50 protein-coding genes and 1 riboswitch (1 of these 51 cut by a window edge) are annotated in these 56,860 nt (G+C 62.8%); of the genes, 19 read left to right on the forward strand and 31 right to left on the reverse strand.

The window, feature by feature from the left end; translation table 11 throughout:
* Positions 1-57 precede the first annotated feature (57 nt).
* Positions 58-1,548 (reverse strand): B12-binding domain-containing radical SAM protein, encoded by a 1,491-nt coding sequence (locus tag DXT59_RS14630; protein WP_116137617.1) that lies wholly within the window; start codon positions 1,546-1,548, stop codon positions 58-60.
* Between the two features lie 365 nt (positions 1,549-1,913).
* Between DXT59_RS14630 and DXT59_RS14635 the strand changes: the two genes are divergently transcribed.
* From DXT59_RS14635 to DXT59_RS14650, 4 genes are all read left to right on the forward strand, one after another.
* Complete coding sequence (locus DXT59_RS14635; RefSeq protein ID WP_116137618.1) at positions 1,914-2,765, forward strand: formate/nitrite transporter family protein; 852 nt, start codon at positions 1,914-1,916, stop codon at positions 2,763-2,765.
* A gap of 133 nt (positions 2,766-2,898) precedes the next feature.
* Entirely contained in the window at positions 2,899-3,594 is a 696-nt protein-coding gene (locus DXT59_RS14640) for a phosphatase PAP2 family protein (RefSeq protein ID WP_116137619.1), read from the forward strand.
* 83 nt (positions 3,595-3,677) lie between these two features.
* A riboswitch (Fluoride riboswitch) is annotated at positions 3,678-3,740 on the forward strand.
* An 83-nt stretch (positions 3,741-3,823) separates the two neighbouring features.
* A complete protein-coding gene (crcB, locus tag DXT59_RS14645) occupies positions 3,824-4,210 on the forward strand; it encodes a fluoride efflux transporter CrcB (protein ID WP_116137620.1) in 387 nt (128 codons plus the stop codon).
* 100 nt (positions 4,211-4,310) lie between these two features.
* A complete protein-coding gene (locus DXT59_RS14650; RefSeq protein WP_116137621.1) occupies positions 4,311-4,643 on the forward strand; it encodes a DUF190 domain-containing protein in 333 nt (110 codons plus the stop codon).
* A gap of 25 nt (positions 4,644-4,668) precedes the next feature.
* On the opposite strand, the gene DXT59_RS14655 is transcribed toward DXT59_RS14650, so the two are convergent.
* From DXT59_RS14655 to DXT59_RS14665, 3 genes are all read right to left on the reverse strand, one after another.
* The gene (locus DXT59_RS14655) at positions 4,669-5,232 is read right to left on the reverse strand and encodes a YggT family protein (protein WP_116137622.1); all 564 of its coding nucleotides are present in this window, start codon (positions 5,230-5,232) and stop codon (positions 4,669-4,671) included.
* A 106-nt stretch (positions 5,233-5,338) separates the two neighbouring features.
* Complete coding sequence (locus DXT59_RS14660) at positions 5,339-5,656, reverse strand: EthD family reductase (RefSeq protein WP_116137623.1); 318 nt, start codon at positions 5,654-5,656, stop codon at positions 5,339-5,341.
* A gap of 70 nt (positions 5,657-5,726) precedes the next feature.
* Positions 5,727-6,647 (reverse strand): Rossmann-like and DUF2520 domain-containing protein, encoded by a 921-nt coding sequence (locus DXT59_RS14665; protein ID WP_116137624.1) that lies wholly within the window; start codon positions 6,645-6,647, stop codon positions 5,727-5,729.
* A 259-nt stretch (positions 6,648-6,906) separates the two neighbouring features.
* On the opposite strand from DXT59_RS14665, the gene DXT59_RS30625 reads away from it, so the two are divergent.
* Positions 6,907-7,068, forward strand: a complete 162-nt coding sequence (locus tag DXT59_RS30625; RefSeq protein WP_162878086.1) for a hypothetical protein — start codon at positions 6,907-6,909, stop codon at positions 7,066-7,068.
* 301 nt (positions 7,069-7,369) lie between these two features.
* Positions 7,370-7,660 carry a hypothetical protein gene (locus tag DXT59_RS14670; protein WP_116137625.1) on the forward strand — a complete coding sequence of 97 codons (291 nt, stop codon included), beginning with the start codon at positions 7,370-7,372 and terminating at the stop codon, positions 7,658-7,660.
* A gap of 125 nt (positions 7,661-7,785) precedes the next feature.
* Here the strand turns inward: DXT59_RS14670 and DXT59_RS14675 are convergent, their stop codons facing one another.
* From DXT59_RS14675 to DXT59_RS14685, 3 genes are read right to left on the reverse strand one after another with little or no spacing between them, the layout of a single operon-like run.
* Positions 7,786-8,454, reverse strand: coding sequence for a LysE family translocator (locus tag DXT59_RS14675; protein WP_116137626.1), 669 nt, complete (start codon positions 8,452-8,454; stop codon positions 7,786-7,788).
* 51 nt (positions 8,455-8,505) lie between these two features.
* Positions 8,506-9,582, reverse strand: a complete 1,077-nt coding sequence (locus tag DXT59_RS14680) for an asparaginase (protein WP_205417431.1) — start codon at positions 9,580-9,582, stop codon at positions 8,506-8,508.
* A 47-nt stretch (positions 9,583-9,629) separates the two neighbouring features.
* Entirely contained in the window at positions 9,630-11,204 is a 1,575-nt protein-coding gene (locus tag DXT59_RS14685; RefSeq protein WP_116137627.1) for a UbiD family decarboxylase, read from the reverse strand.
* A 605-nt stretch (positions 11,205-11,809) separates the two neighbouring features.
* Here DXT59_RS14685 and DXT59_RS14690 point away from each other — a divergent pair.
* Positions 11,810-12,943 carry a transglycosylase SLT domain-containing protein gene (locus tag DXT59_RS14690; protein ID WP_116137628.1) on the forward strand — a complete coding sequence of 378 codons (1,134 nt, stop codon included), beginning with the start codon at positions 11,810-11,812 and terminating at the stop codon, positions 12,941-12,943.
* 74 nt (positions 12,944-13,017) lie between these two features.
* On the opposite strand, the gene DXT59_RS14695 is transcribed toward DXT59_RS14690, so the two are convergent.
* The 7 genes from DXT59_RS14695 to DXT59_RS14725 all read right to left on the reverse strand — a co-directional run bounded on the left by DXT59_RS14695 (position 13,018) and on the right by DXT59_RS14725 (position 20,598).
* Positions 13,018-14,211, reverse strand: a complete 1,194-nt coding sequence (locus tag DXT59_RS14695; protein WP_116137629.1) for a pyridoxal phosphate-dependent aminotransferase — start codon at positions 14,209-14,211, stop codon at positions 13,018-13,020.
* A gap of 79 nt (positions 14,212-14,290) precedes the next feature.
* The gene (nusB, locus tag DXT59_RS14700; protein ID WP_116137630.1) at positions 14,291-14,728 is read right to left on the reverse strand and encodes a transcription antitermination factor NusB; all 438 of its coding nucleotides are present in this window, start codon (positions 14,726-14,728) and stop codon (positions 14,291-14,293) included.
* Positions 14,725-15,237 (reverse strand): 6,7-dimethyl-8-ribityllumazine synthase, encoded by a 513-nt coding sequence (gene ribH, locus DXT59_RS14705; RefSeq protein ID WP_116137631.1) that lies wholly within the window; start codon positions 15,235-15,237, stop codon positions 14,725-14,727. The genes nusB and ribH overlap by 4 nt, the downstream gene beginning before the upstream one ends.
* A 47-nt stretch (positions 15,238-15,284) precedes the next feature.
* Positions 15,285-16,415 (reverse strand): bifunctional 3,4-dihydroxy-2-butanone-4-phosphate synthase/GTP cyclohydrolase II, encoded by a 1,131-nt coding sequence (ribBA, locus tag DXT59_RS14710; RefSeq protein WP_116137632.1) that lies wholly within the window; start codon positions 16,413-16,415, stop codon positions 15,285-15,287.
* Positions 16,416-16,526: 111 nt separating this feature from the next.
* Complete coding sequence (locus DXT59_RS14715) at positions 16,527-18,083, reverse strand: tetratricopeptide repeat protein (RefSeq protein WP_116137633.1); 1,557 nt, start codon at positions 18,081-18,083, stop codon at positions 16,527-16,529.
* Positions 18,084-18,192: 109 nt separating this feature from the next.
* Positions 18,193-19,395 (reverse strand): ammonium transporter, encoded by a 1,203-nt coding sequence (locus tag DXT59_RS14720; RefSeq protein ID WP_116137634.1) that lies wholly within the window; start codon positions 19,393-19,395, stop codon positions 18,193-18,195.
* Between the two features lie 270 nt (positions 19,396-19,665).
* Positions 19,666-20,598 (reverse strand): DMT family transporter, encoded by a 933-nt coding sequence (locus tag DXT59_RS14725; RefSeq protein ID WP_116137635.1) that lies wholly within the window; start codon positions 20,596-20,598, stop codon positions 19,666-19,668.
* Between the two features lie 93 nt (positions 20,599-20,691).
* Between DXT59_RS14725 and DXT59_RS14730 the strand changes: the two genes are divergently transcribed.
* From DXT59_RS14730 to DXT59_RS14745, 4 genes are all read left to right on the forward strand, one after another.
* Positions 20,692-21,609: a LysR family transcriptional regulator gene (locus tag DXT59_RS14730; RefSeq protein ID WP_116137636.1), complete on the forward strand. Its 918-nt coding sequence runs from the start codon at positions 20,692-20,694 to the stop codon at positions 21,607-21,609.
* A gap of 80 nt (positions 21,610-21,689) precedes the next feature.
* Positions 21,690-23,378 (forward strand): purple acid phosphatase family protein, encoded by a 1,689-nt coding sequence (locus DXT59_RS14735; protein ID WP_116137637.1) that lies wholly within the window; start codon positions 21,690-21,692, stop codon positions 23,376-23,378.
* A 416-nt stretch (positions 23,379-23,794) separates the two neighbouring features.
* A complete protein-coding gene (locus DXT59_RS14740) occupies positions 23,795-25,339 on the forward strand; it encodes an alpha-L-arabinofuranosidase B (RefSeq protein WP_116137638.1) in 1,545 nt (514 codons plus the stop codon).
* A gap of 87 nt (positions 25,340-25,426) precedes the next feature.
* Positions 25,427-25,870, forward strand: a complete 444-nt coding sequence (locus DXT59_RS14745; protein ID WP_116137639.1) for a VOC family protein — start codon at positions 25,427-25,429, stop codon at positions 25,868-25,870.
* Positions 25,871-25,934: 64 nt separating this feature from the next.
* Here DXT59_RS14745 and DXT59_RS14750 read toward each other — a convergent pair whose 3' ends face one another.
* From DXT59_RS14750 to DXT59_RS14775, 6 genes are read right to left on the reverse strand one after another with little or no spacing between them, the layout of a single operon-like run.
* Positions 25,935-27,491, reverse strand: a complete 1,557-nt coding sequence (locus DXT59_RS14750; protein ID WP_116137640.1) for a UxaA family hydrolase — start codon at positions 27,489-27,491, stop codon at positions 25,935-25,937.
* The gene (locus DXT59_RS14755) at positions 27,488-28,408 is read right to left on the reverse strand and encodes an SMP-30/gluconolactonase/LRE family protein (protein ID WP_116137641.1); all 921 of its coding nucleotides are present in this window, start codon (positions 28,406-28,408) and stop codon (positions 27,488-27,490) included. The genes DXT59_RS14750 and DXT59_RS14755 overlap by 4 nt, the downstream gene beginning before the upstream one ends.
* 25 nt (positions 28,409-28,433) lie before the next feature.
* A complete protein-coding gene (locus tag DXT59_RS14760) occupies positions 28,434-29,462 on the reverse strand; it encodes an ABC transporter permease (RefSeq protein ID WP_116137642.1) in 1,029 nt (342 codons plus the stop codon).
* Positions 29,459-30,397 carry an ABC transporter permease gene (locus tag DXT59_RS14765; protein WP_116137643.1) on the reverse strand — a complete coding sequence of 313 codons (939 nt, stop codon included), beginning with the start codon at positions 30,395-30,397 and terminating at the stop codon, positions 29,459-29,461. Before DXT59_RS14765 ends, DXT59_RS14760 begins: the two co-directional genes overlap by 4 nt.
* Positions 30,394-31,929, reverse strand: coding sequence for an ATP-binding cassette domain-containing protein (locus DXT59_RS14770; RefSeq protein WP_240324518.1), 1,536 nt, complete (start codon positions 31,927-31,929; stop codon positions 30,394-30,396). The genes DXT59_RS14765 and DXT59_RS14770 overlap by 4 nt, the downstream gene beginning before the upstream one ends.
* A 50-nt stretch (positions 31,930-31,979) precedes the next feature.
* Positions 31,980-32,909, reverse strand: a complete 930-nt coding sequence (locus tag DXT59_RS14775) for an ABC transporter substrate-binding protein (RefSeq protein WP_240324519.1) — start codon at positions 32,907-32,909, stop codon at positions 31,980-31,982.
* Between the two features lie 369 nt (positions 32,910-33,278).
* Here DXT59_RS14775 and DXT59_RS14780 point away from each other — a divergent pair, with 369 nt between their 5' ends.
* On the forward strand, positions 33,279-34,019 hold the full coding sequence (locus DXT59_RS14780) for a GntR family transcriptional regulator (protein ID WP_116137646.1): 741 nt from the start codon (positions 33,279-33,281) through the stop codon (positions 34,017-34,019).
* A 78-nt stretch (positions 34,020-34,097) separates the two neighbouring features.
* Here DXT59_RS14780 and DXT59_RS14785 read toward each other — a convergent pair whose 3' ends face one another.
* Complete coding sequence (locus DXT59_RS14785; RefSeq protein WP_116137647.1) at positions 34,098-35,681, reverse strand: isocitrate lyase; 1,584 nt, start codon at positions 35,679-35,681, stop codon at positions 34,098-34,100.
* 575 nt (positions 35,682-36,256) lie between these two features.
* Between DXT59_RS14785 and DXT59_RS14790 the strand changes: the two genes are divergently transcribed.
* On the forward strand, positions 36,257-37,360 hold the full coding sequence (locus DXT59_RS14790; RefSeq protein ID WP_162878087.1) for a DNA/RNA non-specific endonuclease: 1,104 nt from the start codon (positions 36,257-36,259) through the stop codon (positions 37,358-37,360).
* Positions 37,361-37,447: 87 nt separating this feature from the next.
* Here the strand turns inward: DXT59_RS14790 and DXT59_RS30630 are convergent, their stop codons facing one another.
* From DXT59_RS30630 to DXT59_RS14800, 3 genes are all read right to left on the reverse strand, one after another.
* Entirely contained in the window at positions 37,448-38,395 is a 948-nt protein-coding gene (locus tag DXT59_RS30630) for a GeBP family protein (protein ID WP_162878088.1), read from the reverse strand.
* Between the two features lie 377 nt (positions 38,396-38,772).
* Complete coding sequence (locus DXT59_RS14795) at positions 38,773-39,294, reverse strand: GNAT family N-acetyltransferase (RefSeq protein ID WP_116137649.1); 522 nt, start codon at positions 39,292-39,294, stop codon at positions 38,773-38,775.
* Entirely contained in the window at positions 39,294-39,569 is a 276-nt protein-coding gene (locus DXT59_RS14800; protein ID WP_116137650.1) for a type II toxin-antitoxin system TacA family antitoxin, read from the reverse strand. Before DXT59_RS14800 ends, DXT59_RS14795 begins: the two co-directional genes overlap by 1 nt.
* A gap of 130 nt (positions 39,570-39,699) precedes the next feature.
* Between DXT59_RS14800 and DXT59_RS31580 the strand changes: the two genes are divergently transcribed.
* Entirely contained in the window at positions 39,700-39,813 is a 114-nt protein-coding gene (locus tag DXT59_RS31580) for a hypothetical protein (RefSeq protein WP_420823391.1), read from the forward strand.
* 321 nt (positions 39,814-40,134) lie between these two features.
* Here DXT59_RS31580 and DXT59_RS14810 read toward each other — a convergent pair whose 3' ends face one another.
* The 7 genes from DXT59_RS14810 to zwf form a co-directional block, all read right to left on the reverse strand.
* The gene (locus tag DXT59_RS14810) at positions 40,135-40,764 is read right to left on the reverse strand and encodes a riboflavin synthase (RefSeq protein WP_116137651.1); all 630 of its coding nucleotides are present in this window, start codon (positions 40,762-40,764) and stop codon (positions 40,135-40,137) included.
* 21 nt (positions 40,765-40,785) lie between these two features.
* Positions 40,786-41,907 (reverse strand): bifunctional diaminohydroxyphosphoribosylaminopyrimidine deaminase/5-amino-6-(5-phosphoribosylamino)uracil reductase RibD, encoded by a 1,122-nt coding sequence (ribD, locus tag DXT59_RS14815; protein WP_116137652.1) that lies wholly within the window; start codon positions 41,905-41,907, stop codon positions 40,786-40,788.
* 13 nt (positions 41,908-41,920) lie between these two features.
* Positions 41,921-43,204, reverse strand: a complete 1,284-nt coding sequence (gene hemL / locus DXT59_RS14820; protein ID WP_116137653.1) for a glutamate-1-semialdehyde 2,1-aminomutase — start codon at positions 43,202-43,204, stop codon at positions 41,921-41,923.
* 250 nt (positions 43,205-43,454) lie between these two features.
* The gene (locus DXT59_RS14825; protein ID WP_116137665.1) at positions 43,455-44,570 is read right to left on the reverse strand and encodes a porin; all 1,116 of its coding nucleotides are present in this window, start codon (positions 44,568-44,570) and stop codon (positions 43,455-43,457) included.
* 535 nt (positions 44,571-45,105) lie between these two features.
* Positions 45,106-47,028 carry a bifunctional transcriptional regulator/glucokinase gene (locus DXT59_RS14830; RefSeq protein WP_116137654.1) on the reverse strand — a complete coding sequence of 641 codons (1,923 nt, stop codon included), beginning with the start codon at positions 47,026-47,028 and terminating at the stop codon, positions 45,106-45,108.
* Positions 47,006-47,698: a 6-phosphogluconolactonase gene (gene pgl / locus DXT59_RS14835; protein ID WP_116137655.1), complete on the reverse strand. Its 693-nt coding sequence runs from the start codon at positions 47,696-47,698 to the stop codon at positions 47,006-47,008. The genes DXT59_RS14830 and pgl overlap by 23 nt, the downstream gene beginning before the upstream one ends.
* Before the next feature lie 149 nt (positions 47,699-47,847).
* Positions 47,848-49,308: a glucose-6-phosphate dehydrogenase gene (gene zwf / locus DXT59_RS14840; RefSeq protein ID WP_116137656.1), complete on the reverse strand. Its 1,461-nt coding sequence runs from the start codon at positions 49,306-49,308 to the stop codon at positions 47,848-47,850.
* A 525-nt stretch (positions 49,309-49,833) separates the two neighbouring features.
* Between zwf and DXT59_RS14845 the strand changes: the two genes are divergently transcribed.
* The 5 genes from DXT59_RS14845 to DXT59_RS14865 all read left to right on the forward strand — a co-directional run.
* The gene (locus DXT59_RS14845; RefSeq protein WP_116137657.1) at positions 49,834-51,087 is read left to right on the forward strand and encodes an ABC transporter substrate-binding protein; all 1,254 of its coding nucleotides are present in this window, start codon (positions 49,834-49,836) and stop codon (positions 51,085-51,087) included.
* A gap of 118 nt (positions 51,088-51,205) precedes the next feature.
* On the forward strand, positions 51,206-52,147 hold the full coding sequence (locus tag DXT59_RS14850) for a carbohydrate ABC transporter permease (RefSeq protein ID WP_116137658.1): 942 nt from the start codon (positions 51,206-51,208) through the stop codon (positions 52,145-52,147).
* The gene (locus tag DXT59_RS14855; RefSeq protein WP_116137659.1) at positions 52,137-52,994 is read left to right on the forward strand and encodes a carbohydrate ABC transporter permease; all 858 of its coding nucleotides are present in this window, start codon (positions 52,137-52,139) and stop codon (positions 52,992-52,994) included. Before DXT59_RS14850 ends, DXT59_RS14855 begins: the two co-directional genes overlap by 11 nt.
* Positions 52,995-53,095: 101 nt before the next feature.
* On the forward strand, positions 53,096-54,214 hold the full coding sequence (locus tag DXT59_RS14860) for an ABC transporter ATP-binding protein (RefSeq protein WP_116137660.1): 1,119 nt from the start codon (positions 53,096-53,098) through the stop codon (positions 54,212-54,214).
* Positions 54,215-54,588: 374 nt separating this feature from the next.
* Positions 54,589-56,860: the 5' portion of a glycoside hydrolase family 15 protein gene (locus tag DXT59_RS14865; RefSeq protein ID WP_116137661.1), read on the forward strand. The gene runs 335 nt beyond the window's last position; 2,272 of the gene's 2,607 nt are visible here — the first part of the coding sequence; the start codon lies at positions 54,589-54,591; the stop codon falls past the right edge of the window.

Consider the following 56,860-nt stretch of genomic DNA (forward strand, 5'->3'; position numbering starts at 1 on the left):
GACGATCGGCCGGTTCAGCAGAAACTCGCCGCTTGAAATCGATCGCCGTCAATTTGTTCATACACCACTATTGACGTTAGCTCCTTCGCGGTCGAAGATATCCACATGTCGGTAACGGTTGGCTATGTCTTGCCTCAATTGTGTGTCGCCTATGTTCAGCCCGAGGCGCTTCGCGATGACCTCTGCGTCGTCGGGATGGGTCAGGTAGTGGAAGTCTTTCGATCCGGGCTCAGGTGATAGCAATTCGATGTCGGCGCTGACAATCACATCGCGTCCTGCCTCGAGGAACGCTGCATAAGTGGCGACATTTTCCTCGAGCAGGCTTTCGTTCATACCGAGATGCCCCAGTACGAATCCCGCCTTGATCACCACGCCATGCTTTCGAGCATTACTCAGCGCACGCAAATTCGCATCGTACATTCTCTGTGCCGCTGCTGCCGGGTCCCTATTCCGAAGCGGTTTGTTCAGTGCCTGCAGTGACCGCGCTGCACCCGCATCGACGCCCACGAATAGGATTCGGAAGCCGATATGGCGCATCGCCTTCAGGACTTGCTCTTTTTCCATCCCGTCAGCCCGTGCATAACCGACGAGCACCGGGCGTGAATCGGGCGGCAATGCCCGCCACCAAGCCGGGGGGGATTCCGCCATATCCAATATTAACCGGGCGAACGTCAGCGGTAGCTCGTCGGCAGTGACATACAAGTAGTCGTAACCGGCCTCCCAGGCCTGGCGAATGGCGATCCACGCCTGCTCGGCCGGCAGTTCGTTCTTCCACACGCCGCCGTATTGGATGGTGCAGAACGAACATGCATCGTCGCCGCTGAACTTGATACACCCGCGCCCGATTTCGACCGGAACGCCTTTGTGCACGCGCCGGCCCGTCAATGCCAAGATCCGCTGCCCTAGCCGGCGGTTGAAGTTCTTGGTGTAAATTGGGCTATGCGGTAACGTGCGATCGATCAGGTTGTAATCGATAACCCGATTCACGTCTTCGCGTATCTCCGGGTCGTAGACGATTCGGTCGGATTCCCAATGGACCAGTCCAGGATAGATGCCGTCCGCGCGAGTGTGCTTCCTGGCGAGAAGGTATTGCGCAAGACTTGAATAAACGTCGTTGCCGACAAAACCGCAATCGATCAATGTTCGATGCCGCACCAGAATCTGATTGCTTACTGCGGTAAAGTGATCGTTACCCAGTATGATCGCAATGTCTGGGTCGATTTCCTTGACGGCCGTCGCGATGCGAATGGCTGACTCGTAATTGGCCGTGATCGTACTCAAGCATACAGCCAGCGTTCGGGCAGCTCTGTCCCGGATCGCGGAGAGGATGTCCGGCAGGGCGTGGACCACGCCGTCGATGTATCGACTCTCAAGACGCGTCGTCGAATTTATATACGAGGCGAGCGATAAGATGCCGAGATGTGGGAAATTGGCCCAATCGGTGTGTTGAGTGCCCTTGGAAACAATGATGCCATTCGAGTCGTACGTATTCAGGTCGTTGCTATTTGGAGGGTTGATAAAGAATACGTCTGTACGCGCTTCGTTCATGAAGTCGCCCTCTTGATAATTCGCTAAGTCGTGGCTTGAATTGGTTGCTAATGGAGTGGTGCAGAGATTGCTGTACGATAAAAATAAAATAGAATGCATTAATTAATTATACGAATAAGCTATCAAATCATGAGCTACCAAATCTGGTGGTTTCGAATGTTTGATTGATGCTTATGGAATAAGCCGTTGCGTCCTCTTATCTAATCCACCGTTCACTGCGCGCGGCCCGAAAAGGCCCTTTGCGGGCATCGTGCTTGCGCCGCGACATCGAACCCCGCCCGAGCCGGTTTGCCGCCCCGCAGCCGGGAATGCGCCGATGCCCGCATCGGTTACCGCACCAAGACGCATCAGAAAGGAAAACGGTTATGTCCGAGCCTCAAGCGGGCGCTGAGTCGCCGCACCTCGACGCCGGTCAGCGCGAGCAGGCCGCGAGCCATTCGACGCCTCATCCGCTCGTCATCCATGAAGTCGTGCGCGAGGAAGGTGAGGCGGCCATGGAGCGCACCTTCTCGGCGCTCATGTGGTCCGCGCTTGCCGCGGGCATGTCGATGGGCTTTTCGTTCCTTGTTCAAGCGATGCTCGAAAGTGCGTTACCGCAGACGAGTTGGCGGCACTTGCTCACGAGCCTCGGCTACACCATCGGCTTCGTATTCGTCATACTCGGACGACAGCAACTCTTTACCGAAAGCACGCTGACCGCGGTGCTCCCCGTGCTCGTGCGCCGCGATCTGAAGACCGTGGGCAAGACGTTGAGGCTTTGGGCGATCGTGCTGTTCTTCAACCTCGTCGGTACGACCATCTTCGCGGCGATGTTGCAGTTCAAGGAAGTCTTTCCGCCCGACGTCACGGCGTCGCTCGTCAACGTGGCGCACGCGCCGTTCGCCGCGGGGTTCGCCGTCACAATCGAGCGCGCCGTATTCGCCGGTTGGCTCATCGCCCTGATGGTGTGGCTCTTGCCGAGCGCGCGTTCGGCGCGCCTGCTCACGATCTTGCTCGTGACGTATACCGTGGGCGTGAGCCGGCTCACGCACGTCATCGCGAGTTCGGCCGAGGCGGCCTACGCCGTGATGGTGGGCGTGGCCCCCGTGTCCGATTACTTCCTCGTTTTTCTGTTGCCGACGCTGATCGGCAACGTGATCGGCGGCGTGTCGTTAGTGGCCATCGTCAACCACGCCGCTATCGCGCCGGAGATCGTCGATGAGCGCCGGCGAGACTGAGCGGTGACAAACTAAAGACGATTTTTTTAAATTTTCGTGAATATTTTTTGTGGGAGGGTGTTCGATGCTTCCCCCGCGTCGGGACGCAATGGGGTGGGGAACGCTCGAATCGAACACGTAGGAGAAGGACGTAGTGAACGGCTTCGACCATGCAGTTTTGACTTTCTTGACGCAACACGCGTTTCACGCCGCTTTCATCAACCGCGCCATCCGGGCGATGACGGAGTTTTACACCATCAAAGGGCTCGTGTTGATCACGGGGATCTGGTGGATATGGCTTGCACCGAGCCGGCAGGGCAAATCGAACCGCGAGATGGTGATCGCGACGGTCGTGAGCGGCTTGCTCGCGCTGCTCGTCGGCAGGTTGATGGCCCATTACCTGCCGTTCAGGATCAGACCGATCGACGACCCCAGCGTGCATCTGCATTTTCCCGAAGCGACGCACACGGAATCCACGCTGCGGTTCTGGAGTTCTTTCCCGAGCGACCACGCGATGATGTGGGGCGCGATTGCAACGGGCATCTTTCTCGTCTATCGCTTCGTCGGTCTATTGGCGCTGCTTTATACGGTGCTGTTTATCCTGCTTCCTCGCGTCTATCTCGGGCTGCATTACCCCACGGACGTCGTCACGGGCTTGGTGCTCGGCTTCGCTTTGACATGCTTGATGACGCGCCCCGTCGTCCGCGAACGGGTCGCCGCGCCGATTTTGCGCTGGATCGAGCGGTTTCCCGCGCCGGGTTATACGTTTGCATTCATCCTGTGCTTTGAGATGATCACCCAGTTCGACGATCTCCGAGTCGCGACCGACGCCATCAGGAAGGCGCTCTGAGCCAAGGCGCCATATTGCGTCTCCCGGCTCGAACCCCTAAAGTATCGAGTCGTTGCGCTGCCGGGATTCGCCTATTCGTCCCGGCGCGCACGGGAGATGGCATTCCTCCTTGAACCGCCCCTTGGGCTGATGATGCCTACCATTCCCGAGCCGGAATCGGTAGGCGTTCGCTCGCTCGGCGCCGCCTTCCGGTTCGATTAAAAACACGATACGAACCTGGACCTCCGTTGTGATTTACTCGATTCTCTCCATTTTTATCGGCGCCGGCTTGGGTGCATTGCTGCGCTGGGCGCTGAGCCTGGGCTTGAATGCCGTATTTCCCGCTATCCCGCTCGGCACGCTCGCATCCAACCTCATCGGCGGTTTCCTCATCGGTATCGCGGCCGTGTTTTTTACGGTAAAGGCCGGATTGCCGCCCGAATGGCGACTATTCGTCATCACAGGTTTCATGGGCGGATTGACGACGTTTTCCACGTTCTCTGCGGAAGTGGTCACCGCGCTCGCACAAGGTCAACTGGGCTGGGCGCTGGCCGAAGCCGCCGTGCACCTCGTCGGTTCGTTCACGCTGACGGCGCTCGGGATGTGGATGGCCCGGATCTGGCTGATCGCGGCGTAAGGCAGGGGGCGCGCACGGTTCGAGGAAGGCGCGGCCGTTGTAGCGGCGCTCGGGGCGAGGGAGAATCGAGAGCAACGCCACCTCAGCGTTTGGAGGCTTTATGCAAGCCGAGCAATGCGTGCTGTTGCGCTTCTACCTTCATGAGAATCACCGGCTGAAGGGCAAGCTGCTGTGGGAATGGTTGCTTTGCTGCGCGAAGGAACTAGGCATCATGGGCGGCTCGGCGTTCCGAGCCATGGCCGGCTACGGCGCGCATCGCGTGTTGCATGAAGACCGGTTTTTCGAGTTGCAGGGCTCGTTGACGGTCGAGGTGGAGTTTCTCGCCACCGAGGCACAGGCCCGGCAACTGATCCACGTGGTCGCGCAGGAGAAGGTGCGCGCCGTTTATACGGTGATTCCGGCCACGTTCGGCGTCATGGGGCCGGACACGTGACCGGAGGGCGGCGAGCCGCCGGTGATCAGATTCCGAATAGCGTCAGCGACACGGCCAGCCGCGTGACGACCATCAGCAAGACCTGCACGATGACGAACAGCAGGATCGGCGATAGGTCGATGCCGCCGAGATTGGGAATCACGCGCCGCAGCGGATTCAGAAACGGCGCGGTTAGCTGATACAGAATCGGCATCGCGGGCGAGTGCGGATTGAGCCATGACAGCAACGCCATCAAAATCGTCAGCCAGATGACGAGATTGAGCGCCCATTTGACGAGCGTCAGCACGGCGACGATCGCAATGATGGGGGCCGCCGCAAGCGGATCGACGCCTGCGATCGCCACCATGGCGACAACGTAGACGATTGCCGCGAGCAGCGCCGCGACGATGCTCGCGACGTCCACGCGCCGGGCGTTGGGCAACGCGCGTCTGAGCGGCAGCACGAGCCAGTTCGTCGCCTGGAAGATGGCGTTCGACACGGGGTTGTACGGCGGCAGGCGTACGACCTGCATCCACGCGCGCAAAATCAGCGCGGCGCCGAACAAGGTGAAAACGGTATTGAGCAGAAAACGGGCGATATCCCCGAACATCTTCGATCCTTTCCTTCTTTGAGTGTCCTGCGCGGTATGCCCCGCACGGGTGCATGCCGTCGAAACGACTAGCCGGCGCGCGCGGCGCCGGTCAAACGGTCAACGGTCAAACGTTTATCACCGCCTCGCTGATCAAAATCTGCGGGACGCTGTCGGTGTAATTCGGGATGTCGGCGACGAGCTCCGCCGCGACCGGTTCGAACACCTGCTTAAACGCTTCGACTGAATCGAACAGAAAGTGACCGGCCGCCACGAAGCCCGGCGCCGAGTTCGGCTCGCCGCCGCCCAACCCTCTGTCGACGGACCATCCCTTCAGCGCCGATCCGAAATGCTTGGCCGCGAGCGGCATATGCCGCGTGCAATAGTACTCGACGTCGAAACGGACGTTTTCTCGATACGGATAGAGGATACTGACCTTGATCATTTTTGCGTTCTCGTCAGGTTATTGAATCGAGCCGGCGGCTCGACGGCGCCGGTCGTCACCATATCACGGCTTACGACGCGCTCGCACCTCGCGCGAACGCGCGCTCGAGCGTGGCTTGCGTCACATCGCTCATGGCATCGAGCGACGGCGGCGGGTGCTCGCGACGGCGTGCCAGCGAAAGGGCGCGGCGTGTCATCAGCGCGTAGAGCATCGCATGGTCCGCTCCAAGCGATTCGAACGAAGCCAACTGGCGCTCGAGCAGCGCTGCGTCGCCGCGCGAAACGGGACCCGCCAGTGCGCCGACGAGGCCCTTCGCGCGTGCCGCCTGCACGGTGCCCCCGAGCATGGGCAGCAGCGCTCGCAGCGTTTGCGCTTCGTCGAACCCTAGCGTGCGCCAAATGTCGGCCGCTTCGGCCAGAGCGGCCAGAGCGAAGCTCGCCGCGTAATGCGCCGCGCCGTGATAGAGCATCCGGTGTGCCCCCGCCAGCGTCAGGACCGCGCAGCCCAGCGCGCGCGCGAGCGCGCCAAGCAGGGCGGCCAGCTCCGGGTCCGCTTCCACGGTGATGGAGCAGCCGGCGATCCGTTCGACATCTGCTTCGTCGCCGCTAAACAAGTAAAGCGGGTGGAAGCCGCCGATCCGCGCGCCTTGCGCGTGTGCGCCGGCCAGCACGTCGACGCTCGTCGCTCCGCTGCAATGAACGAGTGCGATCGAGTCTTGTCGACCCGTGGCGAAATGGAGACTGTTGGCGATCGTACCGATGTTGTCATCGGGAACCGCTAAAAAGATAACGTCGGCGTTGTCCACGACGGCTTGCGCATCGGCCACCGCGCGGCAGTGCGGGAGGGCGGCGGCGAGTTGCGCGGCGGAGTGCGGCGAGCGCGAGGTCACCGCCTGCACCGCGTAGCCCGCCCGCGCGAAGCCCGCGGCCAGGCATCTGGCTAGACGGCCCGCGCCGATGAATCCGAGTCGAGGAGTAGCTGAAAGCGGCATGGTCAAACGGGACGAGACGCGTACGTGTCTCGTCCGACCGTAGTGACGAAGCCGCCAGTATCGCGCATCGGCGCCCGCGTGGGATGACCCGATGCGCATACATTGTCGCGTGCCGTTCCGCAACGGGGGTTCGTGCCGATTCTCGCCGATGCGTTTCGGCGTGGTATTAAAGAGGCGCGGCCTGGCGTCTCACAGGCGGCACCGGAGGTACGCGTTTCGTTCTTCGCTCTTGCGTCGCAGCCATGCATGGGAGGTCACGATGAACGTTTTTTCATACCGTAAGCATTTACGGTTTCTGAGCCGCGCTCAACGCCGGCTTTGGTGGGATCAAAAGAAGCGGCTGACGCCGCGCGTGAAAATAGGCGAAGCCTACGTGCCTCCGAGCATCACGCGCGAATTCACCTACGTAAAGGTCGGATGAGGTCGCCCGTGCGACTCGATCCGGGTGGGCGGGGCAACGGGCCTCGCCCGCCATTAATTTGTAATTAAACATTACCGACGATGGCCGGTCGCTCGCCGTTCGAGCGGTAAAAATTCACCCATCGTCCCGGCCGACCGGTGGTCGAGCCCGGTCCGCATGGTCCCTCAGCCCCGCCTGCATTGCAATTTGCAACAAATGCCGAGCCCGTTCGGGCCGCTTTTTCGATACATTCGAAGCGTAGGATGCAGTCGTGCCGCTTGATGAATTGGCGAGCCGGCCGCACATTCGCCAGAGGAACAGTATGAAAAAGCTCGCTTCGTTGATCGCCGTCGCAGCATTGAGCGCGGGGTTCGCCGCGACGGCGCAGGCGCACGTGTCGATCGGCGTCGGTATCGGCGTGCCGATCGCGCCGGCCTATCCGGTCTACGCGCCGCCGCCGCCCGTCTATTACGAGCCGCCGCCGCCCGTCGTCTATTCGCCCCCGCCCGTCTATTACGCACCGCCGCCGCCGGTCGTGGTCGGTGGCTATTGGGGAGGCGGCTACTACCACCATCGTTACTGGCATCATCATCCGTACTATCGCGGGTGGTAAGGGGCGGATGAACGCCGAGCGCTCGTGCGATGGCGCGAGCGGCGCATGATCTCCGACGGCGCAACGCCGGCTCTTCGCCGCGTTGCGCCGTCGGCGTTTACGGCACGTCTCTAAATCGATCCGTCTCAGATCGAGGCGCGTGCGGTGTGCGCGATCAAGTCGCGATAGCCGCCCACGATCACGCTATAGGACAAGTACGCGAACAGCAGCGCCGAGACGATGTGGCATCCGCGCAGCAACGAAGCGCCGGCCCGTTTGCGCCCCTGGCTCGCCAGCGTGCAAATGAAGACCGTCCATGCGAGTCCGCCCAGAAAGAAGCCGCCCAGAAATAACGATGCGGTGCTCGTGCTGGTCGCGCCGGCTTTGGCGATGAGCGCGCCGCCCACGGCGGCGAACCACAGAATGGCCGACGGCGAGGACATCGCCAGCGCCGCGCCGCGTGCGAACGCGTGCAAGGGGCTTGCCTCGGGTTCATCGGTGAGGCTTTGGGCGGCGGCGCGCGGCGGCGACAGCGCCTCGCGCGCCATTTTCCACGTCAAATAGAGCAGCATCGCGGCGCCCCCGAGCCATACGACCCAGCGCACGGTGTCGAATCGCAGCAGCGCCGACATACCCGCAAGCGCCAAGGTGGCATAAACGAGATCGCCGATGCAAGAGCCCAAGCCCAGCCAGAAGCCCGGCCGGAAGCCGTGCGAGAGCGTGCGGGAGAGAATCGCGACGTTCACGATGCCGATATCGAGGCACAACGATAGCGACAGAAAAAATCCGTTGGATAAAAGCGAGACCGGTTGCATGTCGGGTACGGCGAATGAATAAAAAATAGCGTTGAAGGCCGGCGCTCGCGTTTAGGCCATCTGGCGCGCGAGCGCGAGGTTGACTTCGATGCGCCCGACCTCCAGCCCCACGGTGTTTTGGATCGAGGGGGCTCGGAAGCGATCGAGTTGGGCGCGTTGCGCCGGCGTGCCGATCCCGAGTTGATGAAGCAGTTCGGTGACGACGGCGGTCAGAATCGCGCCGTTGCCGTCTTCGACCTTCGCCGCGACGCCGATCGGCCCGTCGACGTCCGCGACGCCATGCGCGCCGGCGCGTACCCCGAGCCCATAGCTGCCTTCGGCGCCCACTTTCCCGACGACGTTGCCGTCGAACGCGCTCATCAACGCGGTGCAAAAGCGGCCTTCCCCGGCCACGAGTTCGGGGTGCGCCGTCATCGCGCGATAGATGCGCGCGAGCGCGACTTCGCGCGGCGCCGTGGCCTCGCTGTCCGACACGGTGCGATCGGCCGCGGCGGCTAGCTTGGCGAACAGGCGCGCGAGCCCTTCGAGCGCGAAGCTCGGGGTCGGCAAGTTGCAGCCGTCGATGCCCCAGGCGATTTCACCTTCGTCTAGTTCGACCAGCTCGGCCATCGCGCGCTTCACGCGCTGCTGCAAAGGGTGGTCGGCAAGTTCGTAATCTTTCGTCTGCTGCCCGATGGCCAGGGCCGCCGCAAGCATGCCGGCATGCTTGCCCGAACAGTTGCTGCAAACCGGCGTCGGCACGAAGTCGCGCTTGATCCAGTCGCGCTGGACCGCTTCGGAGATCGCCGGATGCCCGCCGCAGCGCATCTGCGCTTCGGTTACGCGCGCCTTCGCGAGCATGGCCCGCGCGCGGGCGATATGGCGTTCCTCGCTGCTATGCGAGGCGCACATCAGCGCAAGGTCCGCGTCGTCGAAGCCGAAACGCTCCAGCGCGCCGGTTTCCAACACCGCCAACGCTTGCGCGGGCTTGACGGCCGAACGCGGCAGCGTCAGGCGCCGTGGGTCGCCGTAGGCGTACAGCAAGCGGCCGCGCCCGTCGACGACGGCGACGTGCACCTGATGCCGGTTCTCGACGGCGGGTCCACGATAGGTCGTGACGGCGGCTTGGAAGGCGGGCGAAGCGGTCATGATCGGCATCATCCTCGAAGGTTCACGATAGCGGGCATGCCGCGGAGCTAGCGGCCCAGTCCGAGGCGTTCGTACAATGCGTCGATGCGCGTTTTCACGGCGGCATCCATCGCGATGGGGCGGCCCCATTCCCGGTCTGTCTCGCCGGGCCACTTGTTGGTCGCGTCGAGCCCCATCTTCGAGCCGAGGCCCGCTACCGGGGAGGCGAAGTCGAGATAATCGATCGGGGTCCGGTCGACGAGCACGGTATCGCGCACCGGATCGACGCGCGTGGTAATGGCCCAGATCACCTCTTTCCAGTCGCGCACGTCGACGTCTTCGTCGACGACGACGATGAACTTCGTATACATGAATTGGCGTAAGAAGCTCCACACGCCGAACATCACGCGTTTGGCGTGTCCGGCGTAGCTCTTCTTCATCTGGACGATCGCCATCCGGTAGCTACAGCCTTCGGGCGGCAAATAAAAATCGGTGATCTCCGAAAACTGCTTTTGCAACAGCGGCACGAACACTTCGTTCAGCGCGACGCCGAGCATGGCGGGCTCGTCGGGCGGCTTGCCGGTATAAGTGGAGTGATACACGGCGTCGCGGCGCATGGTGATGCGCTCGACGGTGAACACAGGAAACCACTCCTGCTCGTTGTAGTAGCCCGTGTGGTCGCCGTACGGCCCTTCGAGCGCGTGTTCATAACGGGCCGTCGCGTTTTGCGACGGGCGGGGAGGAGCGCCCGCCGGCAACGCGCCGGGCTCGCCTTCTTGCGGATAGATGAATCCTTCGAGGACGATTTCGGCCCGCGCCGGCACTTGCAACGTTTCGAGCCCCGGGGTCAGGCATCGCGCGAGTTCGGTACGCGCGCCGCGCAGCAGTCCCGCGAATTGATATTCCGACAAGGTGTCGGGCACCGGCGTGACCGCGCCGAGCATCGTGGCGGGATCGGCACCGAGCACGACGGCTACGGGGTAGGGCTTGCCGGGATTGGCCAGCGCGAATTCCCGAAAATCGAGCGCGCCGCCGCGATGCGCGAGCCAGCGCATGATGAGTTTGTTGCGGCCGATCAACTGCTGGCGGTAGATGCCGAGATTTTGGCGCGGCTTGTTCGGTCCACGCGTGACGGTCAGCCCCCAAGTAACGAGCGGGGCGGCGTCCCCGGGCCAGCAGGTCTGAATCGGCAACCGGGCCAGGTCGACGTCGTTACCTTCCCACACGATTTCCTGGCAAGGCGGCGAACTGACGGTCTTGGGCCCCATGTCCCACACCGCTTTGGCGAGCGAAAGCAGCTTGCCCGCATCCTTGAGGCCTTTCGGCGGTTCGGGTTCCTTGAGCGTGGAGAGGAGCCGGCCGACGTCGCGCAGCGAACGCAGCGCCGCGCCTTCCTCGGCGGCGGCGGTCTCGTCGATCCCCATCCCCAGCGCGATCCGGCGCGTCGTGCCGAACAGATTGCCGAGTACGGGAATCGCGTGCCCGGCCGGCGCATCGAACAGTAGCGCGGGCCCGCCGGCGCGCAGCACCCGATCGCACAATTCGGTCATCTCCAGCACCGGCGACACGCTTTCCGGCACGCGCCGCAGCTCGCCGAGCGCCTCGAGGCGGCCCATGAAGTCCCGCAAGTCCTTGTATTTCATAAGTTCGATCGTTGAGCTACCGGCGCTGAGCGTAGAAGTCGGCGCCGAACAGCCGACGATTTTACCTGCGCGCGGCAAGCAAGTTGATTGAAGGTCCGCATCGCAAAATGGTGGAAACGCGCATGGGGCATGGTTATCGGCCGTTTCAAGGCGTTCCTTAATTACATTTTGTTATGGGTTTGAGTTTTTGTAGCATTGACGATCTATAAAAGCCTGCTAGAATCCGTCCCACATTGGCTGCGGGGCCAAGCAGTTTGAGTAAGTTGACTGCCCTCGATCCAGCTCGCGACGCGAAGTATCGCGTCACCGTTCGCCGCCCTGCACGGCGCTTCAACGGTCTATTGGTCTATTAGTTGTCATCCGCCGGCGCGTTGACGCCGGCTTTGCGTGAGAGCCACTGTGCGCGTGTCCGATGGCATGCCGCCGGTCCTTTTGCTCCGATGTGGCTCTCCACACGGTCCACTGCTGCCACGCGCGGTAGGGTGCCGTATCCCGGCGTCGCCGCGGTCCCAACCAAGGCCCGCGACGCCTTGGCTCTCTCGATAAGGCGCTTCGTGCGCCGGTAGTCTCCATCGAGGCCGGGCCATGCTCAATGGGAGAACTGAATGAATACTTGGTTATCGTGGCGTTCCGAAGGCAGCTTAGGCGCGGCGGTGCGAGTTGCACTGCGCCGGGGAACGCGTGTCAGTCACCATCTGTTCAGCATCGTCGGCGTATGTGCCGTCCTCTGCGGTCTCGCGCTCTGGCTGCTGCCGACCGTGCGCGGCACGTTCGCGGCGCGCTTGATGCCGTTCATCGAGGCTGCCGTGCAAGCGGGTCCCGCGCGGCTGCTGAGCGGCCATCCGCTGCCCGGGTTCGGGCCGGCGGCGCCGGAAGGCTCCGACGAAGCGCCGACGCTCGACACCGCCCGTTACGACGGCGCGTTCGACGGAAGCGGCGCGAGCGGTCTGACGGTGGCCGCGACGCCCTCCACGGATCTGCATTTGCCGACGAGCGTTACGCCGTCGAACTTGTTCTTGCTGGCGAAGATGATTTCGTCGCAGCCGGTCTCGCCCGATGCGCGCGACGATCGCGTGCTCGTATCGGCGCGCGAGCAGGCGCTCGTGACCTCGTATTTGGCCAGACGCTACCACGTCGCTCAAGAGCCCGTCGGCGAACTCGTCAAAGCCGCGTTCGATACGGGCCGTCAAGTCGGGCTCGATCCGTTGCTGCTGCTCGCCGTCATGGCGATCGAGTCGGGCTTCAATCCGTATGCGGAGAGCGGCGTCGGTGCGCAGGGCCTGATGCAAGTCATGTCGAAAGTGCATTCGGACAAATTCCAGTACTTCGGCGGCCCGGCCGCGGCGCTGCAGCCCGCGGCGAACATTACCGTCGGCGCGGTCGTGCTGAAGGATTGCATCGCGCGCGGCGGTTCGCTCGCCGACGGCCTGCGCTTGTATGTGGGTTCGACCTCGCCGGACGACGGTGGCTACGGCGCCAAGGTGATGGCCGAGCGCGCACGCTTGCGCGACGTTGCACGCGGCCGCCAAGTGCCGATCAACGCGCCGCAAGCGCCCCAGGCGCCGCAAAAGCAAGTGGTGGTGGCCGCCAAGCGCGTGCAGGTGGCGCTCGAAAGCAATCATCCCGCTTCCGTGCAAGCCAAGGGCAGTGCGGCGAATTCGGCGACGGGCACATCGGACGACGACGCAACCAATACGAGCGCCGCCCACCATGGCGCCGCGACGGAACTCGGTGCGTAGCGCGTCTCGCGTCCCGATAAAAAAAGCACCCGCGTGGGTGCTTTTTTTTCGCGTCGAGCCGACGAAGCCGGCTGCTATCGTCCGAATAGCCGTGCCAGGCGTTCCACCGCTTCTTCGAGCGACGCGTAAGCCGTCGCATACGACAAGCGAATGTAATCGCGCGGCGCATGCCGGCCGAAGTCGAGCCCAGGAACGAGGACGACCCCCGCTTCGTGGAGCATGGCCTTCGTGAGCGCCGCGCTGTCGCCGGCCGCCGGATGCGAGACGCCGCGGCAATCCGCGTAGACATAGAACGCGCCGTCGGGGTGAACCGGCACCTTGAAGCCGAGCCTTTCCAGCGCGGGCACGATGAAATCGCGCCGGCGCTTGAATTCGAGGCGCCGCCCCTCGTAGATGCCGATCGTCTCGGGCTCGAAGCAGGCGAGCGCCGCATGTTGCGCGAGGGCCGATGCGCAGATGAACAGATTCTGCGCGAGCTTTTCGAAGGCGTCGACCATCGACGGCGGCACGACGAGCCAGCCGAGGCGCCAGCCCGTCATGTTGAAGTACTTCGAAAAGCTGTTGACGGTGACCACATCGTCGCCGAACGACAGCGCCGATACGGGGCGCGCGTCGTACGAGAGTCCCTGGTAGATTTCATCGACGATCGTGAAGCCGCCGCGTGCGCGTACCGCTTTGACGATGCGTTCGAGCTCGGCCGGCTCGATCGAGGTGCCGGTGGGATTCGACGGCGATGCCAGCAGCACGCCGCGCGTTTGCTCGCCCCACAGGCGTTCGATGTCGGCGGCCGTCAACTGGAACCGCTCCGCCGGTCCGCTCGGCACGAGCACGGGTTTGCCTTCCATCGCCGCGACGAAATGGCGGTTGCACGGATAGGACGGATCGGGCATGAGCACTTCGTCGTCGCGATCGACGAGCGCGGCGCAGGCGAGCAGCAAAGCCGCCGATGCGCCGGCCGTGATGACGATGCGCGCCGGATCGACGACGAGCCCATAAGTGCGCTGGTAATAAGCGGCGATCGCTTCGCGCAGCGGTGCGATGCCGAGCGCGCCCGTGTATTGCGTGACGCCGCGCCGCAACGCCTGCGCGGCGGCCTCGACGACGGGCTCCGGCGCCGTGAAATCGGGCTCGCCGATCCCCATATGGATAATGTGGCGCCCCGCCAATTCGAGCTGCCGTGCTTCCTTGGCCAGCTCCATGACGTAGAACGGAGCGATGGCGTCTACACGCGACGCAAGCTTCGTGAGCGGTTCTGCAGCGATGTTCATTCTAAGGGCCTGTTGTTCCGGATCCGATCGGCGCGGCCGCGGGTCACGCGTCCGCGCGAGCGAAACGGCAGGCGAGGGTTCACCGGTTGGTTCGCCCCGCCTGCGATTCGGTGGCACGCAGCTTCAACGCGAGCTTATCGAGCACCCCGTTGACGTACTTATAGCCGTCCGAGCCGCCGAACGTCTTCGCGAGTTCGACGGCTTCGTTAATGACGACGCGATACGGAATTTCCACGTGATGCTTGAATTCGAACGCGGCCACGAGCAGCACGGCTCGCTCGACGGGCGAAAGCTGTTCGATCGGCCGATCGAGGCAAGGCGCGAGCTCGGCAGAGAGTTCGGCGTTATCGCGGATCACCCCGTGCAGCAATGCATCGAGGTGCTCCTGATCGGCTTTGTCGAACCCTTGCGCCCCACGCAATTGGGCGTCGATCTCACCGGCGGGCGCACCCGACAGCAGCCACTGATACAACCCCTGCGTGGCTAGTTCGCGGGAACGTCGGCGGGCGCTCTTCATGCCTCGTCCTCTTGCTCTTCGTCCTCATCCTCGTCTTCGTCGCCACCCAATTGTTCGAGCGCGACCGACAAGTTCGCCATTTCGACGGCGACGCGCGCGGCGTCGCGGCCCTTTTCGGTCATGCGCGCGACGGCTTGTTCGTCGGTTTCCGTCGTCAGCACGCCGTTGGCGACGGGAATGCCGAAGTCGAGTGCGATGCGCGAGACACCGGCGCCGCTCTCGTTCGAGACGAGTTCGAAATGATAGGTTTCGCCGCGGATCACGGCGCCGAGCGCGATCAACGCATCGAACTGGCCGCTTTCGGCGAGCTTTTGCAGCGCGAGCGGGATTTCGAGTGCGCCCGGCACGCTGACGAGCAGCACGTCTTCGCCGGCCACGCCAAGGCGCTCGAGTTCTTCGACGCAGGCATCGGCCAGCCCGTTGCAGACCGGTTCGTTGAAACGCGATTGCACGATGCCGACACGCAGGCCGTCACCGTCGAGGTTCGGTTGGTATTGTCCGATTTCCATAAGAGGTCCGTAGAAAGTAGATAAGAAGCGCTAGGTGCTGCGGGCGATTATGCGCCAGGCCGCACGGGTGCGCCCGGCATCGGCACGAAACCCGTCACTTCGAGGCCGTAGCCCGACATGCTGCCGAGGCGGCGGGGGTTCGACAACACCTGCATTTTGCCGACGTTCAACTCGCGCAGAATTTGCGCGCCGACGCCGTAAGTCTTGAAATCGACCGGCCGGCGTTTCAGTTGGGCCGCTTTCTCCTGCTCGTCGAACGCCTTGAAGACGTCGATGAGGTGATCCTTGCTGTCGCTGCAATTGAGCATGACGACGACGCCGAGGTCGCGCTCGGCGATTTCCTTCATCGCGGCGTCGAGCGTCCACGAGTGCGTCGAGGTGCCCACTTCGAGCAGGTCGAGCACCGATAGCGGCTCGTGCACGCGCACGGGCGTCTCCCGGTCGGGCGAGGGCGTGCCGCGCACGAGCGCGAGATGAGGGGAGCCGCTCGGCTGGTCTTGGTACAAGATCGCGCGGAATGCGCCATGGGCCGTTTGCATCGTGCGCTCGGCCACGCGCGTGACGATGCACTCGGTGCGGCTGCGGTAATGGATCAAATCGGCAATGGTGCCCAGTTTCAAATTATGCTGCGCCGCGAATTCCATCAGGTCGGGCAGACGCGCCATCGTACCGTCGTCCTTGATGACTTCGCAGATGACGGCGGCGGGCGTGAGGCCGGCCAGCGCCGTCAGATCGCAGCCCGCTTCGGTGTGGCCCGCTCGCACGAGCACGCCGCCGGGTTGCGCCATGATCGGAAAGACGTGGCCCGGCTGCACGATGTGTTCCGCACGCGCATCGCGCGCCACGGCCGTGGCGATCGTGCGCGCGCGATCGGCCGCCGAAATGCCCGTGGTGACGCCCTCGGCCGCTTCGATGCTGACGGTGAACGCGGTACCGTACTGCGTGCCGTTACGGTAGGTCATGAGCGGCAAGTTCAATAGCTTGCAGCGCTCTTGCGTCAGCGTCAGACAAATGAGGCCGCGGCCGTAGCGGGCCATGAAATTGATCGCTTCCGGCGTGACGAAATCGGCCGCGAGGACGAGGTCACCTTCGTTTTCGCGATCTTCTTCGTCGACGAGGATCACCATCCGGCCGGCTTTGAGCTCGGCGATGATCTCGGGAGTGGAGGCGAGAGACATGTCGTTGGGAATGTTCGGGAAAGCGCGTATTTTACGCCACGCGGGGCGGCACGGGCCGCGCGGATCGCGCGCATGAGCACGGAGCGTACCCGCGCGGGTGCGCGGGCGAGCTCAGGCGGGCGCGAGGAACGATTCGAGCGCGGCTCGAACCTCGGAGATGACGCTCGTCCAGTCGCCGCGCGCCGGCTGCCGGAATAAGCGGGCGCTCGGGTACCACGCGCTGTCGGACCGGTCCAGCAGCCAGCGCCAATCGGGCATGTACGGCAGCAGCACCCAGACGGGTTTGCCGAGCGCTCCGGCCAAATGCGCGACCGCGGTATCGACGCAAATCACGAGGTCGAGCTCCGCGATAAGGGCCGCGGTGTCCGCAAAGGTTTGGAGACCGCCGGCCGCCTCGGCGATGTGCGCCGTGTTCGCCAACGTTGCTTGGTCGCCCTCGCGCACCTCCTTCACGAGCGAGACGAAGCTTGCGCCGGCATCGAAGAGCGGCGCCCAATCGGCGAGCGCCATTGAGCGGGCTCGATCGTTGACGTGGGTCCGGCTGCCGCTCCAAGCGATGCCCACGCGCACCGGCGGGCGCGCGCCGGCCAGGCGCTGCCGCCACCGCTCGCGCAGCAAGTCATCGGCTTGTAGATAAGGCTCGGCGGGAATCGGGTGTCGATGCGCCCCCAGCGCGTGCGGCAGACTCATCAGCGGACAGTGATGGTCGAAGGGCGGCACGTCCTCGCTCGCGCCGATGACGCGATCGGTCCCGGGAAATCCCTTGAGCAGCGGCAGCAGCGGATCCTGCACGCGCAATACGATGCGTGCACCCGTCGCGGCGAGCCAGGGAACGTAGCGCACGAATTGAAGCGTATCGCCGAAGCCTTGTTCGCTATGCACGAGCAGCGTTTTCCCGTCGAGCGGGACTTCTCCGAGCCACGGGCGCTCGCCGAACTCGGGCTGTTGACCGCCGTCGAGCCAACGCCATTCGTACTCGCGCCAGCCATGCTCGTATTCGCCGAGCAACAAATTCGTTTGAGCGCGATTCGTGCGCGCACCCGCATCGTTGGGGGCGATTTGCAATGCTTTCTTGAAGGCGCGCAACGCCTCGTCGAATCGGCGCTGATCGCGCAGCGCCACGCCTAGATTGACGTAAGCCGCGGCGCTATCGGGTTTCAATTCGATCGCTTGGCGGTACTGCGCGATCTCGTCGTCGAAGCGCCCAAGCAGGCCGAGCGTGCGGCCGATGTTGTACGGAATCTGCCACGCGCGCGGATTGAGCGCGCGCGCCCGGGTCAACACATCGAGCGCCTGCTCGTATTGACCCAGTTCCGAATACGACCTGCCGGCTGCGAGCAAGGCGTCGACGCTGCGGGGCGCCAGCTCCAATAGCCGCGCGAGCAGGTCGATTGCGCGGGCATGGCGTCCCGCCGCTCGATGGGCTGCCGCGGCATTGGCGAAGCGCTCGGGGCTTGGCGGCAGGGCGGCTAACGCGCGGTCGAAGTAGTCCGCCGCCAACGCGGCATCGCGCCGATGGGCCGCGACATAGGCGAGCCCTTCCAGGGCATCGCCCTGGGCGGCGTCGATTGCGAGAATCTCATGCAACAGGGGCTCGGCCGAATCGTACCGGCCCGCGCGGAAATGCTGTTGCGCCGCTTGGAGCAGTGCGGCAATCGATGAACTCATCGCGTGGTGGCAGGCTATGGAGGCGCGTATTTTACGTCACGCCGGGCGGCGCGCTCGAACTCGGACGAGCAACGGCGCCACGTTCGCCCACGAGGCCTTCGCATTGGGCTCAGACGACCGTTTCGCGCTCCGGCGTCGCGCTGATTTTGTGCAGCGACAAGTCGGCGCCGTCGAACTCGCTTTCGTCGTCGAGGCGAATGCCCACCGTTGCGCGCAAGAGGCCGTAGACGAGCGCGCCGCCGGCCGTTGCGACGACGATCGCGGCCAGGGTGCCGATGATCTGCACGATCAGCGAGACGCCGCCCGCGCCGCCGAGCGCCTTCAAGCCGAATACGCCGGCCGCGATCCCGCCCCATGCGCCGCACAACCCGTGCAGCGGCCAGACGCCCAGCACGTCGTCGATCCGCCAGCGGTTCTGCACGATCGTGAACATATACACGAACAGCACGCCGGCGATCGCGCCGGTCACGAGCGCGCCGATCGGATGCATGATGTCCGACCCGGCGCACACGGCAACGAGTCCAGCGAGCGGGCCGTTGTAGGCGAAACCGGGATCGTTGCGGCCCGCGAGCCAGGCCGCCAGGGTGCCGCCGACCATTGCCATGAGGGAATTCACGGCGACGAGACCGCTGATCTTGTCGATCGTTTGCGCGCTCATGACGTTAAAGCCGAACCAGCCCACGGCGAGCACCCACGCACCGAGCGCGAGAAACGGAATATTCGAAGGCGGGTGCGCGGCGATTCGTCCGTCGCGCTGATAACGGCCGCGGCGGGCGCCGAGCAGCAGCACGGCGGGCAGCGCCACCCAACCGCCGAAGGCGTGAACGACCACCGAGCCCGCGAAGTCGTGAAACTGCGCGCCGAGCGCGGCGTTAAGCCAGGTTTGCAGACCGAACCGATCGTTCCAAGCGATGCCCTCGAAAAACGGATAGACGAAACCGACGAGGATGAACGTCGCGCACAGTTGCGGATTGAACTTCGCGCGCTCGGCGATTCCGCCCGAGACGATGGCCGGGATGGCCGCGGCGAAGGTCAACAGAAAGAAGAAGCGCACGAGCGCGTAACCGTTGTGTTCTGCGAGCGTCGTGGCGTTGCCGAAAAACTGGACGCCGTACGCGATCGTGTACCCGATAAAGAAGTACGCGATGGTGGACACCGCGAAATCGACGAGGATTTTGACGAGGGCATTGACCTGGTTCTTCTTACGGACGGTGCCGAGTTCGAGGAACGCGAAGCCGGCGTGCATCGCAAGCACCATTCCGGCGCCCAGCAAGAGAAATAGCGTGTCGCTGCCCGACTTCAACTCATTCATAAGATCACTTGGCGCGCAAAAAATAGGCGCAAGAAGCAAGTCGCGTACCAAGTCGGTGAATTCGTGTTCCTGATGTGTGCAGGCGGCCGCCGCGAGGGGTGATTCACGCACCAGTGTGGTTCGTCGTAGCGATTCGGCGGTCGGGCCGTGGCGCACATAACAGGTGCGCTATATGCACATTGCTTGAGCATGCGCACCTTAACCGCGCATCGTTGCACCTCGGAGAACCGGGCCCTCACTTGGATGCGCCGGCTACGAGGCCGCGGTGCCCTATGCGACCTTGCGCGCAATTCGGCGCAACGTGCCGCCACCGATGCGCCAGCCGAGCGTGACGCCCAAACTCGCGACCACGATCAGTGCGACGCCCGCCACCTGCACAGGCGTCAGCGTCCGGTCATAGACCAGCCAGTCGACCAGTACCGCGGTCAACGGATAGATGAACTGCAACACGGCGATGACGGGTAGCCGCAGCTTGGGCACCGCACCGTAGATCAGCGCGTACGAAATGCCTGTGTGCACGATCCCTAGTCCGGCCAACCAGCCATACTGCGGTAGGCTCACATGGCTCAGCGCCGCCGTCGGCACGAGCCAAGGCAGCGCGATGACGCCGACGGCGCATTGAATCATCGTCAGCAGGTGCGGCCGCAGACCACCGAGTGCCTTGGCGATCAGCGTGACGCCGGCATAGAGAACGGAGGCGATCAAGGTGAAGGCGATGCCGGTGAGATACGCCTGATTCGCCGATAGCGTGCGCCATCCGATGCCCGCCGCCATGGCTAGGCCGATGAAGGCGAGGGCGATCCAGGAAATCCGCGCCGCACCGATGTGTTCGCGAAAGATCGCGGCGCCTAGGAGCACGACCCAAAACGGTTGCACATGGAAGACCACCGTGGATACGCCGATCCCCACACGTTCTAACGCGCCGAAGAAGAACACCCATTGCGAGACCATGAGCAGGCCGGAGAGCAGTGCGAGCCCCACTATGCGAGCGGTGTAGCGTTGGCTGCGGAAGTAACCCTTCCATCCGCAGTAGGCGGCCATCGTGGCGAGCCCGAACACGCATCGAAAGAAAACCGTCGTGATCGAGTCGAGTCCGGCCTGTTCGATGAACACGCCCATGGTGCCCATTAGGACCGCGGCGGCGGAAAAGCCGATCACGCCTTGGCGGGAAGGCGAGGCGGAGGAAAGAGTGGCGATTCGCATGACGGCTCCTAACTGGGGCCTCAGTATCGAAGACTTGATTCATCGACTCAAACGAATAAAACTTAGAGAACTCATCAAATCTGTTTATGAATTATGGCGCCCGACCTCGACTCCGACTTGCTCAGGACTTTTATCGCCGCCGCGGAACTGGGCAGCTTCACCAAGGCGGCCGAGGCGGTGTACCGCTCGCAGGCGGCTGTCAGCATGCAGATCAAGCGACTGGAAGGCGCGATGGGGACGCCCTTGTTCGTGCGCGACACTCGCAACCTATCGCTGACGCGCGCGGGCGAAACGCTGCTCGAGTACGCTCGGCGCATTCGTTCGTTGCAAGAGCAAGCTTGGGCCGCCGTGGCGCGGCCCGAGGTGGCGGGGCACGTGGTGCTCGGTAGCCCTGACGACTACATTTCGTCGTTGCTGCCGCCGGTCTTGCATCGGTTCTCCGCGATGTATCCGGCGGTGGAGATTACCGTCATCTGCGCGCAGAGCACGGCTCTGGCCCCTATGCTTGCCGACAATAGGATCGATCTAGCCTTCGTCACGCGGGATCCGAGCCTGCGCTTGAACGGCGATTTCATTCGGCGCGAGCCGGTGGAGTGGGTGAGCAAGCGGGACGAGTCGCGGCTCTGGCAGGCGCGTCCGCTGCCCGTCGCGCTTTACGAGCCGGGGTGCGCGGCCCGTGCACATACGGTCGCGGCGCTCGATCGCGCGGGCGTGCCGTATCGAGCGGCCTACAACAGCGCGAGCATGCTGGGCTTGCTTGCGGTGGTCGATGCGGGCTTGGCCGTGGCGGCGTTGGCGCGCTGCAGTATTCCCGAGCGGCTGAGCGTGCTCGCCGGGCGACACGGGCTGCCGGAAATCGAACCGCTCGACATCGTCGTGGCTCGAAGCGCCAAGTCGAACCGTCCCACGTGCGATTATCTGGCGGCTCGTATGCTGGAAGACCTGAGCCGGCCCGATCCGACCGTTTCGCCTCTCGAGCATGACATCGCGATCGAAGGCTCCCCGCGCTGACATCTAACGTTCATACCCGCCCGCTAGCATCCACGAGCTGCGGCGCGCTTGCGCCTTGCCCGATCAAAGGCCTAGACGATATGACGAAGAAGATCACACCCGATTCCTCATTGAACGCAACGAGCGCAGGCGTCTCGCGCCGGGGGTTTCTCAAGCTGGCGGGCGCGTCGGGATTTGCCGGCGCGGCGGGTGCGTTGACCGGTGCAGCGAAAGCGGCGGAGCCCAACACCGCGGCCGATGGTACGCCCGAGCAGATTCATTTGACGTGGGGCGACGATCCCGCGACGGAAGTGGTGATCTCCTGGGCATCGCAGGTGGCAGCGGTGCAGCCGCGTGTCACGGTCACCTCCGAGCACGGTCACAACAAAACCGTGCATGCGGTGCAGCGCACCTATACCGATGGGCTGAGCGGCGTCCCGGTGTTCTCCTATCATGCGCGCGTGTGCGACCTGAAGCCGGACGCGACTTACCGTTACGAAGTCACGGCCGATAACAGCAGCACCTTGGGGAGCCCATTCAGCGCGAGCTTCAAAACCGCGCCGCGCGGGCGCAAGCCCTTCCGCTTCACGAGTTATGGCGACCTCGCCACGCCCAATACGAATTGGGTGCTGTCATCGCCGCAAAGCCGCTTCGCGGTGGAGGCCGTCGAGCGCTTCCAACCGCTGTTTCATTTGCTGAACGGCGACTTGTGCTACGCGAACCTGAACCCCGCTCACCAGACGGACGTTTGGCGCGACTTCGCGAACAACGCGCAGACGTCTGCGGCGAACCGTCCTTGGATGCCGTGTCCGGGCAATCACGAACTCGAGTTCTACAATGGCGCGCAGGGTCTCGATTCGTATTTGACGCGCTATACGTTGCCCCAGAACGGCACCGCTTTCCCGGGACGTTGGTACGCATTCCAAGTGAGTTCGGTGTTGTTCATTTCGCTGGATGCCGACGACATCGTCTATCAGGACGCCGCGGCGTTCGTCGCGGGCCCGGCGCCTCTCGTGCCGGCGCCGAGCACCGGCAACGCGCCGATCGAGCCCGGCACTTCGCTGTACGTGCGCGGCTATAGCAACGGCGAGCAGACACGCTGGCTCGAAAAGACGCTGCGCCGAGCAGCCGAGAATCGCGACATCGATTGGATCGTCGTGCAGATGCACCAGGACGCGTTGACTTCCTCGAAAACCGGCAACGGTTCGGACAAAGCGCTGCGCGAGGCATGGTTGCCGCTGTTCGAGCGTTACGGCGTCGATCTCGTGCTGTGCGGGCACGATCACGACTACGAGCGCAGCTACCCGGTGTGCGGGTGTTTCCGCCACATGGGGACGGACGTTGCGACCGGCGAGCGCGTCGATACGCTGACGCCCCGGCCCGTGCGGCACGCGCAAGTGGGCGCCAACACGTTCGACATGACGCGCGGAACAATGCATTTGATCCTCGGCGGCGGCGGCACGAGCGCGCCGCTCGACGTGTATGGCGTCGATAGCGGCACCGGCAACCCGCAGGCGAAGGTGTTCACGAAACCGAACCGCCCGGTGCCCGGTACGAAGGAGGGGACGTTCGTCCGGGCGCCGGCCGATGCCGTCGAAGATGCCGTTTGGTCCGCGCAGCGCGACACAGGTACGGGCTACGGCATCGCGGTGTTCGACGTCGATCCGGGCGAGCATGGCGGGAGGACGACGATCACGATGAGCTACTATCACGCGCCCGGCGCGGACCAGACGCCGACGGGCAACTACGAACTCTTCGAAACGGTCACGCTGACGAAGCGGCGCCGTTGAGCAACCCGTTGGATGCCTCTCGACAAAAAATTCGACTTCTCCCGTTTTCGTTCTATAGTAAGACCATTCGTCGCCCTCGCGACTGACCGCGGCAGCGCGCGCGACGGATGCTCGACCGAGCAGCGGTACATGATGACAACAATACTGGGAGATATCGATGAGCAACGCGATTGTGGCCGTCCTTTGCATCCCCACCGAAATCCACCGTCATATCCCTGTGCCTGAGCCGACAGCGTCGTCGGCTTAGTCCTCCGAAGCCGCTCGGCTTCCCCCTTTCATTCCGAATTTTCCCGTCCGGTTGCGCTCGGCCCGATTTGTCCGGCCCATGTGAGCGTTCGTCCGCGCGGGGAAGGTTCGGCCAACGATTGGCCAATATAGCCATACTATTAATGGCATTGCCTAGAGGGATATTCGACATGAAGCATCAGTCATTACTGCGTCGCCTGTGGGTGACGATGGTTCTCGGATTGGCTTTTCTGTTCGTAGGCCCGACCGTTTCGATGGCTGCCTCGTTACCCTGCGATATTTATGCAAGCGGAGGGACGGCATGCGTTGCCGCGCACAGCACGACGCGCGCACTGTTCGCCAATTACGCCGGTCCGCTCTATCAGGTCAAGCGCGCCTCAGATAGCCAGGTGAAGGACATCGGGCTGCTGGCGAGAGGGGGATACGCAAAGGCGAGCGATCAGGACGCATTTTGTGCGGGGACGACTTGCATCATGACGGTCATCTACGACCAAACGGTGAACCATAACGACCTGACGATCGAACCGAAAGGCGGCAACGGCGGCGCGGACAACGGCGTGCCGGCCGATGCGTTGCCCGTCACCGCGGGCGGAACCAAGGTGTACGGTGCATCGTTTTCCGGGGTGATGGGGTACCGCAATGTCGCGACGATCGGCGTGGCGCGTAACGGCAGCCCCGAAGCGATGTACATGGTCACCTCGGGCACGCATTACAACAGCGCTTGCTGCTTCGACTACGGCAATGCGGAGACCTCGATCACCGATACCGGAAATGGCCACATGGACGCGATCAACTTCGGTAACGAGTGCTGGTTCGCGCCATGCAGCGGCAGCGGTCCTTGGGTACAAGCCGATCTCGAGAACGGGCTGTTCGAATCGGGGGCGGGGCCGAGCCAAGACTCCGCGAATACGGGCAACCCGGAGCCCTACGTCACCGCGATGCTGAAAAACGATGGGCAAAAGACATTCGCGTTGAAGTACGGCAATGCGCAGAGCGGCGCGCTCACGACGAGCTACTCGGGTGCGCTGCCCGCGAACGGCTACCAGCCCATGCATCAGGAAGGCTCGATCGTGCTTGGCACCGGGGGCGACAACAGCAACGGCTCGATCGGCTCGTTTTTCGAGGGCGTCATGACTGCGGGCGTGCCGAGCGATGCCGTCGATAATGCCGTTCAGGCCAACATCGTGAGCGTAGGGTACGGCGGTCCGACCTCGGCGGCGGGCACATTGGCCCAAGACTCGACGGTGTCGTTCAATGCGACCACGCCGTGCTGTACGACGCGTTATATCAGCCAGCAAAGCGGCGGCACAGCGCAAAGCGGCACCGTGGTGACGGCCGTGGTATCGAGTTCGAGTTCGGCTTCCATCGCGCAGGATTCGACTTGGATCGTTCGAGCCGGGCTAGCGGATGCGAGTTGCTACTCGTTCGAGTCGCGCGATTATCCGGGCGAGTTCATGCGCCACTACAACTTTCATGTGTATCGGCAGCCGATGGACGGCACGCAGCAATTCCGCGCGGACGCGACGTTTTGCGCGGAGGCGGGCAAGGATGGCCAAGGAACCTCGTTCCGCTCGTACAACTACCCGACACGGTACCTGCGCCACTACAACAACACGGTCTATATCAGCAGCGACGGCGGGACGAACGATTTCGACTCGGCGAACTCGTGGACCTACGATGTCAGTTGGCTCGTGACGACGCCTTGGGCACGCTAAGGTTCGGCGTCGCCGGAAATTGACTGGATCGGCCGAATGGCTATCTAATGGCTTGCACAATAACCGGCATGCGACCCGGAGGTAGCCATGGCCGACATCGAAGCGATCTATCCGTACCTGCGCGTGCGCGACGCCGCCCGAGCGCTCGAATTTTATGCGCGTGCTTTCGGCGGCGTCGAGCAGTTTCGCCTGACCGAGCCTAGCGGGCGCATCGGCCACGCCGAAATCACGATCGGTCCGGCGACGATCATGCTCTCCGACGAATTTCCCGAGCATGGAATACTCGCGCCCGCGGTCGACGCGGCGGCCGCCGTGCTGTTGCATATCCATTGCGAAGACGTCGATGCGCTGTTCGAGCGCGCGGTGAGCGCCGGCGCTTCCGTGATTCGGCCGCTTACCAATCACTTTTACGGCGAACGCTCGGCGACCGTTCGCGATCCGTTCGGCCATCAATGGATGCTGGGGCAGCAGATCGAGGCATTGACGCCCGAGGAAATGCAGCGCCGTTACACGGCGCTCTTCAACGCGTGACCTCGGACAAGTGAGGCAAGCGGGCGGTACGGGTGGCGCTAGCGCTTCGTCTCGCCCACTGTCCTCACATGATCGCGCCCAACTGCCACGGTACGAATTCGTTCTGCCCGTAGCCGTGCGTTTCGCTTTTCGTGCGCTGTCCGGACGCCGTCGCGAGCATCAGTTCGAAGATCGCCGCGCCGACTTCGTCGACGCTTTGCTCCCCGTCGACGATGGTCCCGCAGTTCAGGTCGATGTCCTCCTGCTGACGTTGCCACAGGGCGCTGTTCGTGCCGAACTTCAGCGAGGGGGCGGGCGCGCAGCCGTACGCGGAGCCGCGTCCCGTCGTAAAGCAAATCAAGTTGGCGCCGCCGGCTACCTGTCCCGTGGCGGAGACCGGATCGTAACCGGGCGTGTCCATGAACACGAGTCCATGCGCGCGCACCGGCTCGGCGTATTCATAGGTCTCGACGAGCGAGCTTGTGCCGCCTTTCGCGACGGCGCCGAGCGATTTCTCGAGGATCGTCGTCAAGCCGCCGGCCTTGTTGCCGGCCGATGGGTTGTTGTTCATGTTCGCGTTCATCCGCGCACAGTAGTCCTCCCACCAGCGCAGGCGCGCGACCAGCTTTTCGCCGACCTCGCGCGAGGCGGCGCGGCGCGTCAGCAAATGCTCGGCACCGTAGATCTCCGGCGTTTCGGAAAGGATCGCGGTGCCGCCGTGCGCCACGAGGCGGTCGACGGCCGAACCAAGCGCGGGGTTCGCCGTGATGCCCGAATAGCCGTCTGAGCCGCCGCATTGCAGTCCCACCATCAGGTGGCTTGCGTCCACGCTCTCGCGCGTCACACGGTTGGCCTGCGCGAGCAACTCGCGCACGCGTTCGATGCCGGCGGCCACCGTGCGGGCCGTTCCGCCCGTTTGTTGGATCGTCATCGTGGTGAGTTGCGCGCTGCGTTCGAGATGCTCTGTTTCGACGAGAGCGTCGATCTGATTCGTTTCGCAGCCGAGCCCGACGATGAGGACCGCGAAGAAATTCGGGTGCCGGGCATAGCCTGCCAGCGTACGCCGCAGAACGGCGATCGGCTCGCCTTCGGAGGCCATGGCGCACCCCTGGCCATGCGTCAGCGCAACCACGCCGTCCACGTTCGGGAATGCCTCGAGCGCCTCGGGATGAATGTCCCGCCGGAAATGATCGGCAATCGCACGTGCGACCGTGGCCGAACAGTTGACCGTCGTCAGAATGCCGATGTAGTTGCGCGTCGCGATGCGGCCGTCGGCGCGGCGAATACCCTCGAACGTCGCACGTTGCGCGGCGCGCGGCGTCTCGTGAGCGTCCACGCCGAATGCGTAGTCGCGCTCGAATTCGCCCATCGAAAGATTATGGGTATGGACATGTTCTCCGCGTCGTATCGGCCGGCTCGCGAAACCGATGATCTGCCCGTAACGCCGCACCGGCGCCCCCAGTGCAATATCGCGCACCGCGACCTTATGACCGGGCGGAATTAGACCGGCCACGCGATGCTCGGCGTCGAGCGGTGCGCCCGGGACGAGTTGTTCGCGCGCGAGCGCAACGTCGTCGCGCGGGTCCAGCAAGATCAATGCGCCGGCAAGCCGCGGCGTACGCGGTTGGCTGCTTGGGTTCATCGCAAAGCTCCCGCGTACGCGCCGCGCACGCCGACATAGATCGAATAGATGGACGTGCTCGCCGCGATGAAAAGACGATTGCGCAGCGGGCCGCCGAAGACGAGATTCGCCACGGTTTCTGGCACGAGGATCTTGCCGAGCAGCGTACCGTCGGGCGCGTAGCAATGAATGCCGTCCCCGGCGCTGGTCCATACGTTGCCGTGCTCGTCCACGCGCATTCCGTCCGGCACGCCCGGCGCGACTTCCGCGAAAATGCGCCCATTGCGCAAGCGGCCGTGCGCATCGACGTCGAACGCTCTGATGTGATGCGGGCCGTTCTCGATGTGCGATGCGCCCGAATCGGCGATGTAGAGCCGTGTTTCGTCGGGCGAGAATGCCAGGCCGTTCGGCTTGGCAAAGTCGTCCGCCACGCGCTCTACCGCGCCTGTACGCGGCTCCACGCGGTAGACATGACACGCCCCGATCTCGCTCGACGCGCGAAAGCCCTCGTAGTCGCTCAGGATGCCGTAGTCCGGATCGGTGAACCAGACGGAGCCGTCCGAGTGCACCACCACGTCGTTCGGCGAATTGAAACGGCGGCCGTCGTGGCGCTCGGCGATGACGGTGATGCGGCCGTCGTGTTCGGTGCGCGTGACGCGGCGCGTGCCGTGCTCGCAGCTCACGAGCCTGCATTCCCGGTCCAGCGTATTGCCGTTGCTGAAGTTCGCGTTCGCGCGAAACACGCCCGTGCCGATGCCGGGCACCCAGCGCATCATCCGGTTATTGGGGATGTCGCTCCATACGAGGAAGTCGGCCGCCGGAAGCCACACGGGTCCCTCGGCCCACATGCAGCCGCCCGCGATTTTTTCGAACTGCGCGTTTGGTTGAAGCAACGCGCGAAAGCGCGCGTCGTGGACCTCGTATTCGTTGGAATTCATCTTTCTTTTCCTAAAGTGACGTCTGTCACGCGCGCACTTTGCGTCCGCTTGCGACGACGACGCCAATGATTAGTACGCCGTAGACGATCGAGCGTACGCCCGCGCCGGCGCCCAGCGCGTTGAGCATCGCGTTCGTGAGATACAGAAACAACGATGCGCCCCAGACCCCGGCCACGGTTCCTTTGCCTCCCGCTACCTCGGTGCCGCCGATGACGACGACCGCCACCGAGATCAGCATGTATTCCACGCCCATGTCGAGCGCGGCGCCGCCCGAGACGGCGGCCAGCAAGAGGCCGGTGAAGGCGGCGATGATCGCGGCCAGCACATACGTGATCCAGCGCACGCGTTCGATTCGCACGCCGGCGAGCCACGCGGCCCGCGCGTTTTGACCGAGGGCCGAAAGCGCGCGGCCGAACACCGTTCGATGGAGGGTAAACGCCAGCGCGGCGGATACGAGCAGCGCGAGCCAAGCGATATCCGGGATACCGGCCAAGCGTGCATTCGCGAAGGCTTGCAGCGCGTGAGGCGGGGCCGGCATGCCGCGGCTTTGAGTGATGGCGATCGACTGCACGATGAAGCTCGACGAGAGCGTCGCGATGATCGGCGGAATGCGCAGCGCGCGGATCAGGAGGTAGTTCGCGAGGCCTACGAGCACGCCCACCGCGAGCGCGACCGCGATGCCGAGCACGATCAGATCATCGCGGCCTTTCATCCACTGCACGCCCAATACGCCGCTCAGCGCGATCGCGGCAGGCATCGACAAATCGATATTGCCCGGGCCGGCCGTGATGACGATCATCTGGCCCAGTCCGACGAGGACCATGAACACCGCAAAGACGAGCGCCGTGACGACGACGTTGCCCGCGATCGAAATGCCGAACACGCCGGCAATGACGATCCAAACCAGGAGCGCACCGGCGAACGACCATAGCCACGGCGTTTCGAGCGAGCGCAGCCGCGCCGCGAGGTCTGCGCCCACGGGAGGCTCCGCCGAGCCGCCGCCCGATGCTCGCACGGTCGCCGCCGTGCGGGTACTCGAATCGTTGCCGCTCATCGCGCGCCTCCCCGTCGTTGCAGCAGCAGACGCAGCGAGAGCACGATGATCAGAATCGCACCTTGCATGCCGACCTGCCAATCCGGCGACACATTCAAGAACGCGAGGAACGAGGCTGCTAGCGTAAGCGTGGTCGCACCCAGTACCGCGCCGATGACCGAGACGCGTCCGCCGACGAACTCGCCGCCGCCCAAGATGACGGCCGCGATCGAAAGGAGCGTGTAGCGCAGGGCGAGATTCGCGTCGGCCGAAGTCGTGAGGCCGAGCAAACACAGCCCCGACAGCACGCCGAAAATCGCCGCAATACCGTATAGCAGCGCCTTGCCGCGCACGAGCGACCACCCGAAACGCCGCATGGCCCGCGCATTGCCGCCCGTGCCGCGCAACCGCACGCCGAACGAAGAGCGCATCAGCAACACGTGCACGAGGACGGCGATCACCGTGGACCAGAGAATGGGCGCGGCGACGAAGGGCGTCTGGTAACCCATGACTGAGGTGAGCCAGGCCGGGCTCGCGCCGCCCGGCGTGGGCAGCAGCAATACCGCGAGCCCGTTCCAGACGAACGAGAGGCCGAGCGTCACGACGATCGAGGGAATTTGCCGGAATTCGACGAGGGCGCCCACGGCCGAATACAGAAGCACGCAACCGGCAAGCGCCGCGACGCCGACGAGCGGCCGATCCGCCAGCAGCGTCGCGCCGATGCAAGCCACCAGGCTCACGAACGGTCCGATCGACAGGTCGAGATCGTTGGCCGTGATGATCGCCAATTGCGCGAGCGTGGCGAGCACGAGCGGTACCGCGAGATTGAGCAGCAGGCCGATGCCGAAATAGCTGAACGTGGTGGGCTGCAGCAAGAAGATCGGCACGAGCACTGCGACGAGCGAAAACGCGGGTAGTAGCCCGCGCAGCGTGGAACGGTCGAGCGTCCGGTTCATGCGAGCACCTCCTCGAAGTCCGCGAAGCTCGCCGCGAGCAGCGATTGCTCGTCGCATTCGTGGGCATGGAGCAGCCGCGTCACGCGGCCGGCCCGGAACACATACGTCCGATCGCAGTGAGCGAATTCGTCGTTCTCGGTGGTGTACCAAATGAAGGTGCGGCCGCGTGCCGCCTCCTCGCGTATGAGCCGATAGAGCTCGCGCTTCGTGCCGATATCGACGCCGCGCGTGGGGTCGTCCATGAGGATAAGTTGCGCGTCGGATGCGAGCGCGCGCGCAAACAGCACCTTCTGCTGGTTGCCGCCCGAAAGCGAGAGAATGCCCGCGCCGGCGGGGGCGCCGCGGATGCCGATGCGCTCCGTCCAAGCGCGAGCGAGTTCGCGCGCCGCACGGCGATCCACCGCGCGCGGCAACAGGCCGAAGGACGGCACGGCGCCGCTCGGCTTGCGGCTGCGGTCGAGCAGCCACCGAATGTCGAGGTTCTGCGCGATCGACCACAACGGAAAGACACCGTCGCGTGGACGGTCCCCCGCCACGAACGCCACGCGTTCGCGTGCCCTCGTCGCAGCCTCGTAGATCGTGAGTAAGGCTTCGCTCTGTCCTTGACCGGCCAGTCCCGCGAAGCCGACGACTTCGCCGCGCGGCGCATCGATCCGAGCGTTGGCGCCGGCCCCGAGCGTCCATTGATGGGCGGCCTCGGCGGGCGGGCGCCCAGTGCCGATCCCGCGCCGCGTCGCCTGCGCGGTGCCGGCATCGAGGTCCTGGCCCATCGCCGCGACGATGGCGTCGTGCGTAATCGCCTCGCGCGGCAGGACTGCCGCCACACGGCCGTCGCGCATGACGAGCACGCGATGCGCGGCCTGCACGATCTCGCGCAGCATGTGGCTGATCAAAATCGTGGCGATGCCGCGCTCGCCGGCCTTTGCGACGAAGGCGAGCAACTGCGCGGCGGTATGCGCGTCGAGACTCGACGTGGGTTCGTCGAGAATGACGAGCTTCACGGGATCGCTGACGACGGTAAATGCGCGCGCGATCTCCACCATTTGACGTTGAGTCAAGGAGAGGTCGGCAACGAGTTCGTGCCCCTTCAGCCCGTGCCCGGGGAAGATCGCGTCGAGTTGCTCGAGCATCAAAGCGCACGCGCGGCGCCGCCAATCGCGCCCGCGCAGTTCCGGGTGCACGATCGACATATTCTCGGCGACGCTAAGATTCGCGCACAGGGATAACTCCTGAAACACGCAGCGCACACCCGCGGCGCGAGCCGCATTGGGATCGTAGCCTGAGACATCGCGGCCCTCGATCGACATCGTCCCTTCGTCGGGCTGAAACACGCCCGTTAGGACGGCCATGAGCGTCGATTTGCCCGCGCCGTTATGGCCGGCGATGCCGACGCACTCGCCCGCTCGAAAATCGAAGCGGATGCCGGCCAGCGCTTTCACTCGGCCAAAGGTCTTGCCGATTCCCTCCAGCGCGATCAGCGCGGGTGGCGCGCCGCTCGATTGCGGTGGCGCCGGGGCATCAATGTCGATCAATTCGTCCTCCCGCATGTCGTTCGTCCAGCGTGCATGGCGGCGGCAAGCGATTATTTCGCGTCGACGATTTTAGTGACCTCGTCGCGGCTATACAGCTTGTTGGCGATGCCGCCCGGCGGCGTCTTCGCGAGGATGGCGTCGAGCTCGTCGGCTGTGACGGCCATCAGCGGCATACGGATGTCGTGCGGAAGCTTCTTGCCCGCCAGCAATTGCTGCGTGACCCAGAAGGCAAACGTCGAGCAGCCGGGCGGGATCGTGACCGAGAGCGTTTCGTATCGGCCGTTCTTGCGTTGTTGCGCCCACCAGGCGAGTTCTTCCTGACGGTTGCCGAGGATGATGATCGGGGTGGGGCGCCCGGCCTCCTTGATCGCGTTCGCGGCGCCGTAGCCGTCGCCGCCTTGAGCGACGACGCCGTCGATCTTCGGTAGCGTCGGCAAGATGCCCGCTACCTGCTTTTGCGCGACCGTCTGCGTCCAATCGCCGTGCACCGAGCCGACGATCTTCAGGCCCGGGTATTTTTTGATTTCGTCGGCGATGCCGCGGTGGATCTCGTCGTCGACCGAGACGCCGGCCAGCCCACGGATTTCGAGCAAGTTGCCTTTGCCGTTCAGGCGCTTGGCCATGTAGTCGATCTGCATCGCACCGAGTTGATGGAAGTCCACGGCGATCCGGTAGGCGCACGGTTCGGTTGCGATGCCGTCGAACGTAACGACGGTGACCCCGGCCGAGCATGCTTGTTTGATCACGCCGTTGAGTGCGGTGGGGGAGGCCGCGTCGATAGCGATCGCCTTGTAGCCCTGCAGGATGAGATTCTGGATTTGCTGCGCTTGCTCGGTGGCCTGATTCTCCGCCGTCGTGAAAGTGGGCGCCGCGGCGACGATACCGGACTTCACGGCCGGATCGGCCACCTCCGCCCAGCTTTTGAGCATGGCCTGGCGCCAGCTATTGCCCGCGTAGTTGTTGGACAGCGCAATCTTCATCGCCGCGGTGCTGCCGGCAACCGCCGTTTGCGCTTGAGCTGCGCCGCCGGCGACGAGACACAATCCGAGAACTGCGGAAGCGAGGGTCGAACGCACTTGCTGTCTCCTTTTATCTGATTGGAATGTCCACGCAACGCGGTAATACCAGCAAAACTGGAGGGGCGCACGAGGGGACGACGAGGATCGAGCCGGATTGACGGCTTGCCTCGGTTAACTAATATACTAGTTGAACGATGATTGAGGTGGACTTTCTTCATGCCGCGCGATGCGAGATGTGCCCTACCGGTGCGTTGAGTCGTCCGACGTGTGAGGCGCGGGGCCGCCTGCCCGTAAAATAATTCTTTGATTGGGGCACAGTGCCCAAGGCTCATGAAGACCGACCGTAACGATCCCGAGCAGTTCATTGCCCGCGTGCTGCCGCGCGCCGCCTCTTTGGATCGCGCGCTGCCGCTGTCCGCGCAGATCTACGAGCTGCTGCGCGAGGCGATCATTACCATGGCCGTTTTACCTTCGGACGTGATCTTCGAACGCGCGTTGAGCGAAACGCTGGGCATCTCGCGTACGCCGGTGCGCGAGGCGTTGCAGCGGCTTGCTCGCGAGGAATTGGTCACGATCGCGGCGCAATCGGGCACCTTTGTCGCGCCCGTGCTGCGAGAGCAGTTCGCCGAAGGGGCGTTGATTCGGCGCGTGCTCGAAAGCGCGAGCATCCGCCGAGCGGCCGAACTGATTTCGGCGCGCGAACTCGATACCCTGCATGACATTCACGAAGCGCACCGGCGCGCGATCGAACGCGCCGACCCGGTGGAGGCGATCAGGCAGGACAACCGATTTCATGCGGCGGTGGGCGCGGCGGCTCGGCTGCCGAAGGTGCTGCAGTTGATCGACTTGGTCAGAGCGCCCATCGACCGCGTGCGGTACGTGACGGCGCGCGAGCCGGAAGAAGGGGCGATGACGCTCGCGCAGCATCGGCGCGTACTCGACGCATTGGTCGAGCACGACCCGGATGCGGCGGAGCGCGCGCTGCTCGCGCATCTCGACGACGCGCTAGTGCGCCAGCAGCGCGTCTTCGACGAGCATGTCGAATTGTTCGAGGCAAGCGCGGCTCGATGAACGGGCGCTCGCGCAATAAAAGAAGCGCCAACCCTTGTGTAAGGGTTGGCGTTTCGCTTCGGGTACCAGCTTCGGGTATTAGTGGAACTGATTCATCGTGTTGTCTTTACCCGCCGCTTTGAGGGCTGCCTCGCCGCTGAAATACTCCTTGTGGTCGTCGCCGATATCGGAGCCGGACATATTCTGGTGCTTCACGCAGGCGATGCCCTGACGGATTTCCTTGCGCTGGACACCGGCCACGTAACCGAGCATGCCTTGTTCGCCGAAGTATTCCTTGGCCAGGTTGTCGGTCGATAGCGCGGCAGTGTGGTACGTCGGCAGCGTAATCAGGTGGTGGAAAATGCCCGCTTCGCGCGATGCGTCCGCCTGGAACGTGCGAATCTTTTCGTCGGCGAGCGCGGCCAGTTCCGTCTGATCGTATTCCACGCTCATCAATTGGGCGCGGTCGTATGCCGACACATCCTTGCCCTCTGCCTTCATCGCATCGTAGGCCTGCTGGCGGAAATTAAGCGTCCAGTTGAACGACGGGCTGTTGTTGTAGACGAGCTTCGCGTTCGGGATCACTTTACGAATTTCGCGGACCATGCCGCCGATTTGAGCGATATGCGGCTTTTCGGTTTCGATCCAGAGCAGGTCGGCGCCGTTTTGCAGCGACGTGATGCAATCGAGCACGCAACGCGCTTCGCCCGTGCCGGGACGGAATTGGAACAGATTGCTCGGCAGGCGCTTGGGACGCAGCAGTTTGCCGTCGCGCTTGATGACGACGTCGCCGTTGCCCAGTTGATCGGCCGACAATTCTTCGCAATCGAGGAATGAGTTGTATTGGTCGCCCAGATCGCCCGGGGTCTTGGTTACGGCGATTTGCTTGGTCAGGCCGGCGCCCAGCGAATCGGTACGGGCGACGATGACGCCGTCTTCCACGCCCAGTTCCAGGAACGCATAGCGGATCGCGCGGATCTTCGCGAGGAAGTCCTCATGCGGCACCGTGACCTTGCCGTCCTGGTGGCCGCACTGCTTCTCGTCGGACACCTGGTTTTCGATCTGAATACAGCACGCACCCGCTTCGATGAACTGCTTGGCGAGCAGGTAGGTCGCTTCGGCGTTCCCGAAACCGGCGTCGATATCGGCGATGATCGGCACGACGTGCGTGACGTGGTTATCGATTTTTTCTTGGATGGCGGCCTTTGCCGGGCCGACGGCTGCATCGAGTTCGCGGAACAGGCCGCCGAGCTCGCGCGCATCGGCCTGGCGCAGGAACGTGTACAGCTCGCGGATCAGTGCGCTGACCGACGTCTTTTCATGCATCGACTGGTCAGGCAGCGGTCCGAATTCCGAGCGCAGGGCGGCAACCATCCAGCCGGACAGGTACAGGTAACGGCGCTCGGTGCTCTTGAAGTGCTTCTTGATCGAGATCATCTTCTGCTGGCCGATAAAGCCGTGCCAGCAGCCCAGCGATTGGGTGTACTTGGACGGATCCGCGTCGTAGGCAGCCATGTCGGCGCGCATGATCTTCGCGGTGTACCTGGCGATGTCCAGGCCCGTTTTGAACTTGTTCTGAGCACGCATGCGGGCGGCGTACTCGGGGTCGATGGCGTCCCAGGCGCTGCCATGCTTCTCTTTCAAGCCAGCAACTGCCTTGATGTCGTCCTGATATTGGGCCATGTGAATCTCCTAGGGAACGAAAACGCAGATAAAAATTGTTGCCGCGTGCCGCTGTCGATCGAGAAGCGACTACATGACCTAGATAGTAGACCTGTCTGATGTGTTTGTCTTATGTCTTATATAAGACATAAGACGTATGATTTTCTTTATTTTTCAATGACTTACGATCTTCTTGTTGCAATGCAAAACGCTGTTTCAGCGTGTGGAAAGGAGGCGGTGCCAGTTTTTAGGCGTGCATGCCATATTGTGAAATGCGGTTTCGGCAGCGGCCGCCTGCGTCGCGCGGGGGCAACTGTGGCAGAATCGCGCAGTGTCAGGCTGTAGCGTTGCGCCGCGATTGTTTTTCTGGACGCCACGGCAAATCCGCCCGCCGCTATATGACGGGTTGTGCGGTTCCGCCTTCTATCCTTCGATGGAAATACGGTCGAATGCCATTCAGAAACTTTCCTCGCGCCGCATGGGACCCTGTCACCGTGACGTACGAGACGGTCGCTGTTTCCGGCCGAACGATCACCCGTCCCACCCGAGTGGAGGGCACAGTTGGCGGGGGCGCCGTGGGTGCACTCCCTGCGAACATGTTCCCGGTCTCCACGTACCCGGATTTCGCCCCCGGCGGCGGTGAGCCTGTCGGCTTGCCGCACGATGATCTTCCAATTGGTTACCATCGCGGGCACATCTTTGCCCGCGCGCTCGGGGGCGTGAACTCGGCCTTCAACCTCGTGCCTATGCCTCAGGCGATCAACAATGGTGATTGGGCCACGATGGAGAGAGCCCTCACCAACGCGCATGCGGCGGTCGCCATGCTTCCCGTTCGGATCTACTTTCGCGCGGAACTGGCGTACGCACATCCTAATGCCGGTGATCCGACCATACCGAACTCGGTCTCGGCGTGGGGCTATCAACTGCCTATCCTAGCGCCCGGAGCGGGACTGGTTGCCGCCAGGACGGTGGCGCTGAGTACGGCGATTGCGGGCGGCATCCCAAACCGCATCTATCGCATCAACCCGCCATCGAATTTTTCGGCTGCGGGCGATCAGCCCTTTGTCTTCACTGGCCCCCAGAACACGGCTTTCCAAAACGTCGTCAATGCGTTCAACATCTGGGCCGGCGCTCCCGTGCCGGGCGGCGGCAACACGGGCGGGACGCCCGTCGGGGGGCGTGGCGATCCTCCGGCCGGGATTGTGCCGGGTCCTTATGCATTCCTGGACGTTCTCGAGGATGGCGCGGTGGGGCCTGGTCTCATCGCGGGGCTCAACGCAGCGTTCGGCGCCGCTGTGCTCCCTCCCGCGGGACTGAACTACCCCGCCGGCGGGGCAGTCAAGCGCAACAACCAGAACTTTGCCGTGGGATTCACCCAGGATCAGAAGCGATTGATTCGGCTAGCCAACCGCTGGTTGAATACCGGCCGGCTAACGTCGGACAACCTCTGGTTTGACAATCAACGGCGCTTGCTGCCTAGCGAAACCGAGATTGATCACATCATCCCAGTCGGGGCTGCCGCGGGAAATTCCAGTAACTTTTATTGGAACGCGCAAGTGACAAGCAAGAGCTACAACAACCAGAAGGGCAACAACTTGGACGCTGTGTTCCAGGCCAACTATATGGCAGCGCCGGCCGTAGGCGCGGGCGCCCCAATAAAACGGGTACGGCGCAGGACGAATCGATATACGCCGTACTGACGGCAAGCGATACGACCGGCGGAGCGAAGGCGAGTGGTGGTATAGGTAGTCGCGGCCGCTGCCGCAAGCCGGACGTTTCCACCTGGCTCATTCCTGTATATGCTTGCTCCACTCAAAATCTGCACCATCTACGCATTTGAGGAATTTTTCAATGGGGCGTGATAGCGAGATAAGTGGGAGTCGATATCGCATGGTTAATTCAGAGAAATTGAAATTATAGTCGACAGAAATAGATTTGCCTTTAAGTTTATCAATTATCTGATTGGCATCGCCTTCCAAAAATTGACCTCTTATCGCCATGTGATCAGCCCCAGTCGGTAGCACGCCATAGCCGCTAACGCCGGCAATATTCGCCGACGTCAGCATGAGTTGGCTTGAGCCTTCCGGTTTGCCCGCAACCCAGAAGCGAGAATTCATGAATCCGCATATTGCTTCCCCTTGTTTCTTATAGGAACATGTATCTCGATGCACTTCTATTTCAACCCCGAGCTTCCCGAGCTCGGGGGCTTGGTTCGCAACCATACTTAGCTCGCATAGCTCCCCATCTCTGGCCGCTCCGCTTGTATAGGAGGCGGATACGGCTGCATCGGAAACGGCATACTTCGGCTGCTGCGTTGCCTTTGCACTGGCAACCGATGCACTCAAAACATGATAAGTCCCGACGGAAACGGTCAATCCATTCGATATCTTGGATAAGTCGATATGGGGATGGTCTCCTGCATCACTAAAAAGAACGCGAAGGTTTTTGTTGTTCACCCAATAAAAAAATATATCTGGGGTAGGGCTTGAAAGTTCGATTTCGCCGACTTTTTCCCCATCCTTTCTTTTGATGGCGATCAAGCCGGTTGCGCATTCCCCGGCGCAACCGTCGATAAAAAAATTTTCTGCGTTTAGTAATTTGTCTGGCGATGAATTGGAGCTGAATGGCTCGGTGTCGTCTGAGATGAGGTGGCTAATCAACAGCACAACGAACCCCAGAGCCGCCAAGCCTATGAATAGGAGGACGCCTTTATTCAATCGAGGAAGTCTTGACATGCAAGGGTTAGTCGGTTGGGTGCAGCACATAAATGTGTGTTGCACGGATTGTGTGTCGAGTACATGGCTCACTTCTGGGCGCGGTCGGGTTCCGCAAATTACGAGCCGGTCACCGGCGATCCCGTCGACGACATCCTTATATGGCGCGCGAGGCCGATCTTGGCGGCGATTTCGGGTTGGTTCGCGATTCACGAACGACCGGCCTGCGCCCCTGTCGACAATATTCTTTCGACATACCGCGCAATTATGTTGAGTCTGGCTGGAGAGGCTTGCCCTGCAAGCCGGGCGATTCGCGGATATGTACGTATACCATCAGAAATACCGTCATATCAACGAGGCCGTAACGAGACGTCAATAGACGATGACGAAATCGATATCTACTTCGGTTTGCCTGATGCAGCAGGCGCGAGTAGTCGACGAGCATCTTTGAGCAACAGCAGCAATTGCTGTTCTCGCACCGGCGAACCCTCAAACCCGAAACGCAGATAGAAGCGCGTTGCATCTTCATCGATGGGATGCGTCAGCAGCGCGCGAACGCCGACTTGCTCGGCGATGGCTACAGTGCGCCGGATTGCATCTTGCAGCATGCCGATCCCGACGCCGCGCCCATGGTCCTGCGTTGCTACTGCCAGCCGAGCAAGGATGACGACAGGGATTGGATAAGCTCCCATCCCTTGGCGTACTCGATCAGGTGCTTCGAGAGTATCGATTTGCCCCACGGCCAGGCTGTAATATCCGACTAGGCGTTGACTTTCGGTAACGACGTAAGTTTTGGCCGAACCACTGGCCTGGGCCTGCCGCGCATGGCGCAGGAGCCAGTCATTCAGAGTTGGCTTGCCGCAATCGAAGCCTTCCAAGATATGGCTGGCGCCTAGAGCTTGCAGTGCGGACAGCGGCATCAGTTCTCCCAAGGCGCTGTTCGGGAGAACAACTCCTTCAAGCCCGCATTGTCTTGGGTCGGCCGATCGAGCATGTCTAGCAGCGCTTGCGACTGGTTTTCAGTCACCAGGAACAAACGTTGGTCGAGCAGCGTTCGTTCGGCGACCTGGCAGGCGCTGTCGAGAATAAAATCGGTCATCGATTTGTGCGCGATCTCGGCGGCACGCCGCAGCACGGCTTCCTGCTGCGGCGTGGCCCGCAAACCCAGGCGGGCGGAGCGGGTAGAGGTGCTCATGAGAATTTCTCCTTCAGATGTACGTCATGTTAGCACAATGGGCGTACACTTTCCATCGATGCACGTTGTTCCCTTTTTTATGCTGTTTCTCCATTGCACCCAAAAGCTGCTTAAACGCCTGAAACCCGACATGATCGAGGGCGGAAGCAGCACCAGCACTGCGAAGCTTGGCAACTGGTACGCAACTGTTCTGCCATGGAGGCCGCAGGTTGCGATGCTTGTGAATGTGTTGTCGGCATCATGATGGAGTTCACACATCTTGCACAAGCCTATCGCGCCGACGACCAACCGAACGAACTCATCGAGCTATCGTTAAAACTGGCGCGTACGCCATGTACCCCGCTTTACAAGGGTCCGGTGTCTCCGGAGCGGGCGTTGAAGGAGTTGACGAATGATAGGGGATCAGCGAGTGATTGCGATTTGCCGCGGCGCAGTCCGTTTTGAGCGGACTGGGGGGCTGATGCCCGATGCGCTCGCTGGGTGCGGGGCCGAGAGCTGCGGAGTCGCCCGCTAGGCGACTGTCGCCGAGTGGAAAATAGTCGCGCAGCGAGGTTCCCCGCAGCGGTCAGCTATGTTGTATGGTGGACGCCGTCGACAACATTCTTTCGACATACCGCGCGATCAAATCCACCTCGAGATTGACCTTCTCTCCGGCTTTCACGTGTTTAAGCGTGGTGACTTCGACGGTATGAGGAATCAGATTGATCGAAAACTCCGTCCCGTCATCGCGATCATCGACGCTATTGACGGTCAAGCTGACGCCGTTCACCGTAATCGAGCCTTTATACGCCACGTAACGGCCGATATCGCGCGGTGCTAGCACACGCAGCTCATGCGATTCGCCTACCGGCGCGAAGCGCGTGACGGTACCGAGCCCGTCCACGTGGCCCGAAACAATGTGTCCGCCCAAGCGCTCATGCGCCGTCAACGCCTTTTCGAGGTTCACCTCACCAGGCGCCGCCAAACCGACCGTGCAATTGAGGCTTTCGCGCGAAACGTCGACATCGAACGTACGAGCCGTCTTTTCCACGACCGTCATACAAGCGCCCTGAATGGCGATGCTGTCACCGAGCGCAACGTCGCCCAGGTCGAGCGTGCCCGCGTCAACCGTCAGCCGCACGCCGGCCGCTTCGTCGGTGCCCAACGGCTTGACTGCTTCGATGCGGCCCACCGCCGCGACGATTCCCGTAAACATCGTTATCCGTTCCTTGTGACTTCAGTGAGACGTAGAAGGCGTTTGCAAGCGCGCCAAGATCCGAAGATCGTCCCCGACACGCTCGCTCGAATGAAACACGAGCCGTGTCCGCGCATCGAGCACGGCAGGCGCCGCTACGTCGAACATACCGGCCGAACCCGCGCCGAGCAAACTCGGCGCCAAATAGACGAGCAACTCGTCCACGCAGCCTTCGCGCAGCAGGGAGCCGTTGAGTTTATGGCCGGCCTCGACGTGCAATTCGTTGATGCCGCGCTGCCCGAGTTGTTTCAACATGGCCGGTAGATCCACCTTGCCGTGCTCATTGCCCAGCGATACGACTTCGATCCCTCGGGCAGTCAATGCATCGGCGCGTGCGGCATTGCTCTCGTCGATGGGTCCGCAAAATACGAGCGGCGGCGCCCCCTCGAGTAATCTTGCCGAAAGCGGTACGTCGAGCCGGCTGTCGATCAGCACGCGCAACGGTTGCCGCGGCGTATCGATGCCCCGTACGGTCAACTGCGGATCGTCCTCGCGCACCGTGCCGATACCCGTCAGAATCGCGCACGCCCGAGCGCGCCAAGCGTGGCCGTCCGCGCGCGCCGCGTCGCCGGTGATCCACTGGCTCTCGCCCGTGGGCAGGGCCGTGCGCCCATCGAGCGTTGCCGCGACTTTCATGCGGACCCATGGGCGGGCGCGCGTCATGCGCGAGACGAAGCCGATGTTCAGCTCACGCGCTTCGTTCGCGAGCAAGCCGCAGCGCACGTCGATCCCAGCGTCGCGCAGCATGGCCAAGCCGCGCCCGGACACTTGCGGATTCGGATCTTCCATCGCAGCGATCACGCGCTTGATCCGCGCATCGATGAGCGCGTGCGCGCAAGGCGGCGTACGCCCAAAGTGGCTGCACGGCTCCAGCGAAACATAGGCCGTCGCCCCCTGGGTATCGTGGCCTCGGCGCCGAGCGTCTTTGAGCGCCTGCACCTCGGCATGGTCCTGCCCCGCCGGCTGCGTGAATCCTTCGCCGATCGGCAGGCCGTCCTTGACCAGCACGCACCCCACCCGCGGGTTCGGGGTAGTCGTATACATACCGCGGCTGGCTAGCGTCAGCGCGCGCTGCATGTGAATGAAATCGGCTTCGGAGAACATCGCAAGGGCCAGGTTACGCGCGCTGCGCGGAGAACGCTCCGCGCGCGGCTTGAATCGTCGCGTCGATCACGGCATCGTCGTGCGCGCTCGAGACGAACCCCGCTTCATAGGCGGACGGCGCGAAATAGACACCCGCGTCGAGCATCTGATGGAAGAACGTGTTGAAGCGGGCGATGTCGCTGCGCGAGACGTCGGCAAAACTCGCGGGCACCTGCTCGGTAAAGTAAAGACCGAACATTCCGCCGATAGCGTCCGCGCTGAACGGCACGTCCGCCTCGCGCGCCGCGGCTGCGAGGCCGTTTGCGAGCCGGGCCGTTTGGGCCGACAAACGCTCGTAAAAGCCGGGCGCTTGGATTAATTCAAGCGTCTTCAGCCCGGCCGCGACGGCCACCGGGTTGCCCGATAGCGTGCCGGCTTGATAGACCGCGCCTTCAGGTGCGAGCAGCGACATGATGTCGCGCCGGCCGCCGAACGCCGCCGCGGGCATCCCGCCGCCGATGACTTTGCCGAGACACGTCAGATCGGGGGTAATGCCGTAGAGCGCCTGCGCGCCGCCGAGCGCAACTCGGAAACCGCACATGACCTCGTCGAAAATCAGCACCGCCCCGTGCTGGGTGCACAGGCGCCGCAGCGCTTGCAGAAATTCGGGGTTGCCGCGGACCAGATTCATATTGCCGGCAACCGGTTCGACGATGACGGCCGCAATTTCGTCGCCGAAAGCGGCGAATGCCTCTTCTAGCGCCTGCGTGTTGTTGTATTCGAGGACGGTCGTGTGCTTCGTGATGTCCGCCGGCACGCCGGCCGACGTCGGATTGCCGAACGTGAGCAGACCCGAGCCCGCTTTGACGAGGAGGCTATCGGCGTGACCGTGATAACAGCCCTCGAATTTGACGATCCGATTGCGCTGCGTGAAGCCGCGCGCGAGTCGCAATGCACTCATCGTCGCTTCGGTGCCGCTCGATACGAGCCGCACCTTTTCGATCGAGGGCATGAGCCTGCAGATTTCCTCTGCGATTTCGATCTCCGCTTCGGTCGGCGCACCGAATGAGAAACCATCGGCTAGCACGCGCTGGACGGCTTCCAGTACCTCGGGATGTACATGACCGACGATCATCGGGCCCCACGAGCCGATGTAGTCGATGTACCGCTTATCTTCCGCATCCCAGAAGTACGGGCCGTTCGCCCGCTTGACGAAGCGCGGCGTGCCGCCGACCGAGCGGAACGCTCGCACGGGCGAATTGACGCCGCCGGGAATGGTGCGTTGTGCGCGTTCGAACAGAGCTTGATTGCTGGACATGAGTGAAATTCGGTTTTGAAGGAAGACCGGCCAAGCGGTATGGGCACTCGAAGGCGGTGAACGCGGCCGGTGAGATGGCGCCAATTGTACCGAAGTAGTGCAGGTGAGGCTCGCACTGAGGGGGCTAGTACGAACGGCCAAGCAGAGCCGGCGCGGAGCAATAAAAAAAGCGCCCGTGAGGGCGCTTTGAGGATGCTGCGGCAACGGTGTTCCGGTGGGCTTGCGCCCGCCGGAGGACACGTCGCTTTGCTTAGAACTTGTGACGGATGCCGACGCGGCCGAGCACTTGGTTGCTCGTCGAGCTTGCGCCGCCGAGAACGCCTGCGTAGATGTCGGCGTTCACGCCTGCCGTCATCGAGTGGCTCCAAACGCCCATTGCGTAGACGTCGGTGCGCTTCGACAGACGGTAGTCGGCGATCAGGTTCGTTTGGCCGTACTTCGGCTTCACGCCCGTTGCATCGACCTTACCCGTCGTGTACGTGTAACCTGCGCCCAGCGTGGCTGCCGGCGTCAGGCTGTAGTTGCCCCACAACTCATAGCTGTCGAAACGGGTCGTTTGGCCGGCGGCGAGTGCGTCATTGAAACGAACGTCCGACACGTTCAAGCCAATTTGGGCCGGGCCGAATTGATACGATGCGCCGCCGCTGATCGACTGCATGTTGCGCGGGGTGCCCACGAAGCTCCAGATACCGCCGGAGCCGAAGTTGGCATCGTTGCCAACCGTGCCCGACGTAACGCCCGGGTTCTTCGCCAGGAAGTAGCCGGCGCCGATGTACAGCGGGCCGCCCGAGTAGTTCAAACCTGCGCCGATCGTGCTTTGCGAGCCGAACGAGCCAGCCACGCCGCCGAACGCGTAGAACAATTCGCCTTGAACGCCGGCGAAGCGCGGCGAAACGTACTTGACCGCATTGTTCACGCGGAAGCCGTTGTCCGTGTTGTCGATGTCGCCCGGGTGCGAGAACAGTGCGCCCCATTGGCCGTTGAACGTCGTCGGTTGCGCGTTGTCGACAACCGGGTCGTATTGACGGCCGAGAGTCAGCGTACCGAACTTGTCGTTCGCCAGGCCGACGTAGGCTTGACGGCCGAATTCACGTTGGCCTTGGCCCAGGTTGCCGTTGAACACGTTGAAGCCGTTTTCCAACTGGAAGATGGCCTTCGTGCCGCCACCCAGGTCTTCCGAACCCTTCAGGCCCCAACGGCTGCCCTGAACGATGCCGCTTTGCATTGCCCACTTGTGGGCGCCGCCGGCGTTGTTCACGTAGGTCAAGCCCGCGTCGATAACACCGTACAGCGTGACGCTGCTTTGCGCGAACGCCGGCACCGCGAAGGCGCCCGTCACAGCCAGTGCGAGAAGCGATTTTTTCATCAAATAGGTCTCCGAGACGTTGAGTTGCAGTGTGAGCAACCCGGATTAGGTAATTCGTTGCCGCGGACTTCGCCGCCTCTTGGGCTGTTGGCGCCGCGGCGGGGTCCAGGCAGTCGAGGGGATACTAGGCATCTAGGCCCCGGACCCTCATTAGTAGAAACACTAGTTGTCGCCGATTATTGCGAATACTGAAAGGCAGTAATTCAGGATCCGCATCGTTCTCTTCCTTGACAGGCAAGGAAAGCAGTGAAAGTGGACGCTTAAAAGCTGGGCGCAAGTGTTGCATCCGAGCCACACACTCGCCGTCCCAATTGTTGCGAATACGTTGAAGAAAAAGCGGCGTTTCGTGGTGGCTTTAGCCCGCTATCTCGTTTCCACGGAGCGAATCACGCGTCTTCGGTCTCGTCTTCCTATTCATCTGATGAAACCGGAGCGGCCGCCGCGCTCGTCGCACGCGTGAAAAAACCCGCCGCTCTCGCGAGCGCGCGGGTTAGTCGGGACTGCTAAACGATCGGCGCAGTGGCGCGCACGGGCGTCAGTCGGCTGCCGAGGACGCGGCCCCATGGCTGAGCCAGTCGAGGACGGCCGCGGCGTCGTCGGTCCCGACGGTGCGCGCCTTCGCGACGGCTTGCGTCATCTCGCCGGTCGGCTCGGCGCGGCGAATGGCCACACCGACCGCAAGAATGTCGATCATCACCAAATGCAAGATGCGCGAGATCATCGATAGCTGCGATTCGCGAATCTCGATGTGGTCGGTTTCTAGGGCGACCGTTGCGCGCTTGGCGAGCGGCGTATTGCTCGAGGTGATGGCAATGACTTGCGCACCGGCCTGCATGGCGACGTCGAGCACACGCAACAGTTCGGGCGCGCGCCCCGACTTCGACACCGCCACGATGACATCGCCCTTGCCGAGCAGCGCGGCGGAGGCGGCCTGCATATACAGGTCGCCGTAAGCGATCGTCGGGATCCCGAAGCGGAAGAACTTATAGTGCGCGTCTTGCGCGACGATGTTCGAATTGCCGAGCCCGTAAAACTCGATCCGGCGCGCGCCGTTGAGCAACTCGATCGCGCGCTCGACATGCTCGAAGTTCAGATGTTCGCGCAACTGCAAAATCGCCGAGACGGTATTGTCGAGCACCTTCGCGCCGAAATCGGTAGCCGTATCGCCCAAATGCACTTGGCTGTGGCTGACCGGAATCGTGCCCGTCAGACCTGTCGCGAGCTTCAGTTTGAAGTCCGACAGCCCTTGGCATCCCAACGAGCGGCAAAAGCGAATGACCGTCGGTTGGCTCACGTCGGCTTTGCGCGCGATGTCGACGATCGGATCGCTGATGATCGAGCGCGGATGATTCAACGCAAGGTCGGCCACGCGGCGCTCGGCCGGCGTCAGCGCGTCGCGCATCTGGCGGATGCGCTCGAACACGGCCGACGAACCGCCGCCGGCGCGGTTCGACAACTGTTCCGCCAAGATGGCCGAGACGCCCAGAAATGCCGGGTACTCGGCCGTAATGACATAAGTCGGTACATTGGCCAGGTACGATTCGAAGCGGCCTTTCGCCTCGAAGCGCTGACGAAACGACGAGCGCAAGAACAGGTCGCCGAGCTTCAGTACGACGCCGCCGCCGATATAGATGCCGCCCAGGGCGCCGAGCGTCACCGCGAGGTTCCCGGCGAACGTGCCCAAAATCCCGCAAAAACAATCGACGGCTTCGAGCGCGAGCGCGTCGCCCGCGTGGGCGCGCTCGACTACGTAGGCCGGATCGACCGTGGCCGGCAAGCGCTTTTTGTCGCGAGCGGCCAGCGCGCGGTAGATGAGTTCGATGCCGGGACCCGCCGCGACGCGTTCGAACGATACGTGCGGCCACTTTTTGCGGGCGTATTGCAAGACGAGGTCCTCGCGCTCGTCCATCGGCGAGAACGTGGCGTGACCGCCTTCGCTGCCCAACGCGATCCACCGGTCGTCGGCCGGGATCAGACCAGAGACGCCGAGCCCGGTGCCGGGCCCGAGCAGGCCGATCACGCTGTTCTGACGGCGCGTGCCGCCGCCCACTTGGTTGCGCTGCGCGTCCGTGAGGCCCGGCAGCGCCATGGCGAGCGCCGTGAAATCGTTGACCACGAGCAGCGTGTCGAAACCGAGCGCGCGCCGCGTGGCCTCGATCGAAAACGCCCACTTGAAGTTGGTCATGCTGACCTGGTCGCCGTCGACCGGATTCGCGATCGCGATCGCCGCGTGATTGACGCGACCGACCTTCGTGTCCTTCAAATACTTCTTGAGCACGTCTTCGATCGTCGGAAAATCGGCGCACGGATAGACGCGAATCTGACTGATTTCCCCGGGTTCGGTTTCTAGCGCGAAACGCGCATTGGTGCCGCCGATATCGGCGAGCAGGCGCGGACCGTCGGCGTGCTGGCGTGCGCCGGGTACCGAATGAGCTTTATTTTGCAGACCAGTAGACATCGAGTCTGACTCCCTTGTCGTTTGCCAGCTTCGAGATGGCGTTTTCTTGCGGCGCCGAGGCGGCCGCTTTGAGGATGTCGAGCTTGCGATCGCCCGAGATCAAAAGGAATAGCCGCCCAATGCCCTTCAAAGCGGACATCGATAGGCTCACGCGTGCATGCGGGGCGGCGCCGGGATGCATGGCGACGTAACGCTCGGCGGTTGTCAGCGCGTGCGTCCACTCGTCAGCCGGCGCGTCGGCGAAAAGCGACGCCGTATGGCCGTCTTCGCCCATGCCCAGCACGGCGACATGCGGCAGCGCGTAGGAGGGATCGGCGTTCAGCGCGGCGATGCGCTCGCCAAGCGGTACCGACACGTCGACGAGGGGCGCGAAGCGGGCAACCGCCGCGCGGTGCTTGAGCAGCGTTTCGCGCACGAGGCGCGCGTTGCTGGCATTGTCGGTGTCGGGCACCCAGCGGTCGTCGACGAGCGTCACGTCGGCGCGCGCCCAGTCGAGCGACTCGAGCGCAAGCGCCTCGAAAAACGGGCGCGGACTCGTGCCGCCGGATACGGCGAGCGTGGCGCGCGCATCGGGAGCCGTGGCAAGCGATGCGCCGAGCGCGCCGCTCACCGCCTTAGCCAGCGCGTCGGCTTGAGCGCGCGGGTCGTCAAAAGCGTGAAGCTCGATCACTTCTCCTCCAGACTGCTTTTTGTATGTTCATCATCGCGGGCAGCGCCGCGGCACGTGAAACGTCGAACGTCGCTCGGATCGCCGCGGTGATTCGCTTGGCTCCGGCACGGCGCTGCCCGGCCGGTTCCCCGATTCGTCACATCGACAACTTAATTCTCTTCCTCGAGCCAGCAGGTGCCGTGTTGCGCGAGCATGGCGCTCGCGGCCGCGGGACCCCAGGTGCCCGCCGCGTACGGCTTCGGCGGCTTGTTCGACGCGGCCCATTCGTTCAGGATCGGCTCGACCCAACGCCACGCGGCCTCTTGTTCGTCGCGCCGCACGAACAGGGCGAGGCGTCCGTTGATGACGTCGAGCAGCAGGCGCTGATACGCCTCCATCTGACCTTCCTTGAAGAACTGATCGAACGCGAGGTCCAGGTGCACGCTCGAGAGGTTCATCCCTTCGCCCGGCTGTTTGGCCAAGCAATAGAGGCGGATCGATTCGTTCGGCTGCAGCCGGATCACGAGCCGGTTCGCGCCGGGCCGCAGCGCCGGGGCGCCGAGCGCCGAGTGCGGCACGGGGCGGAAATTGACGACGATCTCGGCGACGCGCTCAGCCAGACGCTTGCCCGTACGCAGGAAGAACGGCACGCCCGCCCAGCGCCAGTTCTCGATCTCGACCTTGAGCGCGACGAACGTCTCGGTCGCGCTTTGCGGCTTCACGCCATGCTCGGTTGCATAGGCGGGCACCGACGTTCCCTTGATGACGCCCGAATGGTATTGGCCGCGCACCGCGATCTTCGAGATGTCGCGCGTATCGATCGGTTTGAGCGCGCGCAGCACGCGCAGCTTTTCGTCGCGGACCGAATCCGAATCCATCGAGTGGGGCGGCTCCATGGCGACGATAGAGAGCAACTGCAGCAGGTGGTTTTGCACCATGTCGCGCAGCGCGCCCGTATTGTCGTAGAAATCGCCTCGGGCCTCGACGCCGAGTTCCTCGGCAATCGTGATCTGGATGCTTTCGACCCACTCGCGGCGCCACAACGGTTCGAACAGCGCATTGCCGAAGCGCAGTGCGAGCAGATTTTGCACGGGCTCCTTGCCGAGATAGTGATCGATCCGATAGATCTGATCTTCGGCAAAGATCTCGCCCACCGCATCGTTGATCGCATTGGACGAGCGCAAGTCGTAGCCGAGCGGTTTTTCGAGCACGATCCTGGCGTTCTCGTTGAGCCCGACCGAGGCGAGCGCGCGGCAGATCGGCACGAACAGCGACGGTCCCGTGGCCAGATAAAACACGCGCGTGCCGGCGTGACCGTCGAGCGCGTCGCGCAGCAGCGCGAAATCCTCGGGCTTGCCCAGATCGAGCTTGACGTAGGCGATGCGCTCCAAGAAACGCTGCCAGACGTTCTCGTCGAGCCCGCCCTTCGACACATAGGTCTTGACGTTGCTATTGACCCATTCGATGTAGCCGTCGCGATCGGCCGCGTGGCGCGCGACCGCGACGATCTTGCCGTGCTCGGACAGCATGCCCGCGCGGTGAGCCTCGTACAGCGCCGGAAGGATCTTTCGCATCGACAGATCGCCAGTCCCGCCGAAGAGAACGAAAGTGAAGCCTGAGTCGATTTGCATGAGTCTTAAGCCGAAGTCTAAGGGTTGCGGGGCGCGATTCGAGGAACGTGCTGGGCTGGTTGGCTGCTCGAAGTTGCGACGTCTTGTAGCGCGATAAAAATAATTTTGACACTGAATTGTAGTTTAACTACAATCCAAATCAAGAGGTAACGTCGATCGATTGCAAAAACCTTGCTCGCAGCGGGTCCGCGGGAAAGTTGCGGCGGCGATCGGCGGCAGCGCGCCGCGTGTCCCTATTTATTTCCATCGCGCGTGCATGTTAGCAGCGCGATTTACATGGCGCTGCCTCCCCGAGCTCGATCCGCGCGACGCGGCCGGGCCGAATTCAAAAGAGGAGACAGTCCAAGCTTGGAAGCACGCATTTCCTGACGATCCTTCGCGGCCGCTCGGCGCAGCCGGCGCCTTCGTGCGCGAGTCGCGGCGCGGTCACATCCAGTGTTGTTGTGTTGCACCCAACCACCGTTCCCCGGCCATAAGAAGAGGGGAGCACTCGTTACTTGGTCAGTAGTCTGGAGGAGATAAAGAATGAAAGTTCGCGCGATCATGGCTGCGCTGTGCGCCACGGGGCTGATGCTGGGCGTGTCGGCGGCTCAGGCGGCGGAATCCGTTGAAGTGCTGCACTGGTGGACCTCGGGCGGTGAATCGAAGGCCATCGGCGTCCTCAAGGACGACATGACGAAGCAGGGCTACACGTGGAAGGACTTCGCGGTTGCGGGCGGCGCGGGTGCGGCGGCCATGACTGCGCTCAAGACGCAGGTGATCTCGGGCAACGCGCCGAGCGCCGCGCAAATCAAGGGCCCGCTGATCAAGGAATGGGCGGATCAAGACGTGCTCGTGAACGTCGATTCGGTCGCGAAGAGCGAAGACTGGAAGAAGAACCTGCCGCCGCAGATCGACAAGATCATGCAAGTCGACGGCCACTACGTGGCGGCGCCGTTCTCGGTGCACCGCGTGAACTGGCTGTATATCAACAAGGCGGCGCTCGATAAGGCCGGCGGCAAGGTGCCGACCAACTGGGACGAATTCTTCCAGCTCGCCGATAAGATGAAGGCGAACGGCATCATGCCGATCGCGATGGGCGGACAGCCGTGGCAAGACTTCACGGTGTGGGAAGACGTCGTGCTCTCGCAAGGGCCCGCTTTCTACAAGAAGGCGATCGTCGATCTCGACCAAAAGACGCTGACCTCGCCGCAAATGGTCCAAGTGTTCGATACGGTCCGCAAGCTCACGACCTACTTCGATAGCTCGCGCACGGGCCGCGATTGGAACCTGGCAACGGCAATGGTCATCAACGGCAAGGCCGGTATGCAGTTCATGGGCGACTGGGCGAAGGGCGAGTTCGCGAACGCGAACAAGAAGTCGGGCACGGACTATGTCTGCGCGCCGGTGCCGGGCACGGACAAGGCCTATACGTTCAACGTCGATTCGTTCGTATTCTTCCAGCAGAAGGGCCAAAAGGCGGCCACGCCGGGCCAGCTCTCGCTCGCGAAGACGATCATGAGCCCCGAGTTCCAAAAGCAATTCAGCCTCTACAAGGGCTCGATCCCGGTTCGTCTGGGCGTCGACATGAGCAGCTACGACGATTGCGCGAAGAAGTCGTACGCGGATGAGCAAGCCGCGATCAAGGCCGGCGGCTATGTGCCGTCGCTGGCGCACGGCATGGCCCAAGGCGATGCCACGGCCGGCGCGATGAGCGACGTCGTCACGAAGTTCATGAACTCGAAGGAATCGTCGCAAGACGCAGTTGCCGCGCTCGCCAAGGCGGCACAGACGAAGTAAGCGTAGGTCCGGGGGCGGTGCGCGCACTGCGCGCCGCCCGCGTCACTCAAGCCCGCCGCGCGCTTGTTCAGCGTTTCGATCGTGCGCGGCCGGCGTGCAAGCACTCAGGAGTCGAGTAGTGGCTGCCTCTCTCAGCGGCAAAGGGAACAACGCGACGCACGTACCCCACCGCACATCGTCGATTTCGGCACTGGCCGACCGCTGGATCCCGAAGCTCGTGCTTTCGCCTAGCGTGGCGATCAGCCTTGTCTTCGTCTACGGTTTCATTCTGATCACCGGCTATCTGTCGCTGTCCAAGTCGCGGCTGATGCCCAACTATACGTTCGCGGGCTTCACCCGCTACGACGAACTGTTCCAAAACGACGTCTGGTGGACGTCGGCGAAAAACCTCGGCTGGTTCGGCATTCCGTTCATTGCCGTCTGTATCGGTTTGGGTCTTTTCCTCGCCATCTTGCTCGATCAAAAGATCCGCAACGAAGGCGCGTTGCGTGCCGTGTTCCTCTACCCGATGGCGCTGTCGTTCATCGTGACCGGTACCGCTTGGCAGTGGATTCTGAACCCGGCGCTCGGCCTCGAGAAGGTGCTGCACGACTGGGGCTGGACGAGTTTCTCGTTCAACTGGCTCGACGATCCCGACAAGGCCATTTTCTGCGTCGTCATCGCGGCCGTTTGGCAATCGACGGGTTTCGTCATGGCGCTGTTTCTCGCCGGTTTGCGCGGCGTCGATTCGGAAATCTTCAAGGCGGCTCAAGTGGACGGTGCGACGCTGCCCACGATCTATCGCAAGATCGTGATCCCGAGCATGCGCCCGGTGTTTTTCTCGGTGCTGTTGATTCTGTGTCACATCACGATCAAGACGTTCGACCTCGTCGTCGCGTTGACGGCCGGCGGACCCGGTACGTCGTCGTCGCTGCCTGCGATGTTCATGTACACGTTCTCGTTCAACCGCGGCCAGCTTGGCGTGGGCGCCGCCTCGTCGATGATGATGCTGGCCACCGTCGTTGCCGTACTCGTCCCGCTCATGTATTTGGAATCGAGGAGCACCCGCAATGCAGCCTAAGATGACGATTAGTCGAGCGTTCATTTACGCTGCGCTCCTGCTGTTCGCGTTGTACTTCCTGTTTCCGCTCTACGTGATGCTGTCCACGTCGTTCAAGGATCTGGACCAACTGCGCACGGGCAACTTGCTGACGCCGCCGTCGAACTGGACGGTCGCACCGTGGGTGAAAGCGTGGAGCGAGGCCTGCACGGGCGTGCGTTGCGACGGGATGCGGCCGTTCTTCATGAACTCGGTGCGCATGGTCATCCCGGCCGTGCTGCTCTCGTCGATCATCGGCGCGTTCAACGGGTATGTGCTGACGCACTGGCGGTTCCGCGGCGCCGACGCGATTTTCACGATGCTGCTGGTCGGCTGTTTCATCCCGTTCCAGACGATCTTGCTGCCGATGGCGCGCTTGCTCGGAGCGGTGGGCATCTCGAACACGATTTCGGGTCTCGTGCTCGTGCACGTCGTCTACGGCATCGCGTTCACGACGATGTTCTTCCGTAACTTCTACGTCAGTATCCCGGCCGAGCTCGTGAAGGCGGCCCGCATCGACGGCGCCGGTTTCTTCATGATCTTCACGCGGATCTTGCTGCCCGTCTCGCTGCCGATTTTCATGGTCTGCGTCATTTGGCAGTTCACGCAGATTTGGAACGACTTTTTGTTCGGGATCGTGTTCTCGGGCGTCGATTCGATGCCGATCACGGTGGCGCTGAACAACCTCGTGAATACGTCGACGGGTGTGAAGGAATACAACGTCGATATGGCCGCGGCGATCATCGCGGCATTGCCGACGCTCCTCGTGTACGTCATCGCGGGCCGCTACTTCGTGCGCGGCTTGACCGCAGGCGCCGTGAAGGGCTGATTGGACGTTTCGTTGCGTCCGGCTGCGCCACGCCGAACGCCGCGCAGCCAAAAACACGCATCGCATCTATCGCAAGCAGAGCAGATTAAAGGATTTTCAGCATGGCAAGCCTTTCCATCCGCGACGTATACAAGACCTATCCGAACGGCGTGCCCGTCCTGAAGGGTGTCGACATCGAAATCGAGGACGGTCAGTTCTTGATTCTCGTCGGCGGCTCCGGGTGCGGGAAGTCGACGCTGCTCAACATGATCGCCGGCCTCGAGACGGTTACGAAGGGCGAGATCTGCATCGACGGCAAGGTCGTCAACAACCTCTCGCCGAAGGATCGCGATATCGCGATGGTGTTCCAGTCGTACGCGCTGTATCCGTCGATGACGGTGCGCGACAACATCTCGTTCGGCTTGAACATCCGTAAGGTACCGAAGAAGGAGCAGGCGCAGATTGTCGATCGCGTCTCGCAGATGCTGCAGATCGATCACTTGCTCGATCGTAAGCCGGGGCAACTGTCGGGCGGCCAGCGGCAACGCGTCGCAATGGGCCGCGCGCTCGCGCGCGATCCCGTGATGTTCTTGTTCGACGAGCCGCTCTCGAACCTCGACGCGAAGCTGCGTATCGAAATGCGCTCGGAGATCAAGCTGCTGCATCAACGCTTGGGTACGACGATCGTCTACGTGACGCACGATCAAATCGAAGCGATGACGCTCGGCGATCGCATCGCCGTCATGAAGGACGGCGTCGTCCAGCAGTTCGGCGCGCCGCAAGAGATCTACGATTCGCCGTCGAACCTGTTCGTGGCGGGCTTCATCGGCGCTCCGCCGATGAACTTCATCGAAGGCAAGCTCGTGGAGCAGGGCGCGGGCGTCGGCTTGGAGATCGATACCGGTGTGGAGCGCAGCGTGCTCAAGCTGCCGTTCGAAGCGAATCGCGTCAAGGCGAACGTGGGGCAAAAGGTCATCCTCGGCCTGCGTCCGGAACGTCTGACCGACGCGCGCGGCGCGCACGATGCCAATAGCGCCGATTTGCAGCCGCTGACGGTCAAGGTCGATGTGATCGAGCCCACGGGCCCGGATACGCTCGTCTTCGCGCAAATCAACGGCAAGCGTACCGTGAGCCGCGTGCACCCGGCCTCGAACCCGCAAGCGCAGCAAAACATGACGCTGCTCGCCGATGTGTCCAAAGCCGTGTTGTTCGATCCCTCGACGGAAGCACGCATCGCCTAATGCGATAGGCATACCGGCTCCGTCAAGCGGGGCGCGTGACGCGCCCCGCGACGCGAGCCGTGCGCAACGGTCGCATCGCTGTCGCCGTATCTTCGGTTTATCGTTTCGTCACTTAACCGTCCTATCTTTTAGCCGATCTTTTCGGATCGGCCGGCTTGGATTCATAGTAATTAGTACTACTAATTATTCGTAGCTGTTGTCTGTTGCTTTGTCTGCTTTCGAGTAGTTCGGCAAGACCCGGGTGCTTAATCGGCGCTCGGGCACGACGACGCGCCACGCCATTCTCCCTGACGTTCGGAGCGCTTTTTCGGCGCGTCTTACGACACATCCTTACGAGAGAGAAGAGGGCCGTGAAACCAAGAACCGTTTTGCATATGGCCGCGGCATCGACCGCCGCGTTCCTGATCGGCATCGCGCATGCCACCACTTCCGGCGAAGCGTTCGGCAGTCCGGGCGCGACCGCTGTCCACGGACCGGCGCAGAAATCGTTTTTAGGCACCGCCGTCGGCAGCACGGCTTCGTCGCTCTATTTCACCGGCTATCGCGGCGTCGTCTCGGAGGTGTATTACCCCGTGCTCGATACGACGGAATCGGTCGACCTGCAGTTCCTGGTCGGCGATACCGCGAAAACCTTCGTCGACGAGGAGAAAATGCAGCCCTACACCGCTGCGCAGACCGATTCGCGCACGATGAGCTGGCAGGTGACGACGAGCAACAGCGCGCACAACTGGCAGATCTCGAAGGTGATCTATGCCGATCCGACGCGCAATTCACTGATCGAGCGCGTGACGTTCCAAGCGTTGAACGGCACGACGGTCGGCAACTACAACCTCTATTTGCTGTTCAAGCCCCATCTCGACAATGCGGGCTCGAACAACACCGCGCTCACGCAGACGGCCTCGAACGGCCGCGTCATGCTCGTGGGCAATCACAACACGCGTTATTCGGCGCTTGCCACGTCGCTGCCGTGGAAGGTCCAGAACGGCGTTTCGATGGTATCGAACGGCTTCGTCGGGCAGAGCGACGGCTGGACCGACTTGCTCGGCGGCTCGTCCGCCGACAAGACGATGGACTGGACTTACTCGTCCGCGACGAACGGCAATATCGCGCAAATGGGTTGGCTCGACCTCCAAGGCAGCAGCGCAACGAGCATCTCGTTCAATGTCGTGCTCTCGTTCGATAGCACGTCGGCATCGAATGCGATGAATACGGCCAATGCCACGCTAGGCGACAACCTCGATACGCTGCGCACGCAGTACGACTACGCCTGGCATACCTATGCGGCCGGGCTCTCGACGCAAAACGGCACGGCCGACAACGCGTACTATCTCGCCGCGATGACGCTCAAGACCATGCAGGACAAGAGCAACGGCGCAATGATCGCGGGCATTGGTACGCCATGGGGCGAATCGCAGACCGACAGCAATAGCGGGGGCTATCACCTCGTTTGGCCGCGCGATCTCTTCAAGTTCGCGAATGCGTTGATCACGGCCGGGGATACCGCGACCGCGACGACCGTCGTCAACTACTTGTTCAATACGCTGCAGCAAAAGAGCAATTGCGGAACGGCCGAGTACAACGCGTCGGGGTGTCCGCAAGGGTACAGCCGGGTCGGGCGTTTCCCGCAGAACGCCTGGGTGAGCGGCGTGCAGTACTGGCAGGGCACGCAGATGGACGAACAAGCGATGCCGATTTTGCTTGCTTGGCGGCTCGGGCCCAGCGTCTATAACGCACAGTGGTCGAATATTCGTTCGACGGCCGACTACATCCTCGCCACGGGGCCATGGACCTATCAGGAGCGCTGGGAGGAGAACTCGGGCTATTCGCCGTCGACGATAGCGGCCGAGATCGCCGGACTCGTCGCGGCCTCGCAGATCGCACAAGCGAACGGCGATGCGACGCGCGCGGGCAACTATCTAGCCGCCGCCGATTATTGGCAGCAAAACGTCGTATCGTGGACCTATACGAACACGGGCCCCTACGGTAACGGTCGCTACTATATCCGCATCAATCCGTCGAACCCGGTCGGCAGCGGTACGGGGCCGCAGGTCTACAACCCGGCATCGGGGCCCGATTCGGGCCAGACGTTCACGGTCAAGAACGGCGGCGGCACGCAAGACGAGCGAGCCGTGGTGGACGGCGGCTTTCTCGAACTCGTGCGCATGGGCGTGAAACGCGCGAACGATCCCACGATCACGAACACCCTCACGGCCTATGATGCGGTCGTCAAACAGAACGTGAGTGGACAAAATCCCGCCTGGTTCCGCTATAACTTCGACGGTTACGGCGAGCACAACGACGGCAGTCCATTCGACGGTACGGGGGTGGGCCGGCTCTGGCCGATCTTCACGGCCGAGCGAGGCATGTACACGATCGCGAGCACGGGCGTGGGCAGCAACGGCACGTCGTACTTGAACGCGCTGAAAACCTACGCGACGCCCGAGGGCTTCATCCCCGAGCAAATCTGGCCGAACACGACGACGCTGCCGGGCGGCTGGCAAGTGACCACGCCGTCGGGCTACAAGGTGGGGGCGCCGACCAAGTCGATGGCGCCGCTCAATTGGGCGATGGGCGAGTACATCAGCTTGCTGGCGTCCATTCAAGCGGGGAAGATCGTCGATATTCCTTCGATCGTCTGCGCGCGCT

The organism is Trinickia diaoshuihuensis (assembly GCF_003390925.1).
Classification (GTDB): domain Bacteria; phylum Pseudomonadota; class Gammaproteobacteria; order Burkholderiales; family Burkholderiaceae; genus Trinickia; species Trinickia diaoshuihuensis.

What these genes read in the sequence shown, in the direction of transcription:
- DXT59_RS14630 (WP_116137617.1), bottom strand. Translation starts at nt 1,548, where the DNA reads ATGAACGAAGCGCGTACAGACGTATTCTTTATCAACCCTCCAAATAGC.
- DXT59_RS14635 (WP_116137618.1), top strand. Translation starts at nt 1,914, where the DNA reads ATGTCCGAGCCTCAAGCGGGCGCTGAGTCGCCGCACCTCGACGCCGGT.
- DXT59_RS14650 (WP_116137621.1), top strand. Translation starts at nt 4,311, where the DNA reads ATGCAAGCCGAGCAATGCGTGCTGTTGCGCTTCTACCTTCATGAGAAT.
- DXT59_RS14655 (WP_116137622.1), bottom strand. Translation starts at nt 5,232, where the DNA reads ATGTTCGGGGATATCGCCCGTTTTCTGCTCAATACCGTTTTCACCTTG.
- DXT59_RS14660 (WP_116137623.1), bottom strand. Translation starts at nt 5,656, where the DNA reads ATGATCAAGGTCAGTATCCTCTATCCGTATCGAGAAAACGTCCGTTTC.
- DXT59_RS14665 (WP_116137624.1), bottom strand. Translation starts at nt 6,647, where the DNA reads ATGCCGCTTTCAGCTACTCCTCGACTCGGATTCATCGGCGCGGGCCGT.
- DXT59_RS30625 (WP_162878086.1), top strand. Translation starts at nt 6,907, where the DNA reads ATGAACGTTTTTTCATACCGTAAGCATTTACGGTTTCTGAGCCGCGCT.
- DXT59_RS14670 (WP_116137625.1), top strand. Translation starts at nt 7,370, where the DNA reads ATGAAAAAGCTCGCTTCGTTGATCGCCGTCGCAGCATTGAGCGCGGGG.
- DXT59_RS14675 (WP_116137626.1), bottom strand. Translation starts at nt 8,454, where the DNA reads ATGCAACCGGTCTCGCTTTTATCCAACGGATTTTTTCTGTCGCTATCG.
- DXT59_RS14680 (WP_205417431.1), bottom strand. Translation starts at nt 9,582, where the DNA reads ATGACCGCTTCGCCCGCCTTCCAAGCCGCCGTCACGACCTATCGTGGA.
- DXT59_RS14685 (WP_116137627.1), bottom strand. Translation starts at nt 11,204, where the DNA reads ATGAAATACAAGGACTTGCGGGACTTCATGGGCCGCCTCGAGGCGCTC.
- DXT59_RS14690 (WP_116137628.1), top strand. Translation starts at nt 11,810, where the DNA reads ATGAATACTTGGTTATCGTGGCGTTCCGAAGGCAGCTTAGGCGCGGCG.
- DXT59_RS14695 (WP_116137629.1), bottom strand. Translation starts at nt 14,211, where the DNA reads ATGAACATCGCTGCAGAACCGCTCACGAAGCTTGCGTCGCGTGTAGAC.
- nusB (WP_116137630.1), bottom strand. Translation starts at nt 14,728, where the DNA reads ATGAAGAGCGCCCGCCGACGTTCCCGCGAACTAGCCACGCAGGGGTTG.
- ribH (WP_116137631.1), bottom strand. Translation starts at nt 15,237, where the DNA reads ATGGAAATCGGACAATACCAACCGAACCTCGACGGTGACGGCCTGCGT.
- ribBA (WP_116137632.1), bottom strand. Translation starts at nt 16,415, where the DNA reads ATGTCTCTCGCCTCCACTCCCGAGATCATCGCCGAGCTCAAAGCCGGC.
- DXT59_RS14715 (WP_116137633.1), bottom strand. Translation starts at nt 18,083, where the DNA reads ATGAGTTCATCGATTGCCGCACTGCTCCAAGCGGCGCAACAGCATTTC.
- DXT59_RS14720 (WP_116137634.1), bottom strand. Translation starts at nt 19,395, where the DNA reads ATGAATGAGTTGAAGTCGGGCAGCGACACGCTATTTCTCTTGCTGGGC.
- DXT59_RS14725 (WP_116137635.1), bottom strand. Translation starts at nt 20,598, where the DNA reads ATGCGAATCGCCACTCTTTCCTCCGCCTCGCCTTCCCGCCAAGGCGTG.
- DXT59_RS14730 (WP_116137636.1), top strand. Translation starts at nt 20,692, where the DNA reads ATGGCGCCCGACCTCGACTCCGACTTGCTCAGGACTTTTATCGCCGCC.
- DXT59_RS14735 (WP_116137637.1), top strand. Translation starts at nt 21,690, where the DNA reads ATGACGAAGAAGATCACACCCGATTCCTCATTGAACGCAACGAGCGCA.
- DXT59_RS14740 (WP_116137638.1), top strand. Translation starts at nt 23,795, where the DNA reads ATGAAGCATCAGTCATTACTGCGTCGCCTGTGGGTGACGATGGTTCTC.
- DXT59_RS14745 (WP_116137639.1), top strand. Translation starts at nt 25,427, where the DNA reads ATGGCCGACATCGAAGCGATCTATCCGTACCTGCGCGTGCGCGACGCC.
- DXT59_RS14750 (WP_116137640.1), bottom strand. Translation starts at nt 27,491, where the DNA reads ATGAACCCAAGCAGCCAACCGCGTACGCCGCGGCTTGCCGGCGCATTG.
- DXT59_RS14755 (WP_116137641.1), bottom strand. Translation starts at nt 28,408, where the DNA reads ATGAATTCCAACGAATACGAGGTCCACGACGCGCGCTTTCGCGCGTTG.
- DXT59_RS14760 (WP_116137642.1), bottom strand. Translation starts at nt 29,462, where the DNA reads ATGAGCGGCAACGATTCGAGTACCCGCACGGCGGCGACCGTGCGAGCA.
- DXT59_RS14765 (WP_116137643.1), bottom strand. Translation starts at nt 30,397, where the DNA reads ATGAACCGGACGCTCGACCGTTCCACGCTGCGCGGGCTACTACCCGCG.
- DXT59_RS14775 (WP_240324519.1), bottom strand. Translation starts at nt 32,909, where the DNA reads ATGAAGATTGCGCTGTCCAACAACTACGCGGGCAATAGCTGGCGCCAG.
- DXT59_RS14780 (WP_116137646.1), top strand. Translation starts at nt 33,279, where the DNA reads ATGAAGACCGACCGTAACGATCCCGAGCAGTTCATTGCCCGCGTGCTG.
- DXT59_RS14785 (WP_116137647.1), bottom strand. Translation starts at nt 35,681, where the DNA reads ATGGCCCAATATCAGGACGACATCAAGGCAGTTGCTGGCTTGAAAGAG.
- DXT59_RS14790 (WP_162878087.1), top strand. Translation starts at nt 36,257, where the DNA reads ATGTTCCCGGTCTCCACGTACCCGGATTTCGCCCCCGGCGGCGGTGAG.
- DXT59_RS30630 (WP_162878088.1), bottom strand. Translation starts at nt 38,395, where the DNA reads ATGTCAAGACTTCCTCGATTGAATAAAGGCGTCCTCCTATTCATAGGC.
- DXT59_RS14795 (WP_116137649.1), bottom strand. Translation starts at nt 39,294, where the DNA reads ATGCCGCTGTCCGCACTGCAAGCTCTAGGCGCCAGCCATATCTTGGAA.
- DXT59_RS14800 (WP_116137650.1), bottom strand. Translation starts at nt 39,569, where the DNA reads ATGAGCACCTCTACCCGCTCCGCCCGCCTGGGTTTGCGGGCCACGCCG.
- DXT59_RS31580 (WP_420823391.1), top strand. Translation starts at nt 39,700, where the DNA reads ATGATCGAGGGCGGAAGCAGCACCAGCACTGCGAAGCTTGGCAACTGG.
- DXT59_RS14810 (WP_116137651.1), bottom strand. Translation starts at nt 40,764, where the DNA reads ATGTTTACGGGAATCGTCGCGGCGGTGGGCCGCATCGAAGCAGTCAAG.
- ribD (WP_116137652.1), bottom strand. Translation starts at nt 41,907, where the DNA reads ATGTTCTCCGAAGCCGATTTCATTCACATGCAGCGCGCGCTGACGCTA.
- hemL (WP_116137653.1), bottom strand. Translation starts at nt 43,204, where the DNA reads ATGTCCAGCAATCAAGCTCTGTTCGAACGCGCACAACGCACCATTCCC.
- DXT59_RS14825 (WP_116137665.1), bottom strand. Translation starts at nt 44,570, where the DNA reads ATGAAAAAATCGCTTCTCGCACTGGCTGTGACGGGCGCCTTCGCGGTG.
- DXT59_RS14830 (WP_116137654.1), bottom strand. Translation starts at nt 47,028, where the DNA reads ATGTCTACTGGTCTGCAAAATAAAGCTCATTCGGTACCCGGCGCACGC.
- zwf (WP_116137656.1), bottom strand. Translation starts at nt 49,308, where the DNA reads ATGCAAATCGACTCAGGCTTCACTTTCGTTCTCTTCGGCGGGACTGGC.
- DXT59_RS14845 (WP_116137657.1), top strand. Translation starts at nt 49,834, where the DNA reads ATGAAAGTTCGCGCGATCATGGCTGCGCTGTGCGCCACGGGGCTGATG.
- DXT59_RS14855 (WP_116137659.1), top strand. Translation starts at nt 52,137, where the DNA reads ATGCAGCCTAAGATGACGATTAGTCGAGCGTTCATTTACGCTGCGCTC.
- DXT59_RS14860 (WP_116137660.1), top strand. Translation starts at nt 53,096, where the DNA reads ATGGCAAGCCTTTCCATCCGCGACGTATACAAGACCTATCCGAACGGC.